The 57,671-nt window shown below is 32.2% G+C and carries 62 protein-coding genes (1 of these 62 running past the window's edge); 2 read left to right on the top strand and 60 right to left on the bottom strand.

Annotation, left to right across the window (positions count from 1 at the left end; translation table 11 throughout):
• The 18 genes from BTJ66_RS06700 to ccpN all read right to left on the bottom strand — a co-directional run.
• Nucleotides 1-332 carry the 5' portion of a glucokinase gene (locus BTJ66_RS06700; protein ID WP_099090198.1) on the bottom strand. Its footprint begins 655 nt before the window's first position, so the window shows 332 of its 987 coding nt (coding positions 1-332); it begins with the start codon at nt 330-332; the stop codon falls past the left edge of the window.
• Between the two features lie 3 nt (nt 333-335).
• Nucleotides 336-533 (bottom strand): YqgQ family protein, encoded by a 198-nt coding sequence (locus tag BTJ66_RS06695; RefSeq protein WP_099090197.1) that lies wholly within the window; start codon nt 531-533, stop codon nt 336-338.
• Nucleotides 517-1,974 (bottom strand): rhomboid family intramembrane serine protease, encoded by a 1,458-nt coding sequence (locus BTJ66_RS06690; protein WP_099090196.1) that lies wholly within the window; start codon nt 1,972-1,974, stop codon nt 517-519. The genes BTJ66_RS06695 and BTJ66_RS06690 overlap by 17 nt, the downstream gene beginning before the upstream one ends.
• Nucleotides 1,975-1,985: 11 nt before the next feature.
• A complete protein-coding gene (locus tag BTJ66_RS06685) occupies nt 1,986-2,531 on the bottom strand; it encodes a 5-formyltetrahydrofolate cyclo-ligase (protein ID WP_099090195.1) in 546 nt (181 codons plus the stop codon).
• Nucleotides 2,532-2,714: 183 nt separating this feature from the next.
• Nucleotides 2,715-2,864: a 50S ribosomal protein L33 gene (gene rpmG, locus BTJ66_RS06680; protein WP_002483181.1), complete on the bottom strand. Its 150-nt coding sequence runs from the start codon at nt 2,862-2,864 to the stop codon at nt 2,715-2,717.
• A 127-nt stretch (nt 2,865-2,991) separates the two neighbouring features.
• Nucleotides 2,992-5,043: a peptidoglycan D,D-transpeptidase FtsI family protein gene (locus BTJ66_RS06675; RefSeq protein WP_099090194.1), complete on the bottom strand. Its 2,052-nt coding sequence runs from the start codon at nt 5,041-5,043 to the stop codon at nt 2,992-2,994.
• Between the two features lie 122 nt (nt 5,044-5,165).
• A complete protein-coding gene (locus BTJ66_RS06670) occupies nt 5,166-5,765 on the bottom strand; it encodes a superoxide dismutase (RefSeq protein WP_099090193.1) in 600 nt (199 codons plus the stop codon).
• A 288-nt stretch (nt 5,766-6,053) separates the two neighbouring features.
• A complete protein-coding gene (locus BTJ66_RS06665) occupies nt 6,054-6,467 on the bottom strand; it encodes a Fur family transcriptional regulator (RefSeq protein ID WP_099090192.1) in 414 nt (137 codons plus the stop codon).
• The gene (locus BTJ66_RS06660) at nt 6,457-7,317 is read right to left on the bottom strand and encodes a metal ABC transporter permease (protein WP_099090191.1); all 861 of its coding nucleotides are present in this window, start codon (nt 7,315-7,317) and stop codon (nt 6,457-6,459) included. The genes BTJ66_RS06665 and BTJ66_RS06660 overlap by 11 nt, the downstream gene beginning before the upstream one ends.
• Nucleotides 7,314-8,087 carry a metal ABC transporter ATP-binding protein gene (locus BTJ66_RS06655; RefSeq protein ID WP_099090190.1) on the bottom strand — a complete coding sequence of 258 codons (774 nt, stop codon included), beginning with the start codon at nt 8,085-8,087 and terminating at the stop codon, nt 7,314-7,316. The genes BTJ66_RS06660 and BTJ66_RS06655 overlap by 4 nt, the downstream gene beginning before the upstream one ends.
• 149 nt (nt 8,088-8,236) lie before the next feature.
• Nucleotides 8,237-9,127: a deoxyribonuclease IV gene (locus tag BTJ66_RS06650; protein WP_099090189.1), complete on the bottom strand. Its 891-nt coding sequence runs from the start codon at nt 9,125-9,127 to the stop codon at nt 8,237-8,239.
• Between the two features lie 9 nt (nt 9,128-9,136).
• A complete protein-coding gene (locus tag BTJ66_RS06645) occupies nt 9,137-10,477 on the bottom strand; it encodes a DEAD/DEAH box helicase (RefSeq protein ID WP_099090188.1) in 1,341 nt (446 codons plus the stop codon).
• Between the two features lie 376 nt (nt 10,478-10,853).
• On the bottom strand, nt 10,854-11,957 hold the full coding sequence (locus tag BTJ66_RS06640; protein ID WP_099090187.1) for a Nif3-like dinuclear metal center hexameric protein: 1,104 nt from the start codon (nt 11,955-11,957) through the stop codon (nt 10,854-10,856).
• On the bottom strand, nt 11,958-12,635 hold the full coding sequence (locus BTJ66_RS06635) for a tRNA (adenine(22)-N(1))-methyltransferase (protein WP_099090186.1): 678 nt from the start codon (nt 12,633-12,635) through the stop codon (nt 11,958-11,960).
• A 196-nt stretch (nt 12,636-12,831) separates the two neighbouring features.
• Nucleotides 12,832-13,938: an RNA polymerase sigma factor RpoD gene (gene rpoD / locus BTJ66_RS06630; protein ID WP_099090185.1), complete on the bottom strand. Its 1,107-nt coding sequence runs from the start codon at nt 13,936-13,938 to the stop codon at nt 12,832-12,834.
• A 135-nt stretch (nt 13,939-14,073) separates the two neighbouring features.
• Nucleotides 14,074-15,858: a DNA primase gene (dnaG, locus tag BTJ66_RS06625; RefSeq protein WP_099090184.1), complete on the bottom strand. Its 1,785-nt coding sequence runs from the start codon at nt 15,856-15,858 to the stop codon at nt 14,074-14,076.
• Nucleotides 15,859-15,904: 46 nt separating this feature from the next.
• Complete coding sequence (locus BTJ66_RS06620) at nt 15,905-16,726, bottom strand: pyruvate, water dikinase regulatory protein (protein WP_099090183.1); 822 nt, start codon at nt 16,724-16,726, stop codon at nt 15,905-15,907.
• Between the two features lie 14 nt (nt 16,727-16,740).
• Nucleotides 16,741-17,385 carry a transcriptional regulator CcpN gene (gene ccpN, locus BTJ66_RS06615; RefSeq protein ID WP_099090182.1) on the bottom strand — a complete coding sequence of 215 codons (645 nt, stop codon included), beginning with the start codon at nt 17,383-17,385 and terminating at the stop codon, nt 16,741-16,743.
• A gap of 324 nt (nt 17,386-17,709) precedes the next feature.
• Here ccpN and BTJ66_RS06610 point away from each other — a divergent pair, with 324 nt between their 5' ends.
• A complete protein-coding gene (locus BTJ66_RS06610) occupies nt 17,710-19,101 on the top strand; it encodes a glycine--tRNA ligase (protein WP_099090181.1) in 1,392 nt (463 codons plus the stop codon).
• Nucleotides 19,102-19,209: 108 nt separating this feature from the next.
• Here BTJ66_RS06610 and recO read toward each other — a convergent pair whose 3' ends face one another.
• From recO to lepA, 18 genes are all read right to left on the bottom strand, one after another.
• Nucleotides 19,210-19,968, bottom strand: coding sequence for a DNA repair protein RecO (gene recO / locus BTJ66_RS06605; protein WP_099090180.1), 759 nt, complete (start codon nt 19,966-19,968; stop codon nt 19,210-19,212).
• A gap of 27 nt (nt 19,969-19,995) precedes the next feature.
• The gene (gene era / locus BTJ66_RS06600) at nt 19,996-20,895 is read right to left on the bottom strand and encodes a GTPase Era (RefSeq protein WP_099090179.1); all 900 of its coding nucleotides are present in this window, start codon (nt 20,893-20,895) and stop codon (nt 19,996-19,998) included.
• Nucleotides 20,892-21,299, bottom strand: a complete 408-nt coding sequence (gene cdd / locus BTJ66_RS06595; RefSeq protein WP_099090178.1) for a cytidine deaminase — start codon at nt 21,297-21,299, stop codon at nt 20,892-20,894. The genes era and cdd overlap by 4 nt, the downstream gene beginning before the upstream one ends.
• A gap of 117 nt (nt 21,300-21,416) precedes the next feature.
• Nucleotides 21,417-21,752, bottom strand: coding sequence for a diacylglycerol kinase family protein (locus BTJ66_RS06590; protein ID WP_099090177.1), 336 nt, complete (start codon nt 21,750-21,752; stop codon nt 21,417-21,419).
• Between the two features lie 8 nt (nt 21,753-21,760).
• Nucleotides 21,761-22,222 (bottom strand): rRNA maturation RNase YbeY, encoded by a 462-nt coding sequence (gene ybeY, locus BTJ66_RS06585; protein ID WP_099090176.1) that lies wholly within the window; start codon nt 22,220-22,222, stop codon nt 21,761-21,763.
• Nucleotides 22,223-23,170, bottom strand: coding sequence for a PhoH family protein (locus BTJ66_RS06580; RefSeq protein ID WP_099090175.1), 948 nt, complete (start codon nt 23,168-23,170; stop codon nt 22,223-22,225).
• A 355-nt stretch (nt 23,171-23,525) separates the two neighbouring features.
• Nucleotides 23,526-24,203: a hypothetical protein gene (locus BTJ66_RS06575; protein ID WP_099090174.1), complete on the bottom strand. Its 678-nt coding sequence runs from the start codon at nt 24,201-24,203 to the stop codon at nt 23,526-23,528.
• A 14-nt stretch (nt 24,204-24,217) separates the two neighbouring features.
• Nucleotides 24,218-25,201 carry a flotillin-like protein FloA gene (gene floA / locus BTJ66_RS06570; protein WP_099090173.1) on the bottom strand — a complete coding sequence of 328 codons (984 nt, stop codon included), beginning with the start codon at nt 25,199-25,201 and terminating at the stop codon, nt 24,218-24,220.
• A gap of 12 nt (nt 25,202-25,213) precedes the next feature.
• Nucleotides 25,214-25,924 carry an NfeD family protein gene (locus BTJ66_RS06565; protein ID WP_099090172.1) on the bottom strand — a complete coding sequence of 237 codons (711 nt, stop codon included), beginning with the start codon at nt 25,922-25,924 and terminating at the stop codon, nt 25,214-25,216.
• A gap of 267 nt (nt 25,925-26,191) precedes the next feature.
• Nucleotides 26,192-26,368: a 30S ribosomal protein S21 gene (gene rpsU, locus BTJ66_RS06560; RefSeq protein WP_002483157.1), complete on the bottom strand. Its 177-nt coding sequence runs from the start codon at nt 26,366-26,368 to the stop codon at nt 26,192-26,194.
• 239 nt (nt 26,369-26,607) lie between these two features.
• Complete coding sequence (locus BTJ66_RS06555; protein ID WP_099090171.1) at nt 26,608-27,360, bottom strand: 16S rRNA (uracil(1498)-N(3))-methyltransferase; 753 nt, start codon at nt 27,358-27,360, stop codon at nt 26,608-26,610.
• Between the two features lies 1 nt (nt 27,361).
• Entirely contained in the window at nt 27,362-28,300 is a 939-nt protein-coding gene (gene prmA, locus BTJ66_RS06550; protein WP_099090170.1) for a 50S ribosomal protein L11 methyltransferase, read from the bottom strand.
• 3 nt (nt 28,301-28,303) lie between these two features.
• Nucleotides 28,304-29,440: a molecular chaperone DnaJ gene (dnaJ, locus tag BTJ66_RS06545; RefSeq protein ID WP_099090169.1), complete on the bottom strand. Its 1,137-nt coding sequence runs from the start codon at nt 29,438-29,440 to the stop codon at nt 28,304-28,306.
• 145 nt (nt 29,441-29,585) lie between these two features.
• The gene (dnaK, locus tag BTJ66_RS06540; protein WP_099090168.1) at nt 29,586-31,430 is read right to left on the bottom strand and encodes a molecular chaperone DnaK; all 1,845 of its coding nucleotides are present in this window, start codon (nt 31,428-31,430) and stop codon (nt 29,586-29,588) included.
• A gap of 54 nt (nt 31,431-31,484) precedes the next feature.
• Nucleotides 31,485-32,096, bottom strand: coding sequence for a nucleotide exchange factor GrpE (gene grpE / locus BTJ66_RS06535; protein WP_099090167.1), 612 nt, complete (start codon nt 32,094-32,096; stop codon nt 31,485-31,487).
• Between the two features lie 26 nt (nt 32,097-32,122).
• Nucleotides 32,123-33,103, bottom strand: coding sequence for a heat-inducible transcriptional repressor HrcA (hrcA, locus tag BTJ66_RS06530; RefSeq protein WP_099090166.1), 981 nt, complete (start codon nt 33,101-33,103; stop codon nt 32,123-32,125).
• Between the two features lie 100 nt (nt 33,104-33,203).
• Nucleotides 33,204-34,328 carry a radical SAM family heme chaperone HemW gene (gene hemW, locus BTJ66_RS06525; RefSeq protein ID WP_099090165.1) on the bottom strand — a complete coding sequence of 375 codons (1,125 nt, stop codon included), beginning with the start codon at nt 34,326-34,328 and terminating at the stop codon, nt 33,204-33,206.
• A gap of 94 nt (nt 34,329-34,422) precedes the next feature.
• Nucleotides 34,423-36,246, bottom strand: a complete 1,824-nt coding sequence (gene lepA, locus BTJ66_RS06520) for a translation elongation factor 4 (RefSeq protein WP_099090164.1) — start codon at nt 36,244-36,246, stop codon at nt 34,423-34,425.
• A 322-nt stretch (nt 36,247-36,568) separates the two neighbouring features.
• On the opposite strand from lepA, the gene rpsT reads away from it, so the two are divergent.
• Entirely contained in the window at nt 36,569-36,820 is a 252-nt protein-coding gene (gene rpsT, locus BTJ66_RS06515) for a 30S ribosomal protein S20 (protein ID WP_099090163.1), read from the top strand.
• 118 nt (nt 36,821-36,938) lie between these two features.
• Here the strand turns inward: rpsT and holA are convergent, their stop codons facing one another.
• The 24 genes from holA to BTJ66_RS06395 form a co-directional block, all read right to left on the bottom strand.
• Nucleotides 36,939-37,913, bottom strand: coding sequence for a DNA polymerase III subunit delta (holA, locus tag BTJ66_RS06510; RefSeq protein WP_099090162.1), 975 nt, complete (start codon nt 37,911-37,913; stop codon nt 36,939-36,941).
• 72 nt (nt 37,914-37,985) lie between these two features.
• On the bottom strand, nt 37,986-40,109 hold the full coding sequence (locus tag BTJ66_RS06505) for a DNA internalization-related competence protein ComEC/Rec2 (RefSeq protein WP_238597599.1): 2,124 nt from the start codon (nt 40,107-40,109) through the stop codon (nt 37,986-37,988).
• Nucleotides 40,110-40,201: 92 nt separating this feature from the next.
• Nucleotides 40,202-40,663 (bottom strand): ComE operon protein 2, encoded by a 462-nt coding sequence (locus tag BTJ66_RS06500; protein WP_099090161.1) that lies wholly within the window; start codon nt 40,661-40,663, stop codon nt 40,202-40,204.
• A gap of 86 nt (nt 40,664-40,749) precedes the next feature.
• Nucleotides 40,750-41,463: a helix-hairpin-helix domain-containing protein gene (locus tag BTJ66_RS06495; RefSeq protein ID WP_099090160.1), complete on the bottom strand. Its 714-nt coding sequence runs from the start codon at nt 41,461-41,463 to the stop codon at nt 40,750-40,752.
• 47 nt (nt 41,464-41,510) lie between these two features.
• The gene (locus BTJ66_RS06490; RefSeq protein ID WP_099090159.1) at nt 41,511-42,230 is read right to left on the bottom strand and encodes a class I SAM-dependent DNA methyltransferase; all 720 of its coding nucleotides are present in this window, start codon (nt 42,228-42,230) and stop codon (nt 41,511-41,513) included.
• A gap of 2 nt (nt 42,231-42,232) precedes the next feature.
• Entirely contained in the window at nt 42,233-42,586 is a 354-nt protein-coding gene (rsfS, locus tag BTJ66_RS06485; protein WP_099090158.1) for a ribosome silencing factor, read from the bottom strand.
• The gene (yqeK, locus tag BTJ66_RS06480) at nt 42,587-43,171 is read right to left on the bottom strand and encodes a bis(5'-nucleosyl)-tetraphosphatase (symmetrical) YqeK (RefSeq protein ID WP_099090157.1); all 585 of its coding nucleotides are present in this window, start codon (nt 43,169-43,171) and stop codon (nt 42,587-42,589) included. It lies immediately after the preceding gene.
• Nucleotides 43,161-43,733, bottom strand: a complete 573-nt coding sequence (nadD, locus tag BTJ66_RS06475) for a nicotinate (nicotinamide) nucleotide adenylyltransferase (RefSeq protein ID WP_099090156.1) — start codon at nt 43,731-43,733, stop codon at nt 43,161-43,163. The genes yqeK and nadD overlap by 11 nt, the downstream gene beginning before the upstream one ends.
• The gene (yhbY, locus tag BTJ66_RS06470; RefSeq protein ID WP_099090155.1) at nt 43,733-44,023 is read right to left on the bottom strand and encodes a ribosome assembly RNA-binding protein YhbY; all 291 of its coding nucleotides are present in this window, start codon (nt 44,021-44,023) and stop codon (nt 43,733-43,735) included. Before yhbY ends, nadD begins: the two co-directional genes overlap by 1 nt.
• Nucleotides 44,024-44,038: 15 nt before the next feature.
• Nucleotides 44,039-44,836: a shikimate dehydrogenase gene (gene aroE, locus BTJ66_RS06465; RefSeq protein ID WP_099090154.1), complete on the bottom strand. Its 798-nt coding sequence runs from the start codon at nt 44,834-44,836 to the stop codon at nt 44,039-44,041.
• Nucleotides 44,837-44,848: 12 nt separating this feature from the next.
• On the bottom strand, nt 44,849-45,946 hold the full coding sequence (yqeH, locus tag BTJ66_RS06460) for a ribosome biogenesis GTPase YqeH (RefSeq protein WP_420801878.1): 1,098 nt from the start codon (nt 45,944-45,946) through the stop codon (nt 44,849-44,851).
• 9 nt (nt 45,947-45,955) lie between these two features.
• Entirely contained in the window at nt 45,956-46,483 is a 528-nt protein-coding gene (locus BTJ66_RS06455) for a YqeG family HAD IIIA-type phosphatase (RefSeq protein ID WP_099090152.1), read from the bottom strand.
• 15 nt (nt 46,484-46,498) lie between these two features.
• The gene (locus BTJ66_RS06450) at nt 46,499-47,185 is read right to left on the bottom strand and encodes a 5'-methylthioadenosine/adenosylhomocysteine nucleosidase (RefSeq protein WP_099090151.1); all 687 of its coding nucleotides are present in this window, start codon (nt 47,183-47,185) and stop codon (nt 46,499-46,501) included.
• A 221-nt stretch (nt 47,186-47,406) separates the two neighbouring features.
• Nucleotides 47,407-48,639, bottom strand: a complete 1,233-nt coding sequence (locus BTJ66_RS06445; protein WP_099090150.1) for an NRAMP family divalent metal transporter — start codon at nt 48,637-48,639, stop codon at nt 47,407-47,409.
• 3 nt (nt 48,640-48,642) lie between these two features.
• Nucleotides 48,643-49,401: a 5-oxoprolinase subunit PxpA gene (gene pxpA / locus BTJ66_RS06440; protein WP_099090149.1), complete on the bottom strand. Its 759-nt coding sequence runs from the start codon at nt 49,399-49,401 to the stop codon at nt 48,643-48,645.
• On the bottom strand, nt 49,401-50,759 hold the full coding sequence (locus BTJ66_RS06435) for an acetyl-CoA carboxylase biotin carboxylase subunit (RefSeq protein ID WP_099090148.1): 1,359 nt from the start codon (nt 50,757-50,759) through the stop codon (nt 49,401-49,403). Before BTJ66_RS06435 ends, pxpA begins: the two co-directional genes overlap by 1 nt.
• Nucleotides 50,760-50,781: 22 nt before the next feature.
• Nucleotides 50,782-51,225 (bottom strand): acetyl-CoA carboxylase biotin carboxyl carrier protein, encoded by a 444-nt coding sequence (locus BTJ66_RS06430; RefSeq protein ID WP_099090147.1) that lies wholly within the window; start codon nt 51,223-51,225, stop codon nt 50,782-50,784.
• Nucleotides 51,225-52,226: a 5-oxoprolinase subunit C family protein gene (locus tag BTJ66_RS06425; RefSeq protein WP_099090146.1), complete on the bottom strand. Its 1,002-nt coding sequence runs from the start codon at nt 52,224-52,226 to the stop codon at nt 51,225-51,227. The genes BTJ66_RS06430 and BTJ66_RS06425 overlap by 1 nt, the downstream gene beginning before the upstream one ends.
• Nucleotides 52,216-52,950 (bottom strand): 5-oxoprolinase subunit PxpB, encoded by a 735-nt coding sequence (gene pxpB / locus BTJ66_RS06420; RefSeq protein WP_099090145.1) that lies wholly within the window; start codon nt 52,948-52,950, stop codon nt 52,216-52,218. Before pxpB ends, BTJ66_RS06425 begins: the two co-directional genes overlap by 11 nt.
• Nucleotides 52,951-53,245: 295 nt before the next feature.
• Complete coding sequence (gene greA, locus BTJ66_RS06415) at nt 53,246-53,722, bottom strand: transcription elongation factor GreA (RefSeq protein ID WP_099090144.1); 477 nt, start codon at nt 53,720-53,722, stop codon at nt 53,246-53,248.
• 27 nt (nt 53,723-53,749) lie between these two features.
• Entirely contained in the window at nt 53,750-54,373 is a 624-nt protein-coding gene (gene udk / locus BTJ66_RS06410; protein ID WP_099090143.1) for a uridine kinase, read from the bottom strand.
• Nucleotides 54,373-55,641 (bottom strand): peptidase U32 family protein, encoded by a 1,269-nt coding sequence (locus BTJ66_RS06405; protein ID WP_420801877.1) that lies wholly within the window; start codon nt 55,639-55,641, stop codon nt 54,373-54,375. The genes udk and BTJ66_RS06405 overlap by 1 nt, the downstream gene beginning before the upstream one ends.
• A 13-nt stretch (nt 55,642-55,654) precedes the next feature.
• On the bottom strand, nt 55,655-56,578 hold the full coding sequence (locus tag BTJ66_RS06400; protein WP_099090142.1) for a peptidase U32 family protein: 924 nt from the start codon (nt 56,576-56,578) through the stop codon (nt 55,655-55,657).
• Nucleotides 56,575-57,216, bottom strand: a complete 642-nt coding sequence (locus BTJ66_RS06395) for an O-methyltransferase (RefSeq protein ID WP_099090141.1) — start codon at nt 57,214-57,216, stop codon at nt 56,575-56,577. Before BTJ66_RS06395 ends, BTJ66_RS06400 begins: the two co-directional genes overlap by 4 nt.
• Nucleotides 57,217-57,671 lie beyond the last annotated feature (455 nt).

Genomic DNA, 57,671 nt, shown 5'->3' with positions numbered 1-57,671 from the left:
TAAACTGGACAATCAACAAATTGTTGGAAAATATTTCTAACATTGACTGTTTCTGTCCAATATAAATTTACCGCGCCATTAACTTCACCTGTTTCAAAATTAACTGGACCAGGTACACCAATCCCAATGCCTAAAACATCTGAAAAAGTGTGTTCAGATTTATCAACATATGCTACAAAAGAGTCATAAATATTTTTCAACAATTGATTACCCGTTGCATCAGATGTATCTGTGTTTATTGACCATTTTGAAATTTGGTTTAAATTCTCATCAAAACAACCTAATTTACAAGTTGTACCACCTATATCTGCTGCTAGAATGATTTTATTCATATATTACTTGCTCCTTCTCTGGCTAATTATTAATCTGCATTTTAAATACTCGTCTTTTGATATTAGCCTATAATCATACAAAGATTTTATCTCTTGTTCCATCATTTCATACATATCAGCCTTATCTTTAAAGTATATTATAAAGCCAAACTTTTTCAAAAGTTGTTGCACGTCAAAAAACGTATTAATTTTCTGAATCACTTGAATCGCTCAATTCCTTATTTAAATTAATATAGTCTCTATTGTTTGGATCAGCTTTCAAAGCATTTTTTATATATTTTTTAGCTTTATCGCTATTGTCTAATGACCTATTAGCAATTGCTAATTGATAATTTAAGATACCTGAATCCGGAAAAAGTCGTAGTCCTCTTTCCCAAGAAGCGATACCTTCTGCTTTAGAATCTTGCGTCGTCTTAATTAAACCATTTAAATAATATGTTTCATCGTCTGCGTAGCTTTTATTTATTGTGTGTTGGACCATATCTTTAGCATCATCATAATGACCATTTTTCATTTCTTTAGTTATTATGCTGTTATAAATATTATCTTCCTTAATTGTAAATATCCTAACCTGAGCAGCTAAAAATAAAATAAGTATAATAATCAAGATAATCCAAAAATATGTTTTATTTACTTTAAAATAATATCCCATCAAAGTAATCAGTAATCCACCTATAAAACCACCGATATGAGCGACGATGTTGATATTTTGCATAAATAAAGACAAACCAATCATAATTATAAGTACAATTAATAGCTGTCCAATAAGTTTGCGATTATATTGGTGGCCTATATACATAAATGTAAAAATAGCACCAATCAATCCAAAAATTGCACCACTAGCACCAACCGAAACGGTATCTGTATTAAACGATAAAGAAGCAAAATTACCAAATAAACCAGCTACTAAATAGATAACTAACATACGCCAATGGCCAACAATTGATTCAACGATTTTACCAAATATAAATAAACTCAACATATTCATTAAAATATGTTCGAAATTGTAATGTAGAAATATAGATGTCACTAACCTGTACCATTCACCATGAACTACATTAAAATGAACCAAACCACCTAAATCTAATAGTTTCAAATCTGAAAAGCGATTTAAAAACAAGACCATTGATAACCAGATTATTACATTGATAAAGATTAAACTATACGTAACTGGTGAGAATTTAAGCATATGCTTTTCAATTGGATTTGTATTTAAAGCACGTTGCTTATAATAAGATTTAGTATGCTTGGTATTTCTTTTATAAAATTGTTTGATAAACACATTTGGTAGCATACGCTCAATATGGTTTTCTTCTCTAATAATCTTTATTTTTAAATTTATAGGATGATGTTCGTTTAAATTTTCATCTGTGAATGTTTTATCTGTAAAAATAAGCAACTCATAATACTTAGGTTCAAAACCCAGCAAGCCTGTAATATTGCTTTGATTTTCTAATATCCTACTTTTATCAAATCTTACTTCTTGTGTTGAATTAGCACCATATTTAAATATTACAACACTACGTTGTCGTTGATTAGCTAACCAAACTTCATTCGTATCTTGATTTTTATGTACAACATGATAATTAAGATATTTAATCCAAGTATAAATACACTTCCAATAATGTTTCTCTGTAACCATGTTCTCCTCCATTATCTTGTTGTCGCTATAATTAATTTTTCTACAGGTCGATCATGTGATTCAACTTCGAATTCACATAGTTGAAAATCATAAATTAAACTCAAAGTTGGATGATGATGTGAATTTAAAAACTTATCAAAGTAACCACCACCATAACCGACTCTGAAACCACTGTTATTAAATGCTACACCAGGAACAACTAATAAATCTAACTCATTTGAAATTTCTGTTTGACTATTTACGTGATTAATCCCTTTATCATCTGGGGCAATATTGTCTAAATCATCGAGATGTTTAAATACCATTTCACGTGATTGATAATTGGTTTCGGGCACAAAAACTTGTTTTCCATCAACTAACATCTGTTTAATAATGGGATATGTATCAACTTCATGTGGCATAGATAAAACAATACCAATACGAGAAGCTCCATTATACTCATTCGTATTAAAAAAATGATTAGCCAAAAATTGATCAGCGTGTTGTTTATTATGTTGATTTTGCATAAAAGATTTCATCAATTCAATATTATTTCTTCTCAATGAAGTTTTATCCATTCGAACACCTTCCCGTAATTCATACTTTATTTATTATAACGTTAATGAATTATAATGTCATTAAACTGCAATTTTAAGCACTATAATTTTATAAAAATAAATAGATAAACGACAGTTTAAATCATCTATATAAAAAGATATAAAAATAACCAGATTCGATTAGAATCTGGTTCAAAATATTACTTATTTTGTTTCGCGGTGCATAGTGTGTTTGTTATCACGTGCACAGTGTTTTTTCATTTCTATACGTTCAGGATTAGTACGTTTATTTTTTGTAGTAATGTAGTTTCTTTCTCCACATTCTGTACAAGCTAGTGTTACGTTTACGCGCATGCTAATTCCTCCTTACCTTTTCAAAATACGACCTATTAATCATACCATTTAGTTATAAAATTGAAAAGTATTATTTTTTATTAAAGACGACTATATCAGTATTTTCAAATATATCAATACTAAAATATCAATCTTTAGATTTTTCTTTGAAATAATAATCGATGACGTCTCTACCTAAATCACCACCATTTAACCAGGGTTCAGGTACGGGTTGATTAGTATATACAATTGAAAAAGCGATTTTTGGATTCTCGATTGGAGCGTAACCAATGTATGTTGAATTAACTCTTGGCTCACCATCTTGAAATACTTCTGCTGTTCCTGTTTTACCTGCTGATGGTACTTCTGTATCTTTAAAGCTTTGGTAACCAGTACCGTCTTTTTCATTAAATGCCATTTTAAATCCTTCTTGTACTTCATCAAGTTCAGTTTGACTATTATTTACTTTGTTAAGCACATTGCCTTTAACTTTCTCTTTTACAGGACCTAATGTATCTTTATTTGTTGCTTTTCTAATCTCTAAACCAACATGTGGCTGTACTCTATAACCATTATTACCAATAGTTGAAACATATTGGGATAATTGCATCGGTGTATAAGTATCATATTGTCCGATAGCCAAATCAAGATAATTACCAGGATTGTCAGTTAATGGTTCAATTTGACCATTCGTTTCATTTGGTAAGTCTATCCCTGTTTTTACACCTAATCCAACCTGATTTAAACCTTTACGTAATTTTTGCCCTGCGTTGGTAATATCTGTTGGTAAAGACATATTTGGCGTATACGGTGAACCTGCTAATTTTAATGCAGTTTTAAACATATACACATTTGATGAATGCATTAATGCTTCTCTATCATCAATTTTTATTTTACCATCTTGGTTGAAATATGAATGTTTTGTTAAACCACCAGCAAATTTAAGTGGTTCATCAATCATTTCTTCTCCTACATTAATCGCTTTATTTTGATATCCAGCGAGTAACGTGCCACCTTTTACAGAGGATCCCACTGCATATTGAGAAGTGAATGTACCGATATCATAATCAGTTAAATCACCATTTTTATCAATTTGTTTACCAGCCATTGCTAAGATATCGCCGTTATTTGGATTTTGAACAACAATCAATGCGTTGTCCATATCTTTAGCACCTTCACTACGTAATTTTGATATTTGTTTTTCTAAATATTCTTCTGTTTTCTTTTGTAAATCAACATCAATACTTAATACAAGATCATCACCACGTGAACCAGGATTAATCACTTTAGAATCAATGACTTCGCCTGACTTGTCTGTAGTATATTTCATTTCTTTCTTCTTACCTTTTAATATATCGTCATATTGGTATTCTAAGTAAGACTTACCAACACGATCATTCCTAGAATAACCTTTGGCCAAATATTTTTCGGTCAATTCTTTTGGTATGCCTTCTTCAGTTGTAGAAACATCTCCAAAAACACCTCTTAATGTATCACCATATGGATATTTTCTATCCCAATCCATTGTTGTATTAACTCCTGGTAAGTCAGATAATTTTTGAGAAACAGCTGCATACTCCTTATCGCTCACATCTTCATTCTTAATAGTTTGTGGGTCGAGTGCAGAACCTGACATCATTTCTCTATAAATTGCTAGAATTTGTAAATCCTTCGCATTTAACGTGTCGATTTGTTTTTTGCCTATTTTTTTATATAAGGATTTATCATAGTCGTCTTGTGTAATACTGCCATCATCTAATAGAGCTTGTTCATTTCTCATTAAATCCTTAGCTTTATTTGGATGTAATTGAATCCAAAAATCTTGTTTATCTCGATCCGTAATTTTATCAGTATCCATTTTAATGAGTTTTGATAAATCTTTCGCAATTTTTAACACTTCTGTTTGCGAAGTCTTTCTTCCACGAGCATATGTAATAGCTTTTTTAGAAGCGTTATCAACTAGGACTTTACCGTTCCTATCGAGGATACGACCTCTAGGAACCGCTTCATTTACAGTTAAGTTTTCACTATTTTTAATGAGTTGTTTATAATGAGAACCTTGTGCAATTTGTAAATATCCTAATCTCAAAACAATTATCGCAAAAATGAATACAATTACTCCAAATATGAAGCTGATTCTTTTATTCATCGTATTTCTTATTTTTTCATCATTTGATTTCTCTTTTAATCTTTTTAGCAAAACAGCATACCTCTATTCAATAGTTCTCACTACAAATGATATATGAAATTAGTAAATATTTCTATTATTTTAGTTAAAAAAAATGACGGCCCTTTAAAAGGCCGTCATAATTGTCCGCGCAATTATTTTGCAGCGTTATAAAATTCATCAACTTTTTCCCAATTTACAACATTCCAGAATGCATTAATATAATCTGGACGTTTATTTTGGTATTTAAGGTAATAAGCATGTTCCCAAACATCTAATCCTAAGATAGGTGTTTTGCCTTCAGTTAATGGGTTATCTTGGTTTGGTGTAGTAACGATTTCTAAGTTACCGTTATTTACAACTAGCCAAGCCCAACCTGAACCGAAACGAGCTGCTGCTTTATCAGCAAATTCTTCTTTAAATGCATCTAAAGAGCCCCATTGTTCTTTAATTTTATCAACAACAGTACCTTTTTCTTCTGAGTTTGGAGTTAATAATTCCCAGAATAGTGAGTGGTTTAAGTGCCCACCACCATTATTTCGAACAGCTGTTTGAATGTTTTCTGGAACACTGTCTAAGTTTGCAACTATTTCTTCGATTGATTTAGATTCTAAATCAGTTCCTTCTACTGCTGCATTTAATTTAGTTACATAAGTGTTATGGTGTTTGTCATGGTGAATTTCCATTGTTTGTTTATCAATGTGTGGTTCTAACGCATCAAAACCATAAGGTAAATTTGGTAATTCAAAAGCCATAAATAATCATCCTCCTAATTAATCTTTAAATAAAGCATAACAATTATTAATGATGACAACAATTAATATGCTTATATATTAATTGTACAGTCATAAAATAGTAGTTGTCATCTTTAGTTACTTTATTAGTATATCTCAAAAACACTTTATTTAAACATGATTAGCATACAATTTTAAAAATTCAGTTTAATTCATACTAATGGCCTATGTTTAATCTAAATTGAAATCGTAGAATGAATGAAAATTGTCACTTTTTACATGAACTAATCGGTTAATTACAATTGTGTATTATGCTCTTTGACATGATTCACAAATACCATAAACTTCTAGTTTATGTGTATGGATATCTACTTTTGGTAAAAACGCCTTAATTTGTTCGATTGGGCAAAAGTCAATCACCTTTGTATCACCACATGATTCACAAATAAAATGGTGATGATGATGATCAGTACATGCGATTCTAAACTTCATTTCTCCTTCAAGTTCAGTGCCTTCAACTATACCTAAATCTTTGAATAAATGTAAATTTCTATAAATGGTATCAAATGAGATACCTGGGTAATGCTTGTCCATTTTTTGTTGAACTATTTTTGCATTGATATATTTATCTTCTTCTACAAAAATATCGATCATTTCTCTTCTTTTATTTGTATATTTATGACCGTTATTTTTAATAATACTAATGGCTTCTTCAGTTTTCATTATTAGCAACTCCTTTAATCGATTTTGCTTTTAATTTTTGATATATCATCGTTATTGCTAAAATAAGTACTAGTAAGACAACAATTACACCACCTGGAGATATATTCATATAGAATGCTAAGATTAGACCTCCTATAACAGAACATTCACCGATGACTACACTTAATAGGATTAATTGTTTAAATCCTTTTGTTAATCTCATTGATATAGCTACGGGCAATGTAATCAAGGCGCTTACTAATAAGATACCTACGACACGCATTGATGCGGATATAACCATTGCCACAATAATGATAAATAAAAATTGAATCCATTTTGGAATACCAATGACTTTACTGTATTCTTCATCAAATGATAGTATAAATAATTCTTTATAAAATGAGAAAATAAATATAAGCACAATTATCACGATTGCTATAATAGTCATTAAGTCACTTAATGTTACGGCACTAATAGAGCCAAATAATAGCCCAACAATTTCCTGATTGAATCCATCTGCAAGTGATATAAATATAGCACTTAATGCAATGCCTGCACTCATGATAATTGGAATTGCAATTTCCTGATAATTACTATAAGACGTTCTTAAATTCTCTATTAGTAAAGCACCAACAACTGCGAACAATATTCCAAACCACATTGGATTAATAAACACAAAGGCAGGAAGTATTGTAACAATAAACATACCAAAAGAAATGCCACCAAGTGTCACATGACTTAATGCATCTGCAATCAAGGATAGTCTTCGTACAACAATAAAAGCACCTATTAATGGTGCTATTAATCCTATTAATATTCCGCTGATTAGTGAATATCTCATGAAATCAAAATTAAGTAAGGCCTCTATCATGATGAACAACACTCCCTACTATGTTGATGATCAACGAATTGAATTGGATGACCATAAATTTTTGAAATTTCTACTTCATCTAACGATTTAAAGTCTTCAGTTGTACCATGAAAATGTAAATGTTTATTTAGACAAGCAACTTCCGTAGCGGTATCTGCTACAACACCTATATCATGAGTAACGAGTATAATCGTTACGCCTTCATTTTTAAGTGTTTCCAATGTTTCATAAAATTCACTTACATGTTTCGCATCAATGCCGCTCGTTGGTTCATCTAATATTAATACTGACGGTTTACTGATTAAAGCTCTAGCTATTAATACGCGCTGTTGTTGTCCACCTGATAATTCTGCAATATTTTTATTAATCAAATGTTCAATGTTTAATCTTTTTAATACAACTTCAACTTTTTGTTCATCTCTCTTATTAAACCACTGAAACAATTTTTTGCGCTTTGTTAGCCCGCTTAAAACTACTTCTTTAACACTTGCTGGAAACCCTGCTTTAAATGCTTGTGCTTTTTGTGAAACATAACTTATTTTTAATAATGATTGCTTACCATTATAATCATTACCCTCCACATAAATTTGTCCTTTTTGGATAGGCAATAAGCCTAAAATAATCTTTAATAGTGTTGATTTACCGGCACCATTTGGACCTACAATTGCAACAAACTCTCCTCTATTAATCCTGATATTTATATTTTCGAGTACTTGCTTATTGTCAAAATAATAATCAATATTTTTTAATTCGAATACTGGTGTAGACATGTTTTCACCTCGTTCTTTACTATACAACGTCCGTTTCAATATGTAAATAGTAATGTTTACGAATTAATAAAAAAAGAGTAAGCATTTGAAATCTATAATTGACATAGAAATCACACACTTACTCATTTAATCTTCATTTGTATTAAGCACTATTGAATTAAAATTTTATTTTTTAAATCAGAATCAAATTTTTGCTGTTTTAACATTTCGATTTCTAATTTATATGGTGGCTTTTTATCTTTTTTATCCTCACCCACGTAAGGTGTTTCGAGTATTTTAGGAATATCCTTAAATACATCGTGGTGTACTACATAATTCAATGCATCAAAGCCTATATATCCAAAACCAATATTTTCATGTCTATCCTTGTGCGCACCGATATCATTTTTACTATCATTGACGTGTACTACTTTAATTCTATCAATACCAATTATCTTATCGAATTCATTTAATACACCATCAAAATCTTCTTTTATGTTATAACCGGCATCATGTGTATGACATGTATCGAAACAAACCGATAATCGTTCATTATGATTTACGCCATCTATAATTTGCGCAAGTTCTTCAAAGTTTCTACCTATTTCAGAACCTTTGCCTGCCATTGTTTCTAACGCAATTCTTACATTATTATCGTTAGTTAAAACTTCGTTTAAACCTTCTATTATTTTTTTAATACCAACATCTGTTCCTTCACCTACATGAGAACCTGGATGTAAAACAATATCTTGTGCACCTAGTGCTTGAGTACGTTCAATTTCGCTCTGTAGAAACTCAACCCCTAATTCAAAAACATGTGGTTTGACTGTGTTGGCAATGTTTATAATATAGGGCGCGTGAACAACAATGTTTGAAAGTCCGTGGGCTTTCATCACTTCGTGTCCCTTTTCAATATTTAATTCTTCGATAGGTTTTCTTCTTGTATTTTGAGGTGCACCCGTATAAATCATGAAAGTTGATTCGCCAAATTTATATGCCTCTTCAGCTGAACCTTCTAACATTTTTTTACCGTTCATAGATACATGTGATCCTAATAACATAATATACACCTATCCTTTTCTATTTTTTCTATCTTGACGACTCTTTTGTTTACTAAATTGTTTACGTTCTTTACGTTTTAAATCATCTAAATCACGTTTGAATTTCTTTTTGTATCCTGGTTTAACTTTTTTCTTATTTGATTTAACTTTATATTTTAATTGATTAGTTAAATGATCATCTTTATTTTTACGCGATTGTCTCATATTATGTGCTTTTATAGGTTTTAATTCATCATCTTTGATATCAACATTTTCAAAATGATAACCTCTTTGTTCAATTAATGCAATATTATGCTCTTCATCTGGACTATATAAAGTAATTGCTACTCCCTTGTATTGACCACGTCCTGTACGTCCCACTCTATGTGTAAAGAAATCAATATCATTAGGAACATCAAAATTAATCACGTGACTTACACCATCGATATCAATGCCACGAGACGCTAAATCACTAGCAATTACAAATTGGAATTCTAAGTTTCTTATTCGTTTCATTTGTTGTTTACGTTCTCTAGGCGTAAGACCACCATGTATCATTCCTAATTTTAAACCTGCAGCATTCAATTGATTTGCTAATGCATCAGCACTTTCTCTACTGTTACAAAATATAATACACAGATATGGATTTAATATATCGATAAGTTTTAATGTTTTTTCTATTTTAGCTTCGCCCTTAGTAGGTATTAGATAAAATTCAATGTTTTTCTTATTTTTTTCTGTATTTTCAATTTCAACAAATTCTGGATTTTCTAAGTATTTATTTAAAAATGGGTGCAATGATTTGGGAATCGTTGCACTAAAAACAGCTATATGTGCACTTTCATCTAATCTTGTCGCTACATAGTCCACTTCATCTATTAACCCTAAATCAATCATTAAATCTGCTTCGTCAATCACCAAATAAGAAGCTAAGTGTACATGTAAATCCCCATGTTTAGCTAAATCATTGATACGTGTTGGTGTGCCAATTATAAGTTGTGGTTGGTTCTTAGCGCGACTACGATCTTTTTCAATATCTGTTCCACCTATAAAGAGTTTTACAGATACTTCTTCTTTGAATCTTGTTAAATGACTAGCAACATCAAAAAGTTGTTGTGCTAGTTCACGCGTTGGCGCAACGACAATCGCTTGAGGTTCTTTATAGTCTATATCAATTGAATTAAGTAATGGTAACAAAAAGGCATGTGATTTGCCTGTACCTGTTTGCGATTGACCAATTAAATTCACTTGTTTAATTATCTTTGGTATGACACGTGTCTGAATTTCAGTTGGTTGATTAAAATTCAAATCTTTCACAGCGTCAATTAAACTTGGCTCTAAATTAAATTTTTCAAATGGGTGATTTGCCATGTCTTGGCCTCCTTAAATCTTCATCTTATCTATTATAAAGCATTGTGCTATAATTTTGAACTAAATTATTAAATACACGAAATATCTTTAAACTTCAATAGAGACCGGGACATCTTTACGAGTCGCGGCCTCTTATGTTTATAGGTACTTATGTGCTATTTTTATTGTATAATACGAATGTATGTTAGTATTACTTTTGAAACTGCGTGGTTACGATTCAAACGTTTTAATGTCAGTACTTAGCATAAAATGTTGGTAAGACTCACCATTGTTATATTTCAAAAAAACATTTCCGTATTTATTTTTAGCCACTCAATATGAAAGAAATCGCTATTCAAAAGATATTAGAACACTGGATTCCTTGTTGATGCAATAATTATAAGTATAAAAACGGATCCGTATTAAGTTGAGAAGGTATGATTTTATATGTGATTTCTTCGTTACATAACCATTCTGCTAATAAATCACACAAACCTTCTTTCATCACATATTCACTGTAATGAGTGATATCTAATAAATTAAGACCTCCGATTTTCGCATCTAATGCATCATGATGTTTAACATCTCCTGTCACAAAAATATCTGCACCTTTATTAGCAGCATCATATTCAAAACCAATACCTGATCCACCTATAATAGCTACAGTTTCAATATTCGTGTTTATATCACCAGTAAATCTTACACTAGACAGTTTTAATTGTGTCTTCACATGCTTTACAAATGTTTTCACATTCATTGGTTCTTGAAGCTGTCCTTTCATCCCTAATCCATAACTTGCTTCTTTTTGTAATTCTATAAAATCAAAAACAGGTGTCTCATAAGGATGATATTTCATGATAAGTTGTTGTGCTAATTGTTTCTGATCTTCGTCAATCATAAATTCTAATTTATATTCTGCAACGGTTGTAATTTGATTTAGCTCACCAATATGAGGATCTGCTCCATCAATTGGTTTAAATTGTCCATTGCCCTGACTTTCGAAAAAGCAATATTGATAGTCTCCTTCTTCTGCTAATCCTGCTTCACTTAATTTGTGTTTGAATCCAGACAAATGATCTTTAGGTATGAAGACTTGAACTTTATAATAAGATTGTATTTCAGGATTCAATATGGTTTGGTTATCTAACTTGAGTTTATTAGCTAGCATTGCATTAACCCCTTTAGGATAAACATCCAAATTGGTATGCAAAGCAATCAAATTTATATCCTGTTTTATTAGCTTACGCAAAATCGATCCATATCCCTCTTCTTGCGTAATGTGTTTTATACCTTTGAATATAAGTGGGTGATGACATATTATTGTATTACATTGATTCGTCAGTGCTTCGTTAACTACATCTTCTGTGCAATCTAGTGCAGTGATTATACCTGAAACTTTAGCTTCTTTATCTCCAACTAACAAGCCTACATTATCCCAAGATTCTGCAGTTTTAAATGGAACATGTTTATTAATGACCTTCAATAATCTTTCAATATTCATCTAAATCACCTCGTTAATTAAATTAATGTGTTTATTAATTTCTGCTAAACGTGTTTTATGCATATCGGAATCCAAATTATCTTTTATTTTTATCAGAGCAGCACGTTCTCGCTCCCATTTTTTATAAAATAATGCAGTTTTGTTTTCAAGAAGTTTAGGTCCAAATTTCACTTCCTTTTCTGTCATTGCTACGCTTTTTTCATTATAATCAGCTACTAGGATTTCATAAATATGTCCCTTTTCTTCTAAAATATCTTCTGCGCAAATAGTATAATTTAATTTTACAAGCTGTTCACGTATTGCACCTGACTGAATGTTACTTTGTAATATAAGTCTTGGTTGATCTTTTAATTTTGACGCACCTTCAGTCAATATTTTAGCAATTAACGGACCTCCCATGCCACAAATGGATACAGATGTAATATGATCATCTGCTTTAATAACAGATAATCCATCTCCTAGTCTAACGTCGATGCTATTACTCAATTGATAGTCACGTACATTTCTTACAGAAGCATCAAATGGCCCCTTAATCACCTCGCCAGCTATTGCTGTATCAATCAAATTATTTTCAACTGCATAGATTGGCAGATATGCATGATCTGAACCAATATCAGCTAGACAATCTCCTTGAATATATGTACTTACCTTTTTTAATCTTTGATTTAATGGAATCATATATTTACTCCTCTTATATATGTAAAAAGAGCGGGATAGAGATCTAAAAGTAAAATTAGATTTCTATCTCGCCCTACAAAGATGACTTGATTTCAAAATACTTAGTATGAGTGAATTTAGAAATCAGTCAGTTATTGCCCAAACTATTTAATAAACAATAACATGTGGTTTCCAATTTATGTTGAATACTTAGATATTAGTCCATAAAGTCTTTTAGACGTTTACTTCTACTTGGGTGTCTTAATTTTCTAAGTGCTTTTGCTTCTATTTGACGGATACGTTCTCTTGTAACACCAAATACTTTACCTACTTCTTCTAAAGTACGAGTACGACCGTCATCTAATCCAAAGCGCAAGCGTAATACATTTTCTTCTCGATCAGTTAATGTATCCAATACATCTTCTAATTGCTCTTTTAATAATTCATATGCAGCGTGATCAGAAGGACTTTGTGCTTCTTGATCCTCAATAAAATCACCTAGATGGCTGTCATCTTCTTCCCCGATTGGTGTTTCGAGTGACACTGGTTCTTGAGCAATTTTCAAGATTTCTCTTACTTTTTCAGGTGGTAAGTCCATTTCTTCCCCAATTTCTTCAGGAGCAGGATCTCTACCTAAATCTTGTAATAATTGTCTTTGCACACGTATTAATTTATTAATTGTTTCTACCATATGCACTGGGATACGAATTGTACGTGCTTGGTCAGCAATTGCACGTGTGATTGCTTGGCGAATCCACCAAGTTGCATAAGTCGAGAATTTAAATCCTTTATTAAAGTCGAATTTTTCTACTGCTTTAATTAACCCCATATTTCCTTCTTGAATAAGATCTAGGAAAAGCATACCACGACCCACATATCTTTTAGCAATACTTACGACAAGACGTAAGTTAGCTTCCGCTAAACGCGACTTAGCAATTTCATCACCTTGCTCAATTCTCTTTGCTAATTCAATTTCTTCTTGAGCGTTTAATAAATTAACACGTCCGATTTCTTTCAAATACATACGCACTGGATCATTTATTTTTACGCCTGGAGGTGCACTTAAATCATTAGGGTTCAATTTTGAGTCTTGATCTGAACTATCTTTTTCGTTAACTAAACTTATATCATTATCAGTTAATTGATCGAATAGTTCATCCATTTGATCAGAGTCCATTTCAAAATTTTGCAGTTTTTCTGCTATTTCTTCATGACTTAAGTGTCCTTCTTTTTTACCTTTTTCAACCAATTGTTTTTTTACATCTTCTAAAGTTAGAGATGGATCAATCGTTTGCTTTTTAACTTTAACTTTATTTCCAGACATGAAAAGGCCTCCCGAATATAATATCAAATTGATATCAAAATATTTTATAGATAAAATTAGTGAAATCTACTCAAAATATTTAATTAGTATACATCTTAGCAATCCTATAAATTTACAGAGAAATACATAAAACTTTTAATTCATTCTATTTTTATTGTGATTTACAATTTTTTCTAAATAATATTTTTGCAGTTCTAAATCACCTAATCTTGAAGCTTCTCGTAACTTTTGGTTAAGCGATTCAATCGTTTCTTCATTTCTATTAGTAGTTAATGTGTTAATATAGTCATCGATTTCATATTCATAAGGTTCTTCATTTATCATATAGTTATCTAATGATATAAATGCTTCTTTAATTTCATTGGTATCGATGTACTGTAACACGTCACTAATATTAAACGTATCATTTTCAGAGTAAAACTCGTGTAAAATATTAAATATACGCTTAAAATACTGATTTGTAAAGTCCTCAGTTTGAAGTAATTTATGAAAATTCAAGAAAGTGTCTTTATCGTTCATAAAATGTTTTAACAAAGCGCGTTCTGCTTTTTCACGCTTATTCAAATTTTGAAATTGCGGAACAACTGGTGCTTGATAACTATGAGGTTGATAATAATCTTGTTGGTGTCCTACTTCACTATTTAGACTATCCAAGCTAACTTTAAACAACTCAGATACTTCTTGCAATATCTTTTTTCGTAAAATAGTTGATTGCATCAACGAAATATCATTTGTTATTTCTTTTAAATATCTTTCGTATGCCAAATCATTATTTTCGATTTCATCTTGATGCGTGTGTATTTTATATATGATGAAGGATTTTTTCTCATGCTCAACATAATAATTAAAAGCATCTGCACCATGTTTAGCGATATATTCATCTGGATCCATATTTTTAGGAAGTTGAACTACAAATACATTAAAGCCCTGTTGTAATAAAGCTTGTCCTGACTTTAATGTAGCTTCAGTACCCGCAAAATCTCCATCAAACATTAAAGTAACATTGGTCGTCAACTTTTTAATAAAAGTGGTGTGTTCATTTGAAATCTGTGTTCCCATACTAGCGACTACTTGTTTCAATCCAGCTTGGTCTGCTTTAATGACATCCATAAAGCCTTCCAATAGGATAATTTCATCATTTTTTCTTATTGATTTTCTTGCCTTATCAACATTGTAAAGTAATCTACGTTTTTGGAAAATAGGTGTTTCTGGACTGTTTAAATATTTTGGTTCTTGATTTGTATATGTTCTACCAGAATAACCTACAGTTCTCCCTTGAGCATTCGTTAAAGGAAACATAATCCGATCGCGAAATCGATCATAATAACTGAAATTCTCTTCATTCCGTGATAAGAGTCCAGATTCATACGCTAACTGAATATCATATTCTTTTTTCTTTAAAAAATCATGACAGAAGTGAGCGTTATTAGGTGCGTAACCAATTTTCCTTGAGTCTATTAAATCATCAGTGAAACCACGTTCTTTTAGATATTTTAATGCAGCTTCACCTTCAACAGTTTTTTTCAGAGCATAATGATAATAATCTTGCATTAATTCATGCATTTCAATCATTTGTAAATCATCTGATGCAACTTGATGTCCATTAGCATATTCAGCGCTACTTTGACCTGTTTCTACTTTGATATTAACCCTGTCACCTAGTTCTTTTACTGCTTCTGCAAACGAAATATCTTTTATTTCTTGCGTAAATTGAAAGACATTTCCACCCTTTTTACAGCCAAAACAATGGCAGATTTGTTTATCTTCAGAAACTGTAAATGAAGGGGTTTTTTCATCATGAAAAGGACACAAACCTATATAATTGCGTCCTCTTTTCTCTAACTTCACATACTCACTAACTAAATCAAGTATATCCGTCTTGTCTTTTATTTCATTTATCGTGGATTGATCGATTTTCAATATTATCACCTATTAAACATTAGTTATACTATTATAATAGTTTTTGTTAATTTTTGAAATTATTTTGCTCAATTAGACTGATAATATCATTTGCTGTTTCTTCAATCGCTTTATCTGAAACATCGATTACTGGGCAACCAATCTTCTCAACTAGTTGATGAAAGTAATTAAGCTCTTCTTCAATACGTTGTTCTGTAGCGTATCTTGCACTATCACCTAAGCCAAGTTGTCTAAGTCTTTCTTTACGGATCTTATTTAATTTTTCCTCACTAATCTTTAATGCGATACATTTGGAAGCATCCATATTAAATAAATCATCTGGTGGTGTTACTTCTGGTACAATTGGTATATTCATGACTTTGTAACTTTTATGTGCTAGATATTGTGATAATGGCGTTTTAGATGTTCTAGAAATACCTAGCAATACAATGTCTGCTTTTGTCAAACCTTTTGGATCTTTACCATCATCATATTTAACTGCAAATTCAATTGCATCAATTTTTTTGAAATATGCCTCGTCTAATTGATGGACTAAACCTGGTTCAAAATAAGGTTGTTCATCAATTTTATCTAACAATATATTCATCAATGGTCCCATAATATCCACAGATTTAATTTCATATTCTGCTAATTTAGCTTCCATGTATTTTCTGATTTCTGGTTTAACGAGTGTATAAACCACTATAGCTTCAGTATCTTTGGCAACCGATATCACTTCGTCTACATTTTCTAAAGCTTCTATATAAGGATACCTACTGATTTCACTATCACATTGCTTAGGGTTAAATTGTGAAATACAAGCCCTAGCAACAAGTTCTGCCGTTTCCCCAACAGAATCTGATGCAACAATTATTTTTATATTTTCCATTTATTTAATACCACCTATTCGTTTAGTAATGATACAAAGATTTTAGTAATCGTAGTTTTAGATATACGACCTTTTACTTCATATTTACCATTATCTTTTTTTACAACGATTGGTAAAGAATCAATTTCTTTCTCAATCATTAGATTTGCAGCATGTATGACACGTTCATCTTCAAGTACAAAACTCAGATTTGGCATACGCGTCATAATAATATTAACTGGCATCGTATGTATATCATCACCAATCATTGATGCTCTCAGTAAATCTTTACGAGAACAAACGCCTATGAAATCCCCATCATTGTTAATGACAAACAATGTACTAACATCCTCTAAAAAGATGGTGCAAATTGCATCATAAAGCGACATCTCACTTTTGACGACGACAGGGTGAGATGCATAATCCTTTACAACATACTGTTTTAACTCATCAGCAATTAATTTATTCTGTGGCTTACCCGAATAATAATAACCTACTCGTGGCCGAGCTTCTAAAATACCAGACATTGTCAGTATTGCTAGGTCAGGCCTTAAAGTAGCTCTAGTCAAACTAAGACGATCAGCAATATGTTCACCTGTGATAGGCCCATTATTCTTTACAATTTCAACTATTTGTTGTTGCCTTTTACTTAGTTCTATAACACTCACCCCTTTATTCATTCTTCTTAATTATACATTGAATTTTTAATTGCTACAAATACATATATTTACTTGCTTAAAAACTACCAATACATTAAAATTGAATTTAAAGCGAGTTAAGGATAGTGAAAGCTTAACAAGTAACAATGGCTACAATTAAATGATATTTTAAAGCGAGTGTACACACTAATTTGGGTGGAACCGCGGGTTAAATTGAATCTAGTAAATAAACGCATATTTCATATATGCGATTAAAATGATTAACTCGTCCCAAGACATAGATTAAGCTTTTTGGCTTTCTCTATGTCTTGGGACGTTTTTATGTAAAAAGGAGTGTATTTTTTAATGGCAAAAGATATGGAAACTATTGTTTCATTAGCAAAACATAGAGGTTTTGTATTCCCAGGTAGTGACATTTATGGTGGTCTATCAAACACGTGGGATTACGGTCCACTAGGAGTAGAATTAAAAAATAATGTTAAAAAAGCATGGTGGCAAAAATTTATTACACAATCACCATATAATGTAGGTATAGACGCTGCAATCTTAATGAATCCTAAAACTTGGGAAGCTTCTGGTCACCTAGGTAATTTTAATGACCCAATGATTGATAACAAAGATAGTAAAATTCGTTATCGTGCAGATAAAATTATCGAAGACTATATGTTGAATGAAAAAGGCGATGAAAATTTTGTTGCTGATGGTTTAAGTTTTGATGAAATGAAACGTATTATTGATGAAGAAGGTATTGTTTGTCCTGTAAGTGGAACAGCAAATTGGACTGACATTCGTCAATTTAATCTTATGTTCAAAACATTCCAAGGGGTAACTGAAGATTCTACTAATGAAATTTTCTTGCGTCCTGAAACAGCACAAGGTATTTTCGTTAACTATAAAAATGTTCAACGTACAATGCGTAAAAAATTACCTTTTGGTATAGGACAAGTCGGTAAATCATTCCGTAATGAAATTACACCAGGTAACTTTATCTTTAGAACACGTGAATTTGAACAAATGGAATTAGAATTTTTCTGTAAACCTGGCGAGGAAATCGAATGGCAAAATTATTGGAAAACGTTCGCAAGTCAATGGCTTAAAGATTTAAATTTAAGCGAAGAAGCTACACGTTTACGTGATCATGATGCAGACGAACTATCACATTATTCAAATGCGACAACTGATATTGAATATCGTTTCCCATTTGGCTGGGGCGAACTATGGGGTATCGCTAGTCGTACAGATTTCGACTTGAAAAAACATAGTGAGCATTCTGGTGAAGACTTCCAATACCACGATCAAGAAACAGGAGAAAAATACATTCCATACTGTATTGAGCCTTCATTAGGTGCTGATCGAGTAACTTTAGCATTCTTATGTGATGCTTACGATGAGGAAGGCGTTGAAGGAAGTAAAGATTCAAGAACAGTACTTCACTTCCACCCTGCTCTTGCACCGTATAAGGCTGCAGTATTACCATTAAGTAAAAAACTATCAGGTGATGCAATCAAGGTATTTGAAGAATTAAGTGCGGAATTTTCAATAGATTTCGATGAATCACAATCTATTGGTAAACGTTACCGTAGACAAGATGAAATCGGTACACCATACTGTATCACTTTTGACTTTGATTCATTAGAAGATGAAAAAGTTACCGTTCGTGATCGCGATACAATGGAACAAATTCGTATGCCAATAACTGAATTAAAATCATTCTTAGCGGAAAAAGTTAAATTTTAATTTAATTTTAAATAGATACCATTCAAACATTGAGTGGTATCTATTTTTTTGTTGTATAAAAAAACAAGCTTAACGGACTAAAAGTACATTAAACTTGCATAATATCATTTAAGATTGATTATCTAATCTGTGTAATTGGTTTATTAATTTTTGACTTTTAAAATACATACCAGCATATTCTTTATAAAGCAAGATGACCAACGCTGACATTTCATCTACGATATCATCATGTATACTTAAAGAACTCATTTGATTAATAGGCAATTTTTGAAGAATGTCTAGTAAGTATAACGTTTTATTAGAAAGTATCATAGCATGTTGATCTTGAACGCTAACCGCTTCTGAAATAGCACCGTCGAATTTAAAGCTATAGGCAATGAGTTTAGATTGATCATGATTTTGTGTGACCACACATTTATCGAATGTTGCATTGAATCCGAAACGTGTCATACATTTTAATAGTACGACCACAGACATAAGTTGTGCAGAAATACCTTCTTTAATTTTTTCAAAGACAAAATGTAATAAATCATAACTATATTGTGAGACTTCTTCTGTCTCTAGGGAGCGATCAATTGTCTCCGCACATAGACTGGCAAAGCTACTCTCATAAATATCTAAACGAAGGTGGTAATTTTGATCAATCACGTCAATCGAACTTAATGTACCCATACCCTTCCATTTGGAATAAATAAACAAGCCATACACAAATAATTGTGTATTAGCTTGTAAGCCGTTTTTACTTTTTTTAGCTCTTCGTACCATAAGAGATACTTTTGCGCCATGTTCATTTAAAATTGTAATGATTTTATCGGATTCGCCATAATCAACTGCTTTAATTATTATTCCTTTTTGTTTGATTAACACACGAAACCACCGACTTTCGAAATAAACTTAATCTCTATCTTCCAAATAGCCCATTTGACGAATAAAGTTAACCTTATTTCGCCAATCTTTTTGAACTTTAACCCATAATTCTAAATATACTTTAGAACCTAATAACCTTTCAATATCTAAACGCGCACGTTTACCTACTTCTTTTAATTTTTTGCCACCTTTACCAATGACGATTCCTTTTTGAGAATCACGTTCCACATATATTGTCGCTTCGATTCTCACTCTATCTTCATCTTCTTTAACCATTCGGTCCACATTGACGCCAATTGCATGAGGTATTTCTTCGCTTGTTAAGTGTAATATTTTCTCTCGAATAAGTTCGCCAACTACAAATTGTTCAGGGTGATCTGATATTTGATCATCTGGGTAATATTTTGGACCTTCAGGTAGATATGATTTAATTACATTAATAAAATGATCTACATTTAAACCCTCAAGTGCAGAAATGGGCACTATTTCTGTAAAATCCATATATTTTTTATATTTGTCAATTCTTGGCATTAATTGATCGGGATGAACTAAATCAATTTTATTTAGTACTAAAAACACAGGCGTGTTAATGGTCTTAAGCATATCCATAATATACTCGTCGCCTCTACCAATATCTTCATTTACATTAACCATAAACATAATTGCATCAATTTCTGATAATGTATTTGTCGCAACACGCATCATATAATCACCTAATTTATGTTTAGGTTTATGAATACCAGGCGTATCTAAGAAAATAATTTGTGCATCTTCTTGTGTCATTACGCCTTGAATCTTATTACGTGTAGTTTGTGCTTTATCAGACATAATTGCAATTTTATGTCCGATTACACGGTTTACAAAGGTTGATTTCCCAACATTTGGTCTACCGATTATTGATATAAATCCTGATTTATGTTCTGTCATTTATTTAAATCCTTTCCAGAAAATCCTAATGGTAATAACTCACCAACCGTAGATTCAATCATTTCACCTTTATGATTGGTCATATAAACTGGCATATCATCTTCGCAGAGTTCCTTCATAACTTGACGACATGCGCCACAGGGTGATGATGGTTTATCGGCATCTACTGTTACAGTAATGGACTCGAAATCATCAGGACGATATCCATCAGCTATTGCAGAGACTAAACTTGATCTTTCTGCACAAATGGCCATTGGATAAGCTGCGTTTTCAACATTACAACCGTAATATGCTTTCCCATCTTTTGTTCTTAAATATGCACCGACTTTAAAATGACTATATGGTGCATAAGCATTTTCTTGTGCCTTTCTTACTTCTGAAAAATAATGAGGTTGGTACGCCATAGTCTTATCTCCCCTATTTAATAGTCAACATCATCAACTATAGATGTCTATATTTATATTTTGTTATAAACTTCGCTTTTTTAAGTATAAACAATTTTCATGAATTTGCACTACTATTTAAAAAACATATGGTAAAAAAATCATAAGGCCTATTAAAACAGCGATTATAGAACTGATAACAACACTAAATGCGGCAATATCTTTCGCTTTTTTAGCTAAAATATGAAAATCAGTTGTTACCAAATCTACAACAAATTCAACTGCCGTATTTATAGCTTCAAAAGCAAGTACAAGACCAATAGCTAACAAAATAAAAAGCCATTCTATTTTAGTGATATTAAACACCATGCCACAAACAATAACAATCAAGCCAATGATGAGGTGTAATAAAAATTTCTTATCTTTATTTAGTAAAACAACCATTCCTTGGAAGGCATATTTAAATCTGTTCATACGCACCTCTATTCTCTAGTTAAGCCATATGCATCCAATATTTGATCTTGACGGCCAAACATTTGGGTTTCTTCTTGTTTGTCCATATGATCATAACCTAATAAATGTAAAAAGCCATGTAATGCAAGGAAACCAAGCTCTCTCTCAAAAGAATGCCCGTATGTTTCTGCTTGCTCTTGTGCTACATCGGTACAAATAATAATATCACCCAGTACTCTCGGCATATCTAAACCGGTAATTTCGGGTTCATCTTCTTCCAATGCAAATGATATAACATCTGTGACTTTGTCTTTATCCCGATACATTTTATTTATCTCTTGAATTTCAGCTTTATCTACAAAGGTTATTGATAGTTCAGCTTCTTCTTCAATCTTTTCTTGTTCTTTTGCAAAAGTAAGTAATTTATCAATTTGTGTATACCATTCATCTTTTACTAATTCTGTATGATCACTAAAATCTATCGTAAACATTTACTCTTCTCCTTCATAACGATCAATAATTTTACTCACTAATGGATGGCGGACCACATCAGTTTGGTCTAAATGGTGAATGCTTAATCCTTTTACATTTTCTAATTTTTTAATTGCTTCTTTCAATCCACTCTTAACACCTTTTGGTAAGTCAATTTGTGTTTTATCGCCAGTGACTATCATTTTCGAACCAAAACCTAACCTTGTTAGGAACATCTTCATTTGCGCATGTGTCGTATTTTGGGCTTCATCTAAAATCACAAACGCATCATCTAAAGTTCTGCCCCTCATATAGGCTAATGGCGCAACTTCAATAATACCTCTTTCTATAAATCTAGCTGTTTGTTCTCTGCCTAAAACAGTGTTTAAGCCATCATAAAGTGGTCTTAAATAAGGATCCACTTTTTCTTTTAAGTCTCCTGGTAAAAAGCCTAAAGACTCTCCTGCTTCGACAGCAGGTCTTGTAAGAACAATACGCTTTACAGAACCCTTACGTAGCTGTTTTGCTGCATAAACAACTGCTAAAAACGTTTTCCCTGTACCTGCTGGACCTACACCAAATACTAAATCATTATGGTGCATCGCATTTACATACAAGCGTTGACCCATTGTTTTTGCACGAATGGTCTTACCAAACGCATCTTTAGTGATTTCATCTTCATATAAATCTAATAAGTATTGAATCGTACCATTTTGTGCCATTTTAACAGCTGCCTCAACATCTTTAATCGATATTGTTACACCTTGTTGTATCACTTTTAATAGATTGATTAGTACTGATTCAGCTTTTTGAACATGCTCAATTTGCTCTCCTTTTACAGCAATTTCTTGACCACGAGCATGTATAATGACATCAAATCCTTCCTCAATTGATTTAAGGTGTTCATCATTATTACCAATGAGTGCTTGTGCTTCATTGATGTCATTTATTTGAATAATTCCAGGCATATAAGTGCTCCTTTACAAATATATTCGTTTCTTCTATTTTATCCTATTAGATTTTAAGTTACAAAATGATAATATATTCATTAACCCTTTTATTAATAATATTTTCACACCATCATTATATCATGAATAATCAAGATATTATTTTAAAGTGAATTGAATAGGACTAGATTTCATTAATTTTAACAGAACATTTACATTCTATCTAATTTTATTACCAATCAAAGTGATATAAACTATAATGATATTACACATTATGCGTGATGAAATAAATTATTTTTCTTATCACTACAGTAAAAAACGCCTTATAACATCAATTTCCATTGATTTATAAGGCGTTTGAAATCATGTCATGCTATTATAATTTTCTAGGTCTTTCTAATACTTCTGACCAAATGATACCATTTACAATCTCATCATCAGCAAATCTGAATTGATCGTTTGTAGTTGAACCTTGTATCGTATGCGCATTCATAAGTTGATTCAAACGAAAACGTTTCGTTCTTTCTGATAAATATTTATCAGAAATAATTGCACGTGCTTTTCGTTCTGTTCTTTGTAGTTTTTTCTCATTCTCACGATCAATTTGTGTACGTACATCTTGAATTTGTCCCATTAAATCTGCTTCTAATTCTTTTTGCAGTTTATCATCTATTTGTTGTTGAGAACGTTTTGCTTTTTCAGCTTCTGTTTCATTATCTGTTCTCATGGTTCTTGATGTGCGTTCGGGATTAGGTGTTTCCATTTTTTCTGCACGTGTTTCAACTGGTTCAGTTTCTGCTTGACTAGGTTGAGGGGTATGACGCTTTTCACGTTCTTGTGACATAGGGTCTTCATTTAACTGTTTCTCAATTTCTTTAAATGTTTTTCCTATCTCATCTAAGAAGCCACGTTTTTGTGGTTGTCCCTCACTACCATTTTGTTTTTTGTTAACTGGTGGCTTTTGGTTTTGTCGATCTTTATGACTATTATCACTAATAGCGCTTATTATTGTCACAATCACAGATATTACAAAAATAATAATACCTATATTCATTTAATCACCCCTAATTATTTATCCGGTGATTCATCATCATTTTGATTTGTACGTTGATTAATTGAATTTCTCATACCAGTGTCAGCTTCTACGTTTTTTAGATTGTAATAATCTTTGACGCCTAAGTTACCAGAACGTAATGCCTCAGCCATTGCTAGTGGTACTTCGGCTTCAGCTTCTACAACTTTAGAGCGCATTTCTTGTACTTTTGCTTTCATTTCTTGTTCTTGTGCTACAGCCATTGCACGACGTTCTTCAGCTTTGGCTTGAGCAATATTCTTATCTGCAAGTGCTTGTTCAGTTTGTAAATCAGCACCAATGTTCTTGCTAATGTCAACATCAGCAATATCAATAGATAAGATTTCAAATGCAGTACCAGAATCTAAACCTTTACTTAATACAGTCTTAGAAATATTATCTGGATTTTCTAAGACTTGGGTGTGATGTTCACTTGAACCAATAGTTGAAACGATACCTTCACCAACACGAGCGATAATTGTTTCTTCACCAGCACCGCCGACTAAACGAGCAATGTTTGCACGAACAGTAATACGAGCTTTTGCTTTAACTTCGATACCGTTCATTGCCACACCAGCAATAAATGGTGTTTCAATTACTTTGGGGTTAACTGACATTTGGACTGCTTCTAACACGTCACGTCCAGCTAAATCAATAGCAGCTCCACGTTCAAATGGTAAATTTATATCTGCTCTTTGCGCTGCAATATTTGCATCGACAACGCGGTCAACATTACCTCCTGCTAAGTAATGTGATTCAAGTTGATTTGTAGTTAAATGTAAACCAGCTTTATGCGCTTTAATTAAAGGTGAAATAACTTTACGTGGAGAAACTCTACGTAATCTCATACCTACTAAAGTACCGATACCGACTTTTACACCGGCAGCAATAGCTGAAATCCACAATCCAACTGGAACAAATGAAAATAATAACAACAGTGCTAATACTACAATTACGACGATTATAATTAATCCGATCATACTTTCTCTCCTTTATGATTCGATTTCTCTTACAACGACTCTTGTACCTTCAACCTCTAAGATAGTTACTGGTTTATTTCTTAAAATAAAAGAACCATCTGAAACAGCATCGATACGTTCATTGTTAAATGAAATAATTCCTGCTGGTCTTAAATCTGTTGCTGTAGTTGCAGTTTGCCCAACTAAATGAGAGCGATCTTCATGTGAAGTGTATCCTGCCTCTGCATTTGTAGAGTCTTTCAGTACAACCTTGTCTAAAAATGGAATTTTCCGTTTGAATATTTTCACAAGTATCACCCACTCAATAATAGATAAGATTAATGCAAAGACAACATTTGCAATCATGAAGATCAAATCGTCTCCTAAAGTAATAATACTGAAAATAATGAATGCCATACCGATGATACCGATAATTGCGCCAACAACAAACAGTTCAATTATTACTAATAAGACACCTACGGCAAAAAGTATTACAGAATAGAAATTGACGTCGCCTTTCACAAAAAAGCCTAAGAAAAATATCAAAAGTGCTATTGTTGATATGATACCGACTATATTGATCTTATTAGAGTATAATTGGTATAAAAAACCAAGAAAGATAATACATGTTAAAATTAATGCACCAATTGGATGCACTATAAAACTAGCTATATCATCAATCCAATTTCCATCTTCGACAAAATTGGAAGAAAAAATTGTATGTAAACTACTCGAAGGAATCACTCTATCACCTCGCTCTCACCTTGATTATACATGAAACTAATCTGTGATTATACCGTTTACACAATAAAATCCCATTATCTTTAAATAAATTTTCATTTTTATCTTTTGATTCCACAACTAATATAAATAAATATTGTTTACTTATATATTGAGGTTAAAAATGTAATTTAAATTTTTTCATAATAATAGCCTTAGCTGTATACTACAACTAAGGCTATTATGGTTTATAATTAATGTTGGTGTTGAGGGAGTCAACGAAACTATTAATTATTTGAATTTACGTTTACGTGCAGCTTCTGATTTCTTTTTACGCTTAACGCTTGGTTTTTCGTAAAACTCACGTTTACGTACTTCTTGAATAGTACCGCTTTTAGAAACTGTACGTTTGAAACGACGTAACGCATCTTCAAGTGATTCGTTCTTTTTGACTACTGTTTTAGACATGTGTATTTCCCTCCCTCCAAATATCAACGAAACTTTATTATCAATACATAGTATTAACCATGTATAAACTAGTATAATATATCTAATTAATGTGGTCAATTACTAAAATTCACATTTTTTGATTTTCCATCATTTCAATAAATACATTGTTATATCAATTCTGACGATATTCATTTAGACAAACAATAATAATATGAATACATTTGAAAAAAGTATTTTAATATAATGCATTCGTCAATTTAGCTTAATAAATCTTTTTCGTAGCTGATGGCACTTAATACATACAACGGCGCGGTTTCGGCTCTTAATATTCTTGGACCAAGACCTACATTGTACGCATGTTCGTTAAATAATGCTAATTCTTCTTCTGCTAATCCACCCTCAGGTCCAAAAATTACTAAAATACGGTCATTATGTTGAAATTGTTTTATTACTTTTTTAAAGTTACTAACTTCACCTTGTTTAGCGGCATCTTCATATGCTATTAAAATATAATCATAGGCAGCAACTTGTTGAAAAACTTCATTTAAAGATGCTTGATAATTAATATTCGGTATTACTAATCTATAACTTTGTTCGGCTGCTTCTTTGATGATTTTTTGCCAACGTTCTATTTTCTTTGCAATTTTATTTGCAGTAAGTTTTACTACTGAGCGTTTCATACCTACAGCAATAAAGGCACTTGCACCTAATTCAGTTGCCTTTTGTAGCATCCATTCATATTTGTCTGCTTTGATCAAGCCGCTACAAATAGTTATATTTTGAGGTAATTCAGTATCAATATTTATACGTTCTTCTAAAGTAACTGTTACTTTAGAAGAAGTAATATTAACAATTTTACATTTATAAACATAGTGATCTGCAAATGTAATAATAATATAGTCATCTATTTGAAGCCTCATTACATTTGAAATATGATGAATATCACCTTCATCGTTTATACAAAAACGCTGATTTATATCAGCGTTTTGATTGATAAAATATCTTTGCATGTCAATCGCTCACTTTCTGTCCGACAACACAAACCCAACTATTGTCATGATTGATAGCGACAATTTTAAAACCACTGTGTTCCATATGGTCAACAATAGCCTCATGTTTTTCTTCTATAATACCTGAAGTTATAAAATAACCGCCTTCATTAAGTGTATTATAAGCATCCTCAATCATTTCTTCAATAATATGAGCTAAAATATTAGCGATGACAACATCAAACTTTTCAGTTTCTTCTTTCAATAAATTACCAGGAACTGCTTCAATAGCATTTTCACAGTTATTTTTTTGGAAATTTTCTTTAGCCACCCTTACAGCCATTTCATCTACATCAAGTGCTTTTATACGTTTAACACCTAATAAGTATGCTGCAATACTAAGTATACCTGAACCTGTACCAACATCTATAACTGAATCGCTAGACTTCACAAATACTTCAATTGCTTTTAGACACATACCAGTTGTCGGATGATCACCTGTCCCAAATGCCATACCCGGATCAAGCTCAATACATAATTCAGCGTCGTCTACTCGTTGGTATGTTTCCCAACTCGGTACAATAGTAAATCTTTCAGAAGCCCGGAAAGGATGAAAATAATGTTTCCATTCATTCTCCCAATCTTGTTCTCTAATGATTTGCTCCTCATAGCTAAATGCCTTAAGGTCAAGATTATCAATTCTTCTTATAGATTCTACTAATCTTTGTTTAAAAGCTTCTGTATATATAATTTCATTAAAGTATGCTTTAATTCTAACACCTTGAGCTGGGTAATCATCTGCATTTAAAGCATATATTTCACCATACTTATCTTCAAAGGTACGCGTTAAATCTTGTGAATCTTCTATAACAACACCATTTGAGCCATAATTTTCAAGTATATTGGAAATTATGGGTGACACCTCATGGTTAGCAACGATTGCAACTTCAGTCCAGTTCATAGGTTATTCTCCTTTGAAGAATCTTTTAGCTTTATCTCTAAAATTTGACGGTTGCTCTGAAATTTCCTCACCATCAATTTCCGCAAATTCTCTAAGTAATTCTTTTTGGCGCTCACTGATTTTTGTAGGTGTTACGACATTAATATTAATAAATAAATCGCCATAACCATAACCGTGAACATTTTTTATTCCTTTTTCTTTTAGGCGGAATTGTTTTTCAGTTTGAGTACCCGCAGGTATCGTCAACATAACACTGCCACTTAATGTTGGAACTTTAACCTCATCACCTAATGTAGCCTGAGCGATGCTAATATCTAGAGAATAATAAATATCATCACCATCTCTTTCGAATTTCTCTGATGGTTTAACTCTAAATACAATGTATAAATCACCTTGAGGTCCACCATTTTCACCAGGTGCACCTTCACCAGCTAATCTGATTTGTTGCTCATTATCTACACCTTCAGGAATTGTTACACTAATTTTAACATTTTTATTTTCAGTGCCTTTACCGTGACATGTTGGGCATGGTTCTTCAAATTCTTGACCTGAACCACTACATACTGGACAAACTTTTTCTGTTCTAACTCTACCAAGGATGGTATTTTGTTCAACAGAAACATGGCCTGAACCACTACAGTAATGACATGTTTTTTTCTTTGTACCAGGTTTAGCACCTTCACCATCACACGTATGACAAGCGACATCTTTACGAATTGAAATTTCTTTTTCACTACCAAAAACTGCTTCATCGAATGTGACAGTCATTGTGTATTGTAAATCGTCACCTTTTCTTGGTGCATTTGGATCACGCTGTTGTCGACCGCCTCCGAAGAATGAACTGAAAATATCTTCGAAACCGCCACCGCCGAATCCACTAAAGTCTTGACCGCCAAATCCTTGGCCACCAAAACCACCTTGTGGTCCGTCGTGACCAAATTGGTCATAATTTGCACGTTTATTGTCATCACTTAAAATTTCATATGCCTCTGAGATTTCTTTAAACTTCTCATCAGCACCTTCTTCTTTATTAATATCTGGATGGTATTTCTTTGATAATTTACGATAAGCCTTTTTAATTTCATCTTTAGAAGCGCTTTTGCTTACACCTAAGACTTCATAATAATCTCTTTTGGCCACTTTTATCTCTCCTTTTACGGTTTTATTAAATCTTTATAAAAAAGGAAAAAGTCAAAGCCAATGTTCAATTGACTTTGACTTAATTTGGCTAAGCAATTGTGTCATATATTTCTGTTGAAAACAATTAATTAGTCAATGACTTCACTTATTTTTGCTTATCTTCGTTGTCATCATCTTTAACTTCTTTGAAGTCTGCATCTTCAACATTGCTATCTTGAGAAGCATTTGCTTCTTCACCTTGAGCTTGTTGTTGTGCTTGTGCAGCTTGTTCGTAAACTTTAGTAGATAAGTCTTGAACTACTTTTTCTAATTCTTCTTTTTTAGCTTTGATATCTTCAATATCTTCGCCTTCAAGCGCAGATTTTAATGCTTCTTTTTTGTCTTCTGCATTTTGTTTATCTTCATCGCTGATGTTTTCACCTAAGTCAGAGATTGTTTTTTCTACTTGGAATACTAAACTATCTGCTTCATTTCTTAAGTCACTTTCTTCGCGACGTTTTTTATCTGCTTCAGCATTTTCTTCGGCATCTTTAACCATACGATCAATTTCATCGTCTGAAAGTGCAGAGCTAGATTGAATTGTAATATTTTGCTCTTTATTTGTACCTAAGTCTTTTGCAGTTACGTTTACAATACCATTTTTATCGATGTCGAATGTTACTTCGATTTGAGGTACACCACGTGGTGCTGCTGGGATATCAGTTAACTGGAATCTACCAAGTGTTTTGTTATCTGCAGCCATTGGACGTTCACCTTGTAATACATGAATATCAACTGCTGGCTGGTTGTCAGCTGCTGTTGAGTACACTTGTGATTTAGATGTTGGGATAGTAGTATTTCTTTCAATAAGTGTGTTCATACGGCCACCCATAATTTCAATACCTAATGATAATGGTGTTACGTCTAATAATACCACATCTTTAACATCACCAGTGATAACGCCACCTTGAATTGCTGCACCCATAGCAACTACTTCATCTGGATTTACACCTTTATGTGGATCTTTGCCAACTTCTTTTTTAACTGCATCTTGTACTGCTGGTATTCTAGTAGAACCACCAACTAAGATAACTTCATCGATATCAGAGCTTGATAAACCAGCATCTTTCATTGCTTGACGCGTAGGTTCCATAGTTCTTCTAATTAATGAATCTGCTAACTCTTCAAATTTAGAACGAGTTAAAGTTAATTCTAAGTGTAATGGGCCATTTTCTCCTGCTGAGATAAATGGTAATGAAATTTGTGTTTGAGATACGCCAGATAAATCTTTTTTAGCTTTTTCTGCAGCGTCTTTAAGGCGTTGTAAAGCCATTTTGTCTTTAGACAAGTCTACGCTATTTTCTTTTTTGAATTCTGCAACTAAATGATCAATAATCACTTGGTCAAAGTCATCTCCACCAAGTTTGTTATCGCCTGCTGTTGAAAGTACTTCGAATACACCGTCACCTAATTCAAGGATAGATACGTCAAACGTACCGCCACCTAAGTCAAATACAAGTACTTTTTGATCTTGTTCAGTTTTGTCTAAACCATATGCTAAAGCTGCTGCAGTAGGTTCATTGATAATACGTTCAACTTCTAAACCAGCAATTTTACCTGCATCTTTAGTAGCTTGACGTTCACTATCATTGAAGTAAGCCGGAACTGTAATAACTGCTTTATCTACGCTTTCACCTAAATAATCTTCGGCAGTACTTTTGAGGTTTTGTAAAACCATTGCTGAAATTTCTTGTGGTGTATAAGATTTACCGTCAACATCAACTTTGTAATCAGTACCCATATGACGTTTGATAGATTGAATTGTGTTTGGATTAGTAATTGCTTGACGTTTTGCAACTTCGCCTACTTGAGTTTCATCATTTTTGAATGCAACTACAGATGGAGTTGTTCTAGCGCCTTCAGGGTTTTGGATTACTTTTGGCTCATCACCTTCTAAAATTGCAATACATGAATTTGTTGTACCTAAGTCAATACCTATTACTTTACTCATAAATAAATTCCTCCTAATATGTTTGATAATTTGGTGTTTTCAACAATAAACGAATTATTGATTTACTTTAACCATTGAAGGTCTTAAAACTCTTTCTTTCAACTTGTATCCACTTTGTAGTTCTTGCGTAATTTGGCCTGACTCAAAATCAGGATTATCATCTTGAACTACTGCTTGATGCACATTTGGATCAAATTGTTGACCTTCAGTATCAATTTTTTCTAAACCGTTATTTCTTAAGGCATTTAATAAACTTTCATGAACCATTTCTACACCTTTTTTAAGTGATTTAAATTGTTCATCTTCACCTTCAATTTCTAAAGCACGCTCTATGTTATCTATTGTAGGTAAGATATCATTTAATACATCTTGTGCTTTATATTCTTTCATTATTTGGTTTTCTTTTTGGATTCTACGCTTATAGTTTTCAAATTCAGCATATAATCTCAAATATTTTTCTTCATTTTCTTTAACATCATTTTTTAATTGTTGAATTTCTTCATCTTTAGGATCTACGTCTTCTGTAATCTCTTGCGAATCGTCATCCTGCAGATTATCTTGTGATGTTTCTATAGTTTCATCAGTATTTTCAACTGAATCGCTTTGTGAAGTTTCGTCATTAACTTCTTCGTTCTGATCAAAAACTGATTCATTTCGTTCTGTCATATTCTGCCCTCCAGTACAATTCTTAATTACCAAATCGTATTCAGTAATCGTATTACGTTCTGATAATTCATTGCCGTTGGTCCGATAACCGCAATTTGACCTTTAAGTCTATCGTCAATGTGATATTCACTTGTTACGATAGAAATATCACTCAAACTTGATTCTATTTCATGACCAATTCTTACATTAATCGATGAATTAGACATTTCATCAAGTAGCTGTGTGATTTTGTTCGACTCTAGATATTGTAGAATCGGTTGAATAGATGATACGTTTGATTCATTCAACGCATCTATGAGTTTAACCTTTCCGCCCATAAAAATGCCATTACTTTGATCATCAAAATGTACATCAATCATATTCATCATTTCTTTAATAAAATCTTTTTCTATTTCAGATTTTACGAAAGCATTTAATTCATTTTCAAAATGATGGTTGTTCCATTCATTATATTTAGCAGTTACAAAATTGGAAATTTTGGTTAGTTCCTCATTGGGCAATGGAACTTTAGATGCTAGATGTAAATGTTCAACATGACCCGATGAAAATACAACCACCATAATAACCAAATAAGCATTAGCTCTAATCAAATGGATATTATTGATTATGTCTTTTTTATGATCCGGACGCATTACCAGCGTTGTATATTGCGATGCAATCGAAAGTTCATTAGCAAAATCACTCAATGTAGATGAAATGTCATAATGATTTTCAATTAATAAATCTTTTAAACGCTGCATTTTAGTTTGTTGTTGATGAGATGTTTCTTTTAATAATCGATTCACATAATATCTGATTCCTAATTCTGATGGGAATCTTCCGGATGAAGTATGTGTTTTTTCTATTAGTTCGAGATCTTCTAATTGTTTCATCTCATTTCTAATAGTAGCAGGGCTAACATTTAATTTGTGTCGTTCAATCAGTGTTTTGGAACCAATTGGCTGACCTAAATCAACATAATCTTCAACAATTGCATTTAATATGCTTAATTGTCTATCACTAATCATGTTTTCACCTCATTAGCACTCCTTTGTTTCAAGTGCTAATTATAATTTATCAAATTGGTCAAAGTAAGTCAATGTTAAAGCTTTGGTTTTTAATAAAAATTTAGACATTTAATAAAAATGACTCAAACACTACATTTCCTATAACCTTTCCTCTTTCTGTCATTGAAATAAATCCTTGTTTATCGACAATGAGCTCTCTTTGAATTAAATCACCAATCGTTTCACCATATACTGTTTCAATAGCTAAATTAAACTTTTCATTAAATCTAGACTTATTAACACCCTGGTTCATTCTTAATCCTAAGAACATTTCTTCTTCCATTTGCTCTTCTTTCGTTGGTCGCGTGGAATTTAATAGGGGTCTCTCATTATTCTTAATTTTTTTAATATAGTGATTCACCGGATTAACATTACTATAACGTTCACCATCAACGTAACCACTTGCACCTGCACCAAAGCCATAATAGCCTTCATTTTTCCAATATACTTTATTATGCTCTGATTCATGACCTATTTTACCAAAATTGGAAATTTCATATTGATGCAATTCAGAATGTTGCATACGTTCTAGCAAATACTCATACATTTCCTCGCCAATATCTTCGTTAGGTATTTTTAACTTTCCTTTTTTATACATATTATAAAATTGAGTTTTAGGTTCTAGAATAAGACCATAACTCGATATATGATCAATATCCATAGCAAGCGCCTTCTCTAAACTATCTTTAAAGTCATCTATAGTTTGTTTTGGCAAGTGATACATCAAGTCTAGACTTATAGAAGGTATACCTACTTCTCTAGCATTTGTCACTGCTTGGTAAATATCTGATGTGTTGTGTGTTCTACCTAGAATTTCCAAAAGTTCCGGTTTAAAAGTTTGAACGCCCATTGATAATCTATTAACTCCGAAGTCTTTTAACAATTGAACTTTTTCCAATGTTAATTCATCTGGGTTTGCTTCAAAACTAAATTCTCCCTTGATTTCAAAAATATTAGTAATAGCAATTAGTAAACGTTTCAGTTGTTCGTAACTAAGAGCCGTTGGCGTACCTCCACCAACAAAAACTGTTTCTAACACCTTAGTCTTACTGCCCTGCATTTCTTTTATTAAGCAGTCTAAGTATTCATCTACCGGTTGGTTTTGAATAAAATATTTATTGAAATCACAATACGTACATATTCTTACACAAAAAGGAATATGTATATAAGCACTTTTCACTTCCATATTGTGGCTCACCCACTTTCATTATGAAACTTGATTTATCATAAAAACTGGGCCATAAATCTTTTGGATTTAAGGCCCCAATTTATAAATTATATTAATCTTCATCCATTTTTAGTACAGCAAGGAAAGCATCTTGTGGTATTTCTACATTACCAACAGCTTTCATCTTGGCTTTACCAGCCTTTTGTTTTTCTAATAATTTTCGCTTACGAGTAATATCTCCACCATAACATTTAGAAAGTACATTTTTACCCATAGATTTAATATTAGTTCTTGCAACAATTTTTTGTCCTACAGCTGCTTGCACTGGAACTTCAAATTGCTGTCTTGGAATCAATGTTTTCAATTTATCAACTAGCACTTTACCACGTTCATAAGCAAACTCTTTATGAACAATAAAGCTTAAAGCATCGACTTTTTCGGCATTTAGTAAAATATCCATTTTAACTAGATCACTTTCTTTATTATCAATAAATTCATAATCAAAAGAAGCATAACCTTTGGTATTGGATTTTAGTTGGTCAAAGAAGTCAAATACTACTTCTGACAAGGGAATTTCATAAATAATATTCACTCTAATATCATCCATATACTCCATATTTATAAATTGACCACGTTTACGCTGACACAATTCCATTACTGCGCCAACATAATCATTTGGAACCATCATTGTAGCTCTAACAAATGGTTCATAAATTGTTTCTATTTTATCACGATCCGGCATATTAGCAGGATTATCAACGGATACTTCTTCACCGGTTTTTAAAATACATTGATAAATTACAGATGGTGCTGTTGCAATTAATTCAATACCAAATTCACGTTCAATTCGTTCTTGAATTATTTCCATATGTAACATACCTAAGAAACCAGTACGATAACCAAATCCTAGCGCTTGTGAAGATTCAGGCTCGAACTCTAAAGAGGCATCATTTAATTGAAGCTTTTCTAAGGCTTCTCTCAAATCATTATAATCTTTATTATCTATTGGGAATAATCCGCAAAATACCATTGGGTTCATTTTTTTATAACCTTGCAGTGCTTCTTCGGCTGGTCTTTCTGCATGTGTGATTGTATCACCTACACGAGAATCATCAACATTTTTAATATTAGCAATAATATAACCTACATCGCCAACAGTAAGTTCTTCAACAGATAACTGTTTTGGCGTATTGATTCCTACTTCAGTTACTTCAAACTCTTTGCCAGTAGCCATCATTTTTATGCGATCTCCTGCTTTAACTATACCTTCCATGACACGTATAGAAGAAATGACACCTCTATATGGGTCATATTCGGAATCGAAAATCAATGCTTTTAATGGTGCTTCTGGGTCACCTTCTGGCGGCGGTACGACTTCGACAATTTTTTCTAAGATATCTTCTATACCAATATTTGATTTCGCACTAGCAAGAACGACATCTTCTTTATCAAGTCCAATCACATCTTCTAATTCTTGTTTCACACGTTCTGGCTCAGCTGCAGGTAAATCGATTTTATTGATAACTGGTAAAAGTTCTAAATCATTATCAAGTGCTAAATAAACATTAGCTAGAGTCTGCGCTTCAATTCCTTGTGCTGCATCTACTACTAAAATCGCACCTTCACATGCTGCAAGTGACCTAGACACTTCATATGTAAAATCTACGTGTCCAGGTGTATCAATTAAATGGAATGTATAAGTTTCTCCATCTTTTGCTTCATACTTTAATCGTACTGCATTTAATTTTATTGTAATACCACGTTCTCTTTCTAAATCCATAGAATCTAACAATTGTGATTGCATATCTCTTGTTTCAACTGATTTAGTATTTTCTAATATTCTATCAGCTAATGTAGATTTGCCGTGGTCTATATGTGCGATAATAGAAAAGTTTCTTATATTTTTGCGTCGATTATAACGATCTTGTTTATCCATGTATTATCCTTCTCACTTTCATAATTCTAGCCCGTTTATATGTATGACATTCTTTGATATAATAACGTTTTTACAAGTTAATTGCAAACTTGCAAAACATTCATCTTCGATAAAGTAATATTTCAAATTTTTAATTTACTCTTATTGCTAGAGTTTAATAAGTAAATAATCAATTTCTCCACACAATATTGTATCATTTATATTTTATTTACGCGCTGCACATAAATAAATGATTGCAGAAAGCTTCTTGTTTTGATAAAATATTTCTTGTTGTAATCAAATTAATTTTGATAGCGAAGATCACTTTTAGGAGGTGACACACATGCCAAACATCAAATCTGCAATCAAACGTGTTAATACAACACGTACTGCTGAAGAACGTAATATTTCTCAAAAAAATGAAATGCGTACAGCAGTTAAAAGAGCTCATACAGCTATTGAATCAAATGCTGATAACAAAGCTGACTTATTGAGCTTTGCTTTAAAAAAAGTAGATAAAGCTGCGCAACGCAACTTAATCCACGATAACAAAGCTGCTCGTATTAAGTCATCATTAATGACTGCTGCTAAATAATATTAAAGTTCAAGCAATTGCTTGAACTTTTTTTATACTTTTTTATCTGTAATATGGTATCAAAGCGTATGATGCAAATCCCCCCCACTTATCAACACATTGTTTAACATTGATGGTATTATAGCGACAAAATAAATAATTCTAAAATGAGATGTTTATCCATGTATGAAGATTTTAATTTATAGTCAGTTTCCGCACACGAATCTATAATGTTAAGTAAACTTTCAAGTTGATAATTTCTTGCTTGGTTAAGCGCTAATTTCACCCTATATGGATGAACGTTTATTGTTTTAGCAATTTGTTGGCCACTATATCCCTTTTGACTTAAAATTTTAGCTTGATAAAAAAGTCGATAATTACTTGTAATTAACGCAAGTAATTTAATAGGTTCCTCTTTCATTGCAATCAAATCTTTTACTAATTGAATAGCTTTTGTCTTATTATTTTTCTGAATAAAATCTGTTAGTAGAAAAACATTTTGCTCTAAACTTCTATTAACTATTTGATGAACGTCATGTTTGTTAATGGTAGGTCGATCACCTAAAAAGAGAATTAATTTTTCAAGTTCTTGCTTGACTATATTAAAATTAACACCAGTAAGTTCTAAAAATAATTCAAGTGCATCTTGTTTAATATCTTTAAAATTTTCATGGAGCGTATTTTTTATCCATAGCTTAATGTCTTCCTCTGACATTTGCTCTATTTTTTTAATTTGAGCATTCTTTTTTAATATTTTTACCAATTTTTTACGCTCATCTAATTTACTATGATACACTTCGAAAATAATTAAGGACTCCCCATCATATTTTTCTATAAATTCAATAAGTTGCTCAATATTATGATTTAAATCTTTTGGTGCTTTTTCGCCAGTGAACAAGTAAGCATTTTGAACAAGTACTACTTTTTTATCAGAAAAAAAGGGCATTGTTAATGTCTCTTCGATTATTGGTGATAAGTCACTTTCATATAAATTGTATTTAACAAAATTAAAATCATCTTTAGGTGCTTTCAAGTATTTGTCAATTATTTCTGCTGACTTTTTCTCAATAAGTTCAGGCACTTCTCCGTATATTGTAACTATATTATCACTCATATGTAGCACCCTTTCATCACTATTACACATTATATTATTATATCATGCAGTATGACTTCTCTCTACCAAAAATCAATTTGGATGTTGTGTTTTTATCTGTATATCCTTGGATAAAGTGATTGTAACTTCTCCAGAATGACTCGTCATGTATATTTTAGAGTCCATTGCTTTAAGTCGATATATAACTTCAATATTCGGCAAATTATATTTATTCTTTTGTCCAACGGATATCAAACTGATTCTGGGATGAATGATATTTATAAAATTTGAACCAGAACTTGTTTTACTACCATGATGTCCCACCTTTAATATATCTAAATTTTTTAGATTATACTTCTTAAGTAATAAAGACTCATTATTTTTTGAAGCATCACCCATTAGCAATATTTTAATATTGTTATATTGAATGAGTGTAATAATTGAATGTTCATTTAAATCAGTTGAATTTTGTATGGTAGCATTTAATAAATTAATATTTGCTTTACTGAGTACGAAGTGATTAAAATATTTGAAATCTAATAGTTTAATTCCGTGCTTTTGACATTGTGTTTCCAATGCATTTAATTGGTTAATATTAAAACTATCTTTGTTAATAATTATATGCTCAATTTGATATTTTCCTATCAAATAACTTAACTCTCCCATATGGTCAACATGAGGATGTGTAATGATTAAGTAGTTTAATTTCCGCAAACCATGTTTTTTCAATGTGGGAAGAATTCTAAGTTTTGAAAGCATATGATTCGTTCTATCTCCTTTTCTTGATAACACGCCACCTGTGTCAATAAGCATAGATTCCTGTTTAGCAGTTTCAAACAATATAGCGTCTCCTTGGTTTACATTCAACATAGTTAATTTATATTCATCAGAATTCGGGAGAATAGTTACAACAAAAAATAAAATGATAAAAACAATTATGAAAATGAAATAGCGTTTATGTACGAGTATGATGATTGCAGTGAGAATTAAAAATATAATAATTGTAATATGGATTTGTGATAACTCAGGTGTATACCATTTAATAGTCGTTATCTTCATAAAAATACAAATAACTTTATCATGAAGTATCAAAATAATATTCATGAATTTTGTAAATAGGCTTAAATTGAAGGGAAAATGAAGTATAAAAAAGTATAATAATGTACTTGGAAATAAAATAAATGTATAGAAAGGAACAAAAAATAAGTTAGCTAAAACGCCTACCCATTGAATTTGATTAAAATGAATAGCGCTAATAATGAGAGAGGCAAGTTGCGCAATAATAGAAATAAAGATGGTAGATTTTAATATATTGGCATTTTTCATTATGGGAAGTGAGAATAAGATACAAAAAGTAATAAAAAAAGAAAATTGAAACCCTATATTATAAATTAACTGTGGAAAAATCAAAGTAATTAATATAAAAGCAAATGAAAATATATTGAGCGAATGCTTATATATTGATTTAGGGACAAGAATTAGAATGAGCGCTACAAATGCAGCACGAATCGCACTGGGTGCCATTCCAGTATAAAAAGTATAGACTGGTAGCAAACTAAAAAGTATACATTTTATAATGAATAAGGGACACCTTATTTTATTTAAAATATAGAATAAAATACCAATTAAAGCTGAAATATGAGTACCACTTATTGCCAGTAAATGATAAATACCTATCTCTTTTAATTGATCTAATTGATAATCTTGTAGCTTAGTAGTATCTCCTGTTATTAATGCTATTATTTTAGCTGGTTCATAACTATGTTCTGTAACTAAGCGATGATATATATATTGCTTATGTTGTTCTATCAAATACATAAAATGCTTGTGGGCTAATTTACAACTAGTAAAATCTATACGGTTAATTTTGACATACAAATTGCCGCTTAATTTGCTATCACTACTCGATTTAAAACTCCCTTGAATATTACAAGAATGGTGGTTTAATACTGTTAAATTAGATGATGATATCGTTTTATTTCTTTTGTAATAATAGTTATAAACTGCATTCCCCATTTGCAGTTTACCTTTTAGAGTATCACCGCTTAATGTAGGTTTAGTTAGAAATATTGCATTAGCTCTTAAAGACTCAGTTAACATTACCTTTTGATGATTTACCATGTGGTTAAGGTGTCTTTGAAAAATACCAAATGATATAAAAGGAATACTCATTATAATGACAATTTGTTGCCACTTTAACTGCTTTATTATAAACATATAAATTAAAAATATGAAAAGAAGTATCGAAAGCATTTTGAGATGTAGCCAAAGAATACCAACTAGATAGGCTAGAGCATAATAAAACGTAACTATTTATTTATTAGATATTGTGCTACATGCTCTTGATTAAAAGGAATCTTTTTATACTCGATACCTGCTTGCTTTAATAACTCCAATGCATATTTATGATTGTGATAATCTTCAGCATAATAAATTGTATTAATTCCTGATTGAATAATTGATTTCGTACAGTTTAAGCAGGGAAAGTGCGTGACATATATAGTTGCACCATCAGTTGAAACACCCTGTTTTGCGCATTGTAACAATGCATTCATTTCAGCATGTATAGTTCTAATACAATGACCATCTTCAAGTAAACATCCTTCATCTATACAATGTACTTCACCCGAAACTGATCCGTTATATCCACCTGCAATAATTCTGTTATCCTTAACAATAGTTGCACCTACTGATAATCGTTCACATGTAGAACGTAAGGCTAATAAATGACTTTGCGCCATGAAATATTCTTCCCATTTGATTCTATCCATGATAATTTGCCTCCAATTTTATGTATGTATTAAACTTTTCGATTAATTATAGGTTAATTTGAATTTTTAAATAATGCAACAAAAATTTATACCGTTAACTTCGAACTAATTTTTTCTAATGTTTTGGCACCTATACCTTTTACATCCTTTAATTGTTCAACAGATTCAAATGCACCATGTTGTTCTCTATATTCTATAATAGCTTTAGCCTTGGATGGTCCAATACCCTTTACCAATACTAACTGTGATTCATTAGCAGTATTAAGGTTTACTTTTTCCAGATTAGAGCTATCAGTATTATCTTCTGTAGTTGCTGAATGAATATTATTTATGGCATTATTATTCAACGCTTTATTTTCTTGAACCTTTTCACCAATTTTTGGTATATAAATAACTTTTTGATCTTGTAAGCGCTCAGCTAAATTAATCTTAGACAAATCTGCATCTGGTAACAGTACTGCCTTGTCTACTAATTGTTTTACTCTATCTATATTTTTCATCTTATAAATATTCGGATGTTTTACAGCACCTTTTATATCTACAAAAATATCACTGACTTTGTTTTCGTTTTTTAATGCTGATGTCTTTCCTGACTTAGTTTCCATTTTGTTTTGTTTATTAATTATTTCAGTCGAATCATCTATACCTATATTTCTATTATTAGTACTATCGATGTTGTTTGTATTATAAAACATATACCAGCAAATTATAATTAATAATACAATTAATACACCTGCATTGATAATAACCAATTTATATTTATCAAATATAGCTTTTAATTTTGACCATTCCACTTGCAAAAAATCACTCCTTTATACATTACACGTATAAAGGAGTGATTTTACTTTTATTTTTTTACAACGAAAAATAATCGATGGCCATTTTCATTATTGTTATTGATATCAAAATCTACAAATGTCTGAATATTATTAAACCCAGTTGCTTTTAACATTGATGTGTATTCACCTTCTGTATAAGTTCGTTGATAATGTGATTCATCAAACCTTGTAAAACGATTATCATCCTGTTTAATGAAGAATGACATGTCATGCCAAACGCTATATGGTTCCTCGCCTTGAACAGCTTCCCACCCTAGGAAAACATCTTCAGTTTCATCAATATAACTTTGGTTATTAAACAAGGTGTTCATTTTATAAACTGTGTGAACATCAAACATAAAAACACCATCGTGTGCTAAATGCTGGTAAACATTGTGGAATGTATCAAGTATGTTTTCTTTTTCTGACAAATAATTTAAGGAATCACAAAATATCGTAATGGCCTCAAATTGTTGTTCTAGGTCAAAATGAGTCATATCTCCTTCGATCCAATTGACATGGTTAGATTTTTGAGTTGCTATTGCTAACATATCAACACTAATATCCATTCCAGTTACTCGATCAAAATCGGTTAATAATGAAGTTAAACTACCTGTACCACAACCAATATCTAAAATAGATTGTTTTTCGTCTGCAAAATGATCAACAATTTTCAACCAATCTTCGTATGGTTGATCTAAAGTTAGTTGATCATAAAATAAACTCATTTCTTCATATTGTTGTACCATTTTTAATAAACTGCCTGTCTATAAGATTCAAGTGGTGCATCTCTATATAGCTTTTCAATATTATAATAATCTCTTTCATCTTTGTGGAAGACGTGTACAACTACATTTGCCAAATCAATAAGAATCCATCTCGCTTCATTAAAGCCTTCCATACGTTTGACCTCAATGTCCGATTCGTTAGCTGCATCTTTGACTGCACGTGCAATAGATTGGACTTGTTTTTCATTATTGCCGTGGCAAACCACAAAATAGTCCGTCATATCGCTGATACCTTGCATATTTAAAGAAATAATATCTTCTGCTTTTTTATTCTCAGTTGCTTCAACAGCTAAACTTAACAATTGATCTGATTTCATTTAATCATCCTTTACTCTTTCGTCACTGTAATTGTAATAATTCAAGCATGCAATCGTAGCGTCATAAACATTAATATCCTTATTAATTAAATATAAAACAGTGCGCTTAGATATTTCATATATTGTTTTATCTAAGCTACCTTGATTGTATGCTAAATCTCTAATTTCTTCAACGCCTGGGGTTTGACGGCCAGGTTCTATATAGTCCGCAATAAATACAAGCTTCTCTGTTTTTGTCATTTGAGCGCGACCCGTAGTATGGTTTTTAATAGCTAATAATACTTCATCGTCATTAATCCCATACTTGTCTTTCATAATAACTGCAGCAACAGGCCCATGTAAAATTTCTGACCCATAACTCAATAGATTACTATCTAAATCATGCTGAGTAACAACTTGATACATAGAACCTAAATCATCATATTTTGAATAATCATGTAATACACCTGCAAGTTCGGCTTTATCTTTATCACCATCATATATTTCTGCGAGTTTAACAGCCGTTTCAGCGACTCTTAAAGAATGGTTGAACCGTTTTACAGGCAATTTTTCTTTTACGATTTTTATCGCTTGATCAATGTTCATATAATCCTTCCTCTCGGATATATTGTTCAACACCTGAAGAGACAAGAACTTGAATGTTTTCTCCATGTTTAACTCTATCTCTTACTAATGTTGAGCTTATATCAATACGTGGAATCTTTATTGATAGCATACCTGGTTCTACTTCTTGGACAGCTTTATTTCTATTAACTATCACAAACGTAATATATGATTTTAATTCATCAATTTTATACCATTTATCCAGTTGATTATATTGATCTGTACCAATCACCAAATACAGCTTTGCATTTTGATGTTTATCTAAAATATATTTCACCGTGTCATAAGTATAACTCTGACCTTGTCTATCTATTTCATTTAAGCAAATACTTCCAAATCCTAAATCATCTATTACAGATTGAATCATCTCAATCCTATACGTAGCATCCAAATAGTCTGTATGTTTTTTAAGTGGTGACATATAACTAGGAATAAAATAAAATTCATCCGGTTTTATATATGCATTAACTTCACTAGCTACAACCATGTGAGCGATATGAATCGGGTTAAATTGCCCACCATATAAGACAATAGATTTAGCCATTATGGAAGTTGAATTTGCTTGTTTTCTTGTGATTCTTTATAAAGTACAATCATCGACCCGATTACTTGTACGATATCACTACTTGTTGCATCACTCAATGATTGCGCTAAGTCATTTTTATCTTCAGCATTATTTTGTAATACATATATTTTAATTAATTCTCTGTTTTCTAATATATCTTGCAATTGAGCAACCATATTATCATTAATACCTGCTTTTCCAATTTGAAAAGTTGGATCTACATTGTGTGCTTTGCTGCGAAGAAATCTCTTTTGTTTACCTGTTAACATCATTTTGTCTCCTTTTTATAAATGTTTTAAAACTGTATCTTTCATAGTTTGAATGTGCGGCAGGTTACCAGTCCAAATTCTAAAACTTTCAGCACCTTGATATACAAACATATCTAATCCATTATGAATTGGATTACCTCTGGACTCTGCTATTTCTAAAATTGGTGTCTTAAATGGTACGTAAACGATATCACTGACTAATGTCTGTTCGTCTAAATTATCAAGATTAATAATGACTTCCTTATTTTCGTTCATACCAGCTGGTGTTGTATTTATAATAATGTCATATTGTGATAGTGTATTTTCAGCTTCTTGCAAACTAATTTTATTTACATCCAAATGCCAGCTTTCAAATCTTTTTATAGACCTATTTGCAATTGTTAGTCTTGGTTGCACATATTTTCTTAATTCATTTGCTAGTCCTTTACTCGCACCACCAGCACCTAAAATTAAAATATATGCATTCTCCAAATCAGGATATACTTGTTTTAAACCAGTTACATAACCAATGCCATCCGTATTGTAGCCAATCCATTTACCGTTTTCAATCTTTACAGTATTAACAGCACCAACTGTTTTGGATTGATCATCTATTTCATCTAAAAAAGGTATAATACGTTCTTTATGCGGTATTGTCACATTGAACCCAGAGAGTTCTTTGTCCTTAATTATTTCTCTAATCAGATGAAATTGTTCCTCTGAAATATCGATTGCTTCATAAGAAGATGGATCATTTAAGGCTTTAAAATTCGCATTATGCATAACTGGTGATAAAGAATGATCTATAGGATGTCCTATAACTGCATATTTCACATTAAAACCACCTTACATAATAGAATTTCGTAATACAACATCGACGTTTTTAGGCACACGAACAATTACTTTCGCACCTTCATCTATCGTAATAAATCCTAATCCTGAAATCATTACATCACGCTTTTCTTTACCCGTTTCTAAACGGACTGCTTTTACATTTTGCAAATCAAAATGCTCAGAGTTATTAGGTGGTGCTAATACTTCGCCTAATTGATTACGCCATAGTTCATTTGCATTTTCTGTTTTAGTTCTATGAATATTAAGCTCATTTGAAAAATAGCATACTAATGGGCGTTTACCACCATTGACATAATCGATGCGTGCTAAACCTCCGAAAAACAAAGTTTGTCCTTCATTTAATTGATATATGCGTTGTTTGACCTCTTTTTTTGGCATAATCGTTTTCAACTCTTTTTCAGTCACATAATGCGTCATTTGATGCGCCTGAATTACGCCTGGCGTATCGTACATAAACGAAGTATCATCTAGTGGGATATCAATCATATCCAACGTTGTACCAGGAAAGCGAGAAGTAGTTACTACGTCTTTTTCTCCCACGCTACGCTCTATCAATTTATTAATTAATGTAGATTTCCCCACGTTAGTTGTTCCCACAATATAAACGTCTTCATTATTTCTCAATGTATTAATCGAGTGCAATAAATCATCTATTCCTTCATTCTTTTCAGCTGATATTAATACAACGTCTTCAGCCTCTAAACCATATTTTTTAGCAGTTTTTTTCAACCATTCTTTAACACGACGCTTATTAATTTGTTTTGGTAATAAATCAAGTTTATTCGCTACTAAAATGATATTTTTATTACCAACAATTCGTTTAATCGCATTAATAAAAGAACCTTCAAAATCAAAAACGTCTACAACGTTTACGACAATACCTTTTTTGTCAGCTAAACCATTAAGTAACTTTAAGAAGTCTTCGCTATCAAGACCTACATCTTGCACTTCATTGTAATTTTTTAACCTAAAACATCTTTTACAAATAACGTCTTCTCTATAAAGATTAATTTCTGGAACGTAACCTGGCGCATCTGTATCTTCAGATTGTAAGGGGGCGCCACAACCGATACACTTTAATATTTCAATTTCTGCCAATCAATTTTCCTCCCATGTAATATAGCCTTTTTTTCTAAAACGTTGTAATAACCTACGTTCAATCATGCGATTGAATTTTGTTATAAAACCATCTGTTTTTTTCACTGGAACGACCATGATTGTAAATAAACCACGTCTATTACCGCCAAATACATCCGTGAGCATTTGGTCTCCAATAACAACGATTTCAGTAGGTTTCAATTTCATTAATTTAGATGCTTGATTAAAAGCACGCCCTCTTGGTTTTTTTGCTTTGAATATATAATCGACATTTAATGATTTCGAAAAACTACCCACTCGTTGTTCGTTATTATTAGAAACGATTGTTATCGTTATGCCCGCTTCTCTCACTTTATTAAACCATTCTTTTACTGCTTGTGTTGGATCTGCCTCATCCCAACCTACAAGTGTATTATCTAAATCCGTAATTATACCTTTTACACCAGAATTTGCTAATTTTTCTATATCAATTTGAAAAATTGATTGTACATATTCGTTTGGCATAAAATAATGCTTTATGATACCCATTTTTTATTCACCTTTTTATATAGTTTTAATTAAACGACTTACAATTTCGCTTGAAGAAATTGCTGCTTTTTCTAAAAATGCTTCAAATGTCATACTTGCTTTACCATCTGCTAAATCAGAAATAGCACGTGTAATTATAAATGGTATTTTAAACTGATAACATGTCTGCGCTATCGCAGTTGCTTCCATTTCTGCTGCCATTGCCTGTGGGAAATTAGTTTTAATAAGTGCGCGTTGCTCTGCTGTTCCAATAAAACTATCCCCACTCACAATTAGTCCAGTCTTAGCAACCAATTTTTCTTTGCTTATTGTCTCTTTTACCAACTCAATTAAATGATTATCTGCAACAAATTGTGCAGGCATTTGAGGAATTTGACCTAGTTGATAACCAAACGCTCTCGCATCTGCATCATGATAAGCAACCATATCACTGACTACAATATCGCCCACGTTAAGAGATTTATCTAATGCACCTGCTGAGCCAGTATTAATAATTAATTCCGGATTAAAACGCTCTAACAATAATGTTGTAGAGATTGCTACATTAACCTTTCCAATACCACTTTGCGTCAATACAACATCTTTATCATGTAAAAGTCCTTTATAAAAAACGACATGCGCAATATTTATAACTTCTAAATCAACCATTTTCTCTTTTAAGATTGCTATTTCTTCTTCCATAGCCCCTATAATACCTATCAATATATTTCACCTCATCTTATAAATCCTAGCCTTTGTATTCTACCACATTTGAACACATTGCTCGATAATGATTCAATCTTTTACATTAAATAATAATAAACGAAATCATTGAAGCATTTAATCGTATAAATTTATCATAATTTTATCAATTTAATATTATACATCAAAAAAACCTGATATCAACATTGGTTCATGTTAATATCAGGCCGTTTTATATAAAATTAACTTCCAAATAGTTCACCTAATCCTTGAAGTGAGAAGATACCAGTGACAATGGTTACAACAACTGCCACTATGCCGAAAACTAACATCCAAGTGGGATGCTTGTAATCCCCGACAATTGATTTTCGTTTACTAGCAATTAATATCGTACCTAATGTGATTGGTAATATTAAACCGTTGAGTGCGCCTGCTACGATTAGCAATGTAACTGGCTTACCTAAGAATAGGAAGACGATTGTTGAAATAACGATAAAACTTATAACAATAATATTTGTTTTATTATAGAAAGACTTATGCAAGGTCTTCATGAACGTAGCACTTGTGTATGCCGAACCAATTACAGATGACATCGCTGCTGCAAACAGTACAACGCCAAATATATTACGACCTACTGGACCAAGTACATGTTCAAAAACGGACGCTGGTGGATTCTCTGAGTTTAATGTAACTCCTGTTACAACAACACCAAGTACTGCTAAAAATAATAAAGTACGTAAAATGCCTGTAGTTAATATACCAGAAACAGCAGCTCTATTTACAAATGGCAAATATTCTTTACCTTTTATACCAGAATCTAATATTCTATGTGCTCCTGCAAAAGTAATATAACCACCAACCGTGCCACCAACTAATGTAATAATAGGTAATACAAGTGCTAGTGGTTGCTCAGGCATTACTAAATGCTGTGCAGCATCTGCATATGGTGGATTCGCTTTAAACATGACAAACGCGATTACAATAATCATTAATAAACCTAGGAACATCGTTACGACATCCATGATTTTCTGACCACTCTTACTAACAAAAATACCGATTGATAATACCGCTGTAAATGCAGCTCCAATTCTGATATCCAAACCGAATATAGCATTTAAACCAAGTCCTGCTCCAGCGATATTCCCGATATTAAATGCAAAACCACCAATTGCTATTAATATTGAAATAACGGTCCCAAGTCCAGGTAAAATTTCATTAGAAACTTCCTGTCCACGTTTACCAGTAACAACAAGTACACGCCAAATGTTAATTTGTGCCCCTATATCAATTAATATAGATAGTAAAATGGCAAATGCAAAGCTTGATGCAAACTGAGCTGTAAATACAGCAGTTTGTGTCAAGAATGCTGGACCTATGGCTGATGTAGCCATTAAAAATACAGAACCTAATAATAACCTTTTATGGTTTTTGGTAAACTTAAAATCATTCTCTTCTAACTTCGACTTCCTTTGCATTGATTAGCCCCCTAGCCTTGTAATTGAAACGCCTTCTTTCATTAATCTTTCTTTAATTTTACAAACAAAATTCAAAGCATGTTCACCATCTCCATGAACACAAATTGTATCTGCTTGAATTTCAATCGTGTTATTATGTTTCGTAATAACCTTTTGAAATTTGACCATATTTACAACTTGATCAATCGCTTCGTTAGTATCAGTGATTAATGCATCACTCTCTTTTCTACTCACTAACTGGCCGTCATCTTCATAACGTCTATCGGCAAATACCTCTGATGCAGTAGTTAATCCAACTCGTTTAGCTTCAGAAATTAAAAATGTATTTGATAGCCCTATGTATATAATTTCAGGATCGAAATCATAGACTGCTTGAGCAATCGCATGGGCGATATCTTTATCTCTAGCGCCCATCTGATATAGTGCACCATGTGGCTTAACATGGTTAATTTTGACATTATGAATTTGACAAAAACCATTAAGCGCACCAAGTTGATAAATCACAATATCATAAATTTCTGTTGTTGAAAAGTCCATATTTCTACGACCAAATCCTTGTAAATCTGGAAGTCCTGGATGTGCGCCAATACCAACATTATTTTCATTAACAAGTTGTACCGTATTATTCATGACAGATTGATCTCCAGCATGAAAGCCACACGCAATATTTGCAGAGGTAATAAGCGGTATAATTTTTTCATCTCCACCAAATGAATAATTACCAAAAGCTTCTCCTAAATCACAATTCAAATCTACTTTCATTATGCTTCCTCCTTTATTATTTGATGTCTATCTAAAAATTTGATATCCACGTTACTTGCATCTCCTACTGCATATTCAGGATATGATAACACAGCATATAAGAAATCAGCAGTTGTTGTAAAGCCATCGATGACCATTTCGTCAAGTGCAACTTTTAATTTTTTAATCGCAAGATGCCTGGTAGTTGACTTTACAATCACCTTCGCAACTAATGAATCGTAGTTAGGTGACACTTTGTAACCATGGTACAACAAACTATCTACTCGAATATTGAAACCTTGAGGTAAATGTAAGGCTTCAACAGTGCCTGGTGTTGGTTGAAATTGTTTTTCCGGATTTTCTGCATTTATTCTTGCTTCAATAACATGACCATCAAAATGAATTTCATCTTGTGTGAATGGTAACTGACCATGTTGCATCAGATACAGTTGAGCCTGTAACAGATCTCTATTTGTTCTCATCTCTGTCACGGTATGTTCTACTTGAATACGTGCATTCATTTCAATAAAATAATATGCATCATCAGTGACCAAATATTCAATCGTACCTGCACTTCGATAATTAGAAGCACGAGCAACTTTAACTGCATCATGACACATAGATTCACGCATTGAATCGGATATTGCGGCACATGGCGATTCTTCTATTAGTTTTTGGTTTTTTCTTTGAACTGAGCAATCTCTTTCTCCTAAGTGAATATAATTATTTTTGCCATCACCAATAACTTGAACTTCAACGTGTTTTGCTACAGGTATGAACGCCTCAACATAAACACGAGCATCATCAAAATATTTTTTCCCTTCACTTTTCGCTTCTTTAAAAGCTTTTTGTAGTTCTTGTTCGGACTTTACAATACGTATACCTTTACCGCCACCACCACTTGCAGCTTTTAACACGAGCGGGTAGCCAGTATCTTGTGCTATGGATTTCACTTCGTCGATTGTTTCAACGGCACTTGTAGAACCAGGAATAATAGGAACACCTGCGTTATCAACAGTTTGTCGCGCCGTGATTTTGTCACCCATCATTTCCATTGTTGTTTTAGTCGGACCTATGAAATAAATACCATTTTCTTCTACTTTTTGCGCAAAAGACGCACTTTCAGACAAGAAACCGTATCCAGGATGAATCGCATTTGCTTCTGTAATTTTAGCAGCGCTTATAATCCGTTCCTGATTTAAATAACTCTCAAGTGGATTTGCTTCGCCTATACAAATAGCTTGGTCGGCTAAACTCACATGTAAACTTAACTCATCACCCAATGCATAAATTGCAACAGTTTCAATATTTAATTCTCTGCACGCTCTTATGATACGTACAGCAATTTCTCCTCTATTTGCTATCAGACAACGATACAATACAAACACCCCTTTTTTCGACTTATTTCACGTTAACGATCAGTTGATTGTATTCAACATTTGAACCATGCTCTACTAAAATTTCTTCTACAATACCAGAAACGTCGCTAGTAACTTCATTTAGAACTTTCATAGCTTCAATATATCCGACTGTATCTCCTTTTTTAATTTCATCACCGACTTGAATGATTGGATCTGTTAATTCCTTTTCATCTTGTAAGAAAAATGTGCCAACCATTGGCGATTTAATTTGGTGCAATGCATTATTATCTGTTGAAGTATTTTGGGTATTTTCATTTTTTGAACTACTTTGATCACTTTGAGATGTTAACTGTGAAGCAATTTGATTCGTATTACCTTCAGTAAAATCGATTTCTATTTCATTTTCATAATCTTTGTATTTAAATTTTTTGACCTCATTATCTTTAACTAATTTAATTAACTGTTCTACTTTTTCAAAATTCATTATGATTCTCCTTTTAACAAACGATTTATACGTGATGATGTTACGCGTAGCGCTTTTATTTCAAAAACTGGGTTTTTCTTTATTGATAATTGTTTAGCAGCAAAGTCCTGCTCTCTTTGTTCCAGCATTTTTACTGCTTCTTCAACAGTTATCCATTGAAAATTGATCGATTCATTTGGTTTTTTTTGAACTAACTTAGGTAAATCAACCACACATACAGTAGCAATTTTCGTGTATCCACCCACAGTTTGTTTATCATTTAATAAGATAATTGGATTTCCATCATTTGGTACTTGAATACTTCCTAATGCAACAGGCTCTGAAATGATATCAGCAGTTTCAGTTGGTGCTACATTTTCTCCTTGTAAACGGAATCCCATTCGGTCTGATTTTTCAGAAATTTTGAATGTTGTGGATGTTAGTGTCTCTCTAACTTCGTCCGAGAACTGTTCTATTTGTGGGCCTTCAATGATATGTATCGTTTCTTGATCGCTCTTGTCGATAGATGCACTTATACCTAAATGGGATAAATAATCATTATTTTGTCGACATGTAATTACATCTCCCTTTTTCAAAGCGCGTCCTTTAAATCCTCCAATTTGACTTCGAGTATGTGTAGCATAACTATTAGCTATTAAAGGTACATCAATAGGTTTTCCAAAAGCCACATACCCTCGGGCACCCTGAACAGCTGTACTCAATTTTAAGATGTCTCCTTTTTGCGCTTTAATAACAGTTTGGTGAGAGATAGGCTCATCATTAATCGTAGCGTTAAAACGTGCACCGGTTATAACAAATGAATTATCCGCTAAAAATTGAATAGATGGTCCAATAATTGTAATCTCTATAGTTGGGCCTTCATTGTCTATTAAAGTCTGTGCAAGTCTCATCGCATAGTTATCTAATGCACCTGCTGTTGAAAACCCTTGATTTTGATAGCCAATCCTACCTTTATCTTGTATTGTACTGAACAATCCTGACGTTAATATCTTAATGCTCATAATCTACGCTCACCCACTTCTCGATATCAAATTGATTACGTTCTTGTTCTTGTTCTATTTGAGTTAATGTATCTGCATCAATTGCATAAAATTTAATGTAATCACCCGCGTTATATAAACACATTGGTCTTCGATTGATATCAAAGACTTGTATGGGTGTCTGTCCGATAATCTGCCAACCACCTGGTGATGATTTCGGATATAATCCTGTTTGATTATTCGCTATACCAACAGAACCCATAGGTATATTTGTTCTAGGTTCTTTTCTCCTAGGTGTATGTAATTGTTTATTTAGACCACCTAAAAATGGAAATCCCGGCATAAAACCAAGCATATATATTAAGTAAGCGTTTTCTGTATGTAAAGCTATAACTTCCTCATTAGTTAATTGATTATGTTGTGCGACCTCTTCTAAATCTGGCCCGCATTTACCACCATAATAAACCGGAATATGTAAAATTCTTGGCTGCGGATATGTTGTCTTTCCTGCTAATTTATCAATCTTGTCTAAGTTTAATGCGTTCACAACTTCTGTTACATCACTTTGTGTTATATCAATATTTAACATAATAGCGCGATATGAAGGTATTATTTCAATTATTGCTTCATTTTTTTGATCTTTAATGTATTGCGCTATATACTGTACTTCTTTGAAAGTATCAGGATCTATTTGAGCTTCAAAATAAATCATAATGGTTTGTTCATTTATTATTTTATATTCCAGAAACGTTGCCCCCCTTTATTCAATAAGCACAACTAATTATAATTTCAAACTAAGTTGTACGTTCAACATTTCTATTATATCACTTATTATAAAATTCTGTTTAATAGCAAATAATTATCATTGGTTATAATAAAATCCAAATTTGACTTAAATTATGCTTTTTAAAATTGTGTAAATCAAATAAAATAATAATTGTTATCAATTTATCAGAATAAAGCCAACAAGTATAGAAATATTTCATTAAAGTGTAAAATCCCCCACACATATGACATGTATGGGGGAATTTTACATTTACTTATTTGATGTTTACTATTTTAACGTTGATTTCCCCACCATTAGGTAGAGAAACGCGTACTTCATCATCTAATTTTTTGCCAATTAAACTTTTAGCCATAGGCGATTCATTGGAAATCTTACCTTTAAATGCATCAGATTCCGCAGAACCAACGATTTGATACTCTTCCTCTTCTTCACCAGGTAATTCAACAATTGTAACTGTTTTACCAAGTTGAACTTCGTTATTATCACCTGTATCTTCTATTATAAGTGCATTGCGCAACATGTGTTCTACACGTTGGATATCTTGCTCAATGAAACCTTGTTCATCTTTAGCTGCATCATACTCTGAGTTCTCAGATAAATCACCAAAAGAACGTGCAACTTTAATTTTTTCAACGACTTCAGGTCGTTTGACTGTTTTTAATTCTTCAAGCTCTTGTTCTAATTTCTCAAAACCTTCTTGAGTCATTGGATATTGTTTTTGATTTTCCATTATGTCATCTTCCTTTACTTATAAATACTATTGTTTACTTACTAAAGTTTGAATCTTAGTCGTCATTATATCGATTGCTACTTTATTACTGCCACCTTCGGGTATAATAATATCTGCATATCTTTTAGTAGGTTCTATGAATTGATTATGCATAGGTCTAACAACATTGAGATATTGATTAACAACAGATTCCATTGTGCGTCCTCTTTCTTCAGTATCACGAAGAAGACGTCTTAAAATTCTCAGGTCAGCATCGGTATCAACATAAATTTTGACATCCATTAAATCTCTTAATGTTTTGTTTTCAAGTGCAAATATGCCTTCTACGATAATAACATCTTTTGGCTCAAATGCAATCGTTTCCTTACTTCTCGTATGATTTGAATAGTCATATGTTGGCACTTCAACCTGTTTACCATTTCTCAAGTCATTCAAATTATCGATTAATAAATCGTTATCAAATGCAAATGGATGGTCGTAATTGGTTTCTAAACGTTCATCAAAAGTTAAATGTGATTGGTCTTTATAATAATAGTCTTGAGCCAATAGTGCAACACTATGACCTTCTAAATTTTTCATTATTTCATTTGTAACTGATGTTTTTCCTGATCCAGAACCACCGGCTATACCAATAATTGTTGTGTTTTTCATTACCCAATTTCCTTTCTCATCATATTATTCGCATAAATTGGATAATCGACTTTAATTTGAACAATCTGCAATGGATGTCGTGCAGCATCAAGTTCATTACCCTCTTCATCATAAATTGTTTCCACAACTTGTCGAAAAGTATCAATTTCTGGTCCGAAAAATTCAATTTCTTGCCCAGGCTCAAATTTATTACGTTGTTGTATTGTAGCAATTTTTGATTCTATATCATAATCCAATACTAATCCACAAAAATCATAATTAGAGTTTTTCTTATTTTGCAATCCAAACATTTGCTCTTCATAACCAGGTGTACCTTCAATAAATGCAGAAGCAGTATCCCTATTTGCACATTTATCTAATTCAATTAACCATTCTGGTTTGATTTTAAAGTTATCAGGGTCTTTAGCATAAGCATCAATAACTTTTCTATACACTGAGACAACCGTAGCAATATAATGGATTGATTTCATACGCCCCTCTATTTTTAATGAATCCACACCAATATCCATCATATTAGGAATCGCTTCTATTAATTTCAAATCCTTTGGACTCATAGCAAAAGGTGCAACTTCTTTATCACCATAGTATAAATCTAATTCTCCTTCAGAATCAACTTGTAATAAATCATAATCCCAGCGACAACTTTGGCAACAACCGCCACGATTTGAATCTCGAGCTGTCATATGATTACTTAACGTACACCTTCCTGAATATGCAATACACATTGCGCCATGAATAAAAGATTCAATTTCTATATCAACTTTTTCTTTCATCTCTTTCATTTCCATCGCACCCGTTTCACGCGCTAAAACAACTCTATCCAATCCTTCTTCTTTCCAAAACTCTACAGCTTTATAATTAGAAAGTGATTGTTGCGTTGAGAGATGAATTTCTAATTCCGGTGCAACTTTTTTACAAGTCTCAATAATAAGAGGATCAGCTACGATAATTCCAGTAGCACCAGTTAATGCTAAATCGCGTAAATAGCTATCTAACCCATCCATGTTTTCATCATGTGCAATGATATTTGTAGTGACATAAATTTTAGCGCCATAACTTTTGGCAAATGTCACGCCTTCTTTAATTTCTGCCATTGTAAAATTGTCAGCATTTGACCTCAATCCATATTCTTGGCCACCTAGAAAAACAGCATCAGCACCATAGTGAATGGCGATTTTAAGTTTCTCTAAGTTACCTGCTGGTGCTAGTAGTTCGGGCTTTTTCATTTTAGGTTTATTTTGAACATTAATTTCTTCTAAAATTTTCACTCGTCAACCTCCATTAATATACTGTCTGTTTAAATAAGAAACCTTCGTCAAATGGACGGTGTTCCGGTTGTATGGCTTCTATTGGATCAACAAGCATAAACTTTTCATCTTCATAGGCTTCTGGATCCTCATTATACAAATCTATTGCTTCTCTATATTGTTCAGTACAAACATTAATATAATTTTCTGATTGCAATATGCCGTCTATTTTAAGGGAGTCTATGCCAGCATCTAGTAAGGGCTCTAATTCTTCTATTAGACAAATATCGTTCGGTGACATAATATGGGTGCCATTATAATCTTCATAAACAGGATATTTATTATCACGTTCTTCGTCATATAATAATAAGCTACGCTCATCAATGTTGCGCTTAATTTTCATTTGCCGTTCTTGAAAAGTATAATAGTTACCTAATAACATGCGTTTTGATTGGAACATACAGGTCATGCCATGTACCTGAACTTCAATTTCAACGTTAGCATGTGCTTTTATATTGAGTATTTCATCTAAACTGAGTTCTCTAGCAAGTTGTGCACGTGCAGCACCTTTTTGTCCCCAATAATTACATTGAAAGTGATTAGTAACTAACGCTTCTGCATCCCAATTTAATGCAATTGGATTTGCTTGCTGTTTAACAAACATAACCACTGCTGGATCGCCGAAGATAATTCGATCAACTTTTATTTCGTGAAGAAATTGAATATAATCTTCGAGTGCATTTAAATGATAATTATGAAATATACCATTTACAGCCGCATATGCTTTTTTACCATTGTGGTGAATCATATCCACAGCTTCAATCATTGCAGTTTTATTAAATTCACCAGCTAACCTCAAACCAAATTTCTGTTCACCAATGACAAATGCATCTGCACCTTTTTCAATTAATGTTTCAATATGTTTAACAGATTTTGGTGTAACTAATAATTCTGTCATTTTGATTCTCCTTTAATTGAAATTGCTAAGCCATCATCCATATTTAAAAAATTAGTTGTATATGATTCATTATTCATAAGCCATTCATTATATTCAATCACTCTTTTTACCATTTGTCGGACATTCCGAGTACGTACAACTGAAATATCAGAAACAAAGCCATGATATAGCACATTGTCGGTAATAACTATACCACCCTCTTTTAATAGTGGTGTATAGAGTTCGAAAAACTTCTTAGACTGCGCTTTAGCAGCATCAATAAATATCATATCATAAGCTCTATCATTGACATTTGAAAATTGCTCTAACGCATCACCTTCGACTAGCCTAATTTGATTGGAAAGGCAGTATTTTTCTATATTTTCCTTAGCTTTAAGTTGCATTTCAGAGTCACGTTCAATAGTCGTAATATTTATATCCTTGGAAACAGATGCAAACTGCATTGCACTATAACCAATGGCAGTACCAATTTCTAAAATATTTTGAGGTTTATGTAATCTAATCAATTGTTTTATCATATCCAAAGTTAGCTTATCTACAATTGGTACTTTATTAGCTTCTGCATATGTTCTTAGAGCCTCAATATTTACATCCGTTTGCGTATGTAAATTCAATAAATAGGATTGATTGTTATCCATTTTTCAAAACTTCCTTCATTTGTAAAATAATACATAAGCATTAAACAATAAAATAAATCAGTCAACTTTGACTGATTATACATTTTAAAAGTAATTTAATAATTGCATGACTATGTACAATTTATCTTTTCTCTTTCTTCTTGCATATATGCAATTCGTTTACGTATGTACTTAAATTTAACTTTATATATTTTACCATAAACCCCTTAATAATATAAGTATAAATTACACTGAATATGAATCTCTAGGCATAGGCAAAGAGTGACAAATCGATTTATATCGTTATTCATAAACCATACTGAATATTCAGTATGGTTTCAGACTGTCAACAAAGTCTACGACTTTGTTGGCAGTTTTTTTATGCACGCTTTCCGCGGGCACTGCCTTAGCCTGTAGTCTTCGGCTAGTGCTATTCCCGCAGGAGTCGGCATAAATCACTGCCAATATTACACAAA

The organism is Staphylococcus edaphicus (assembly GCF_002614725.1).
Taxonomy (GTDB): domain Bacteria; phylum Bacillota; class Bacilli; order Staphylococcales; family Staphylococcaceae; genus Staphylococcus; species Staphylococcus edaphicus.
The sequence above is the reverse complement of the archived record's forward strand: the minus strand, read 5'-3'. Positions and strand labels throughout refer to the sequence as shown.

Bases quoted from the DNA above. Each gene is read 5' to 3' on its own strand.
- BTJ66_RS06690 (WP_099090196.1), bottom strand. From the start codon at position 1,974: ATGGTTACAGAGAAACATTATTGGAAGTGTATTTATACTTGGATTAAA.
- BTJ66_RS06685 (WP_099090195.1), bottom strand. From the start codon at position 2,531: ATGGATAAAACTTCATTGAGAAGAAATAATATTGAATTGATGAAATCT.
- rpmG (WP_002483181.1), bottom strand. From the start codon at position 2,864: ATGCGCGTAAACGTAACACTAGCTTGTACAGAATGTGGAGAAAGAAAC.
- BTJ66_RS06670 (WP_099090193.1), bottom strand. From the start codon at position 5,765: ATGGCTTTTGAATTACCAAATTTACCTTATGGTTTTGATGCGTTAGAA.
- BTJ66_RS06665 (WP_099090192.1), bottom strand. From the start codon at position 6,467: ATGAAAACTGAAGAAGCCATTAGTATTATTAAAAATAACGGTCATAAA.
- BTJ66_RS06660 (WP_099090191.1), bottom strand. From the start codon at position 7,317: ATGATAGAGGCCTTACTTAATTTTGATTTCATGAGATATTCACTAATC.
- BTJ66_RS06655 (WP_099090190.1), bottom strand. From the start codon at position 8,087: ATGTCTACACCAGTATTCGAATTAAAAAATATTGATTATTATTTTGAC.
- BTJ66_RS06650 (WP_099090189.1), bottom strand. From the start codon at position 9,127: ATGTTATTAGGATCACATGTATCTATGAACGGTAAAAAAATGTTAGAA.
- BTJ66_RS06645 (WP_099090188.1), bottom strand. From the start codon at position 10,477: ATGGCAAATCACCCATTTGAAAAATTTAATTTAGAGCCAAGTTTAATT.
- BTJ66_RS06640 (WP_099090187.1), bottom strand. From the start codon at position 11,957: ATGAATATTGAAAGATTATTGAAGGTCATTAATAAACATGTTCCATTT.
- BTJ66_RS06635 (WP_099090186.1), bottom strand. From the start codon at position 12,635: ATGATTCCATTAAATCAAAGATTAAAAAAGGTAAGTACATATATTCAA.
- rpoD (WP_099090185.1), bottom strand. From the start codon at position 13,938: ATGTCTGGAAATAAAGTTAAAGTTAAAAAGCAAACGATTGATCCATCT.
- BTJ66_RS06620 (WP_099090183.1), bottom strand. From the start codon at position 16,726: ATGGAAAATATAAAAATAATTGTTGCATCAGATTCTGTTGGGGAAACG.
- ccpN (WP_099090182.1), bottom strand. From the start codon at position 17,385: ATGAATAAAGGGGTGAGTGTTATAGAACTAAGTAAAAGGCAACAACAA.
- BTJ66_RS06610 (WP_099090181.1), top strand. From the start codon at position 17,710: ATGGCAAAAGATATGGAAACTATTGTTTCATTAGCAAAACATAGAGGT.
- era (WP_099090179.1), bottom strand. From the start codon at position 20,895: ATGACAGAACATAAATCAGGATTTATATCAATAATCGGTAGACCAAAT.
- cdd (WP_099090178.1), bottom strand. From the start codon at position 21,299: ATGGCGTACCAACCTCATTATTTTTCAGAAGTAAGAAAGGCACAAGAA.
- BTJ66_RS06590 (WP_099090177.1), bottom strand. From the start codon at position 21,752: ATGAACAGATTTAAATATGCCTTCCAAGGAATGGTTGTTTTACTAAAT.
- ybeY (WP_099090176.1), bottom strand. From the start codon at position 22,222: ATGTTTACGATAGATTTTAGTGATCATACAGAATTAGTAAAAGATGAA.
- BTJ66_RS06580 (WP_099090175.1), bottom strand. From the start codon at position 23,170: ATGCCTGGAATTATTCAAATAAATGACATCAATGAAGCACAAGCACTC.
- BTJ66_RS06575 (WP_099090174.1), bottom strand. From the start codon at position 24,203: ATGAATATAGGTATTATTATTTTTGTAATATCTGTGATTGTGACAATA.
- floA (WP_099090173.1), bottom strand. From the start codon at position 25,201: ATGATCGGATTAATTATAATCGTCGTAATTGTAGTATTAGCACTGTTG.
- rpsU (WP_002483157.1), bottom strand. From the start codon at position 26,368: ATGTCTAAAACAGTAGTCAAAAAGAACGAATCACTTGAAGATGCGTTA.
- BTJ66_RS06555 (WP_099090171.1), bottom strand. From the start codon at position 27,360: ATGCAAAGATATTTTATCAATCAAAACGCTGATATAAATCAGCGTTTT.
- prmA (WP_099090170.1), bottom strand. From the start codon at position 28,300: ATGAACTGGACTGAAGTTGCAATCGTTGCTAACCATGAGGTGTCACCC.
- dnaK (WP_099090168.1), bottom strand. From the start codon at position 31,430: ATGAGTAAAGTAATAGGTATTGACTTAGGTACAACAAATTCATGTATT.
- grpE (WP_099090167.1), bottom strand. From the start codon at position 32,096: ATGACAGAACGAAATGAATCAGTTTTTGATCAGAACGAAGAAGTTAAT.
- hrcA (WP_099090166.1), bottom strand. From the start codon at position 33,103: ATGATTAGTGATAGACAATTAAGCATATTAAATGCAATTGTTGAAGAT.
- hemW (WP_099090165.1), bottom strand. From the start codon at position 34,328: ATGGAAGTGAAAAGTGCTTATATACATATTCCTTTTTGTGTAAGAATA.
- lepA (WP_099090164.1), bottom strand. From the start codon at position 36,246: ATGGATAAACAAGATCGTTATAATCGACGCAAAAATATAAGAAACTTT.
- rpsT (WP_099090163.1), top strand. From the start codon at position 36,569: ATGCCAAACATCAAATCTGCAATCAAACGTGTTAATACAACACGTACT.
- holA (WP_099090162.1), bottom strand. From the start codon at position 37,913: ATGAGTGATAATATAGTTACAATATACGGAGAAGTGCCTGAACTTATT.
- BTJ66_RS06505 (WP_238597599.1), bottom strand. From the start codon at position 40,109: ATGTTTATAATAAAGCAGTTAAAGTGGCAACAAATTGTCATTATAATG.
- BTJ66_RS06500 (WP_099090161.1), bottom strand. From the start codon at position 40,663: ATGGATAGAATCAAATGGGAAGAATATTTCATGGCGCAAAGTCATTTA.
- BTJ66_RS06490 (WP_099090159.1), bottom strand. From the start codon at position 42,230: ATGGTACAACAATATGAAGAAATGAGTTTATTTTATGATCAACTAACT.
- rsfS (WP_099090158.1), bottom strand. From the start codon at position 42,586: ATGAAATCAGATCAATTGTTAAGTTTAGCTGTTGAAGCAACTGAGAAT.
- yqeK (WP_099090157.1), bottom strand. From the start codon at position 43,171: ATGAACATTGATCAAGCGATAAAAATCGTAAAAGAAAAATTGCCTGTA.
- nadD (WP_099090156.1), bottom strand. From the start codon at position 43,733: ATGGCTAAATCTATTGTCTTATATGGTGGGCAATTTAACCCGATTCAT.
- yhbY (WP_099090155.1), bottom strand. From the start codon at position 44,023: ATGTTAACAGGTAAACAAAAGAGATTTCTTCGCAGCAAAGCACACAAT.
- BTJ66_RS06455 (WP_099090152.1), bottom strand. From the start codon at position 46,483: ATGGGTATCATAAAGCATTATTTTATGCCAAACGAATATGTACAATCA.
- BTJ66_RS06445 (WP_099090150.1), bottom strand. From the start codon at position 48,639: ATGCAAAGGAAGTCGAAGTTAGAAGAGAATGATTTTAAGTTTACCAAA.
- pxpA (WP_099090149.1), bottom strand. From the start codon at position 49,401: ATGAAAGTAGATTTGAATTGTGATTTAGGAGAAGCTTTTGGTAATTAT.
- BTJ66_RS06430 (WP_099090147.1), bottom strand. From the start codon at position 51,225: ATGAATTTTGAAAAAGTAGAACAGTTAATTAAATTAGTTAAAGATAAT.
- BTJ66_RS06425 (WP_099090146.1), bottom strand. From the start codon at position 52,226: ATGAGCATTAAGATATTAACGTCAGGATTGTTCAGTACAATACAAGAT.
- greA (WP_099090144.1), bottom strand. From the start codon at position 53,722: ATGGAAAATCAAAAACAATATCCAATGACTCAAGAAGGTTTTGAGAAA.
- udk (WP_099090143.1), bottom strand. From the start codon at position 54,373: ATGAAAAACACAACAATTATTGGTATAGCCGGTGGTTCTGGATCAGGA.
- BTJ66_RS06400 (WP_099090142.1), bottom strand. From the start codon at position 56,578: ATGACAGAATTATTAGTTACACCAAAATCTGTTAAACATATTGAAACA.
- BTJ66_RS06395 (WP_099090141.1), bottom strand. From the start codon at position 57,216: ATGGATAACAATCAATCCTATTTATTGAATTTACATACGCAAACGGAT.